Below are 41,437 nucleotides of genomic sequence, written 5' to 3'. Positions count from 1 at the left end.
CAACCCCAAAAACCTCTCCCGCACCTCATACCCACGCGCAACCGGCATCGGACAACACCTTCCTTCAGGCGTTGCTTCGACCGATGGACTCCGCCGGGCAACTTGAAGGGAGATCCCCTCAAATGCACCACGGCAGGACGGGGGCTGCGGCAGGAGGGGCGCGAGGCGAGTGGGCGCTGACTCCGGAGCGGGTGGTCAGTGCGCCGAGCGGGCGGGCAGGCGGGCTGGGCGAGCGGGCGCTGACGTGGAGCGGGGTGTGGTGAGTGCGCGCGGCGCGCGGCGTACGGATCAGGCGAGGCGGGTGGGGGTGACGCGGAGCAGGGGTGGGTGCGCTCGGCGTACGGGGTTAGGCGAGGCGTTTGGCTACTTCTACGGCGGCGCGGGCTACGCGGGGGCCGACGAAGTCTCGGTCCAGTTTGCCGAGGACTACTACGCCGATGGAGGCTTCGACGCCGGGGACGCCGAGGACCGGGGAGGAGACGCCTTGGGCGCCGGCTTGGAGTTCGCCGGAGGTGACGACGAAGGGGCGGCCGGCGGGGTCGGGTTTGCGGCGGCCGGCCAGGATCGCTTTGCCGGCGGCGCCTTGGTCGAGGGCGTGCCGGGAGCCCATCCGGTAGGAGACGTGAAAGTCCGTCCAGGAGGGTTCGATGACGGCGATGGCCAGGGCTTCGTCACCGTCTGCGACCGTCAAGTGCGCGGTGGCGCCGGTGTCTTCGGCGAGGGAGCGCAGGACCGGGAGCGCAGCGTCACGCAGCGTGGGCTGCACGCGGCGGCTGTAGTGGAGGACCGCGAGGCCGAGCCGGGCCCGGCCCTCGCTGTCGCGGCGCACCAGGCGGTGCAGCTCGAGGGTGTTCACCAAGCGGTAGACGACGGTCCGGCTGACACGCAGCGCGGCGGCCAACTCGGTGATCGAGAGACCGTCCGGTGCGTCCGCCAGCAACTCGAGGACTGTCAGTCCCCGGTCGAGCGTCTGGGAGGTCTCTGCGGGCACGCGGCCAGCGTATCCGCATTTCGTGCAGTACTCACGGGAGTGTCCGGTGCCATCGAACCTTCCGACTCAGGACACCAAATTTTCAGGCGCGGCCCGGTCGGCCCGTATCTTGCTGCCGTGCGAAATTACTGGGCGCTTCTCCCCGCGATCGCCGTCATCGTCGGGCTGATCCTGCTCTACGCGATCCCGACGCTGATCAACCCGCAGTGGACCAAGACCGTCCTGAACCTGTTCCGCCAGTACCCCGAGGACGAGCAGGCCGACGCCGAGACCGGCCGGCGCGCCGGAGTGCTCGGGCCGCAGCAGGTCAGGTCGCGGCGGATGCTGGCCGGGCTGCTGGTGGTCGGCGCGCTCGCCCTGGTCGGGTTCAACGTCGCCCTGAACCGCGAGTCCAACGCCTGCTACACGGCCGCCCGTGCGTTCGGCGCGGTCGACGGCAAGTCGGCCGACGATCCGTGCATCTCGATGATCTACGGCACGTTCATCGGCGACGGCACCGGTCCGTCGTTCGAGGAGAAGCAGCAGCCGGTCCCGGTGTACCAGCTCGTGCACAAGAAAGACCCGACCTACCTGCGCTGGATCCAGAACCCACCGGAGTACGACGACAACAACCTGCTGATCGGTACCTCGCTCGACTGCGCGATGGACCTGCGCGTGACCGAGGAGGCGGACCGGATCACTGTGGTCGTCGACACCGATACACCCTGCCCGGCGGATGACAGCGTCTCGCTGACCGCGGTCCGGCTCAAGCAGCCGGTCGGCAGCCGCAAACTCGTCACGGTCGGCGGCAAGGAGATGCAGCAGATCAACCCGGACGTCGCCTCCTGGCCGAAGGTCCTCGGCAAGCTGGTGGCCGGCGGTTAACTCAGCGCGCGGACCTCGGAGTCGTAGACGCGGAACGGCCGGTTCCGGGCCAGCAGGATGAGCAGGCCGGCGATGCAGACCGCGGCTCCGCCGAGCAGGGCGATGGTCGGCGTGGTGAGGGAGGCCGTCGTACCGGCGACGAAGTCTCCGAGCCTCGGTCCACCGGCGACGACCACGATGAACACGCCTTGCAGACGGCCGCGCATCGCGTCCGGGGCCGCTGATTGCAGCACGGTGTTGCGGTACGCCGAGCTGACCATGTCGGCCGCACCCGACAACGCGAGCAGCGCGACGCCGAGCCAGATCGTGCGGGCCAGGCCGAACAACCCCACAGCAGTCGCGTACGCCGTGATTGCGACCACGATCGCGATTCCCTGCCGCCGAACCCGGGTGACCCAGCCGGAGAACAGCACCCCGATCAGCGCGCCGATCGCCGGAGCCGCCTGCAGCAGGCCGACCGTCCGCACTCCTCCGGCGAAGAACGCGCCCGCGACCGCCGGGAACAACGCTCGCGGCTGGGCGAACACCATCGCGAAGATGTCGGCGAGGAACGTCGCCAGCAGCGCCGGCGCGGCCCGCAAGAACGTGAACCCCTCAAGGACCGACCGCAGCCCAGCCCGCCGTACCAGCCCGGTCGGCGGCACCGGCGGGAGCCGGAAGAGCGCGTAGAGCGCCGCGGTGAATGTGATCACATCGACCAGGTACGCCGCTGCGAAGCCGTGCCAGGCGATCACCGCCGCCCCGAGCAGTGGGCCGGCGGTGAACCCCAGGTTGAACGCGGCCTGGCTGAGCGTGTTCGCGGCCGGGAGCAGCTCCGGCCGGATCAGTCGCGGGATGATCGCCGCCCGGGCCGGGTTGTTCACGGCGAAACACGCCGACTGGCAGGCGACGACGGCGTACAGGACCCAGGTCTGGTTCCACTTCAGCTGGGACTGCAGGACCAGGATCATCGAGAGCAGCCAGAGCCCGCCCGACGAGATCAGGGCCAGCATGCGGCGGTCGATCGCGTCGGCCATCGCGCCGCCGTACAGGCCGAAGACGACCAGCGGGACCAGCGAGCACAACCCCACCAGGCCGACCGCGAACGTCGAGTGCGTGAGCGCGTACACCTGGATCGACACGGTCACCGCGGTCATCTGCTGACCGAGCTGCGACACCGTCGATCCGATCCACAACCGGCGGAAATCGGCGGACTCCCGGAGCGGCCGGATATCGGTGAGAAGTGGCACGAATCCTCATGTTAGACCCGCGGGAAGGTGGCGTGCTCCAACGATTGACCCGGCGTCAGGCCGAGACCGTCGGTGACGACGTGGCCGCCGCCGGTGTACTCGGTGTCGGCGTCGACGAAGATCGTGACGTGGGCGATCCGCGGGTCGTCGGTGAGGTTGGGGGTCGCGGAGTGCGCCAGGTAGGCGTTGTGGAAGGTGCAGTCGCCGGCGCGCAGCGGGATGGTCAGCCGCTCCTCCCAGCGCAGATCCGGCGCGACGCGGAACAGGTCGTCGCGGTCGGCCAGGTCCTGGGCGCGCAGACCCTGGTGACCGTGCGAACCGGGGATGAAGGTCATGCAGCCGCGTTCGACCGGTACGTCGACCAGCGCCACCCAGGCTGAGAGCGCGTGCCGCGAACCGGCGTGCGGCCAGTACGGCGCGTCTTGGTGGAACTCGGTTGCCGCGCCGTTGTGCGGCGGCTTGATCAAAAGGTGGTCGTGCCAGATCCGCAGCGGTACCCCGGCCAGCGCGGTCGCGGCGGCGGCGAGGTTGGGATGGAGGGTGAGCTCACGCAGTACGTCGTTCTGCTGCCAGACGTTGACGTATTGGTTGAAGATCGCAGACCCTCCGGCGTAGTCGCTCGCGATCCCGCTCTCCGCGATCGCCGCGTCCCGGAACCGGGCCGCCTCCGCGGTCGTAATGATGTTACGTAACCTCGTTACACCATTCCGGCGGTAGGCGGAAATGGTCTCTGCGTCGACGATTGTGGTGGGCGTAGGCTCGGTGGTGGTCATCTGCCGGCTCCTCGGAAGCTGTTGTCAGCAAGGCGTATCCAGCCTCGCCGCTGAGCCCTCCAGAGCACCAGGCGATCCCGAACCACTCCTTGACCAGAAATGACCTCGGATGCACAAGATCCTCAGCAGCGAAGTCTTCCCCGACGAGCGGCTGCCCGTCGCCGAGGAACTGCTCTCGCTGACGGCCGACGTCGCGCCCCACAGCCACGCCTTCTTCGAGATCGCAGTCGTGGTGGCCGGTACCGGCGTACACCTGTCTGCGGATGGGTCGCGGCCGTTGACTGCTGGTTCGGTCGTGGTACTGCGGCCGGGGCAGTGGCATGGGTACTCGGAGTGCGCCGGGTTGGTTGTCCGCAATGCCTATCTGGGCACAGACATTTTCGGATTACTCTCCGGCGCCACCGAGCGCGCTGCGGCGCACCCCGCTGTCCAGCATGCGATGCGGCTGCTCGAGACCGACCTCGCCTCCGCGTGGACCCTCGACCGGCTCGCCGCCGCCGTGAACCTCGCCCCCGGCTACTTGGTCCGCCTCTTCGGCCGGAGCGCCTCGGTGTCCCCGATGGCTTACCTGCAGCGGATCCGGGCCGAGCGCGCGGCCGGCCTCCTGATCGAGACCGAACTCCCGATCGCCACCATCGGCGCGCTCGTCGGCTGGCCCGACCCCAGCCACGCGACCCGCCGCTTCCGCGCCCATTTCGGGCTGAGTCCAACCCGCTACCGAGAGGCATTTCGGCCGTAGGTAAAGATGTGTTCGTGACTTCTGTGCGTACGCCTGACCCGAACCCCGGCTGGCTGTCCGACCTGGCCCTGCAGGAGACCCGTTCCCGGGTCCCGATCCTGTACGTCGAGGCTGTCCCGGCCCGCGTCGACGCGACCGGTCATATCGAGCATGTCGGTGTTCTGCTCCGCGGCTCGACCCAGACCAACCAGATCGTCCGGACGCTGGTCTCCGGCCGGGTGTTCCACGGCGAGACGATCCGGGACGCGCTGCAGCGCAACATCGAGAAGGACCTCGGCCCGGCTGCGTTCCCGCGCCTCCCGGTCAGCCCGGTGCCCTTCACGGTCGCCGAGTACTTCCCGCTCCCGGGCCTCACTCCCCTGCATGACCCCCGTCAGCACGCCGTCGCGCTGGTGTACGTCGTACCGGTGACCGGCGAGTGCAACCCGCGCCAGGACGCCCTCGAGCTCACCTGGCTGACCCCGGAAGAGGCGCTGTCTCCCTCGCTCCTGGCAGACCTCGAAGGCGGCCGCGGCCAGCTCCTGAAGCAGGCCCTCGCCTGGTCCGGCGTACTGAGCTAACGTCCGAAGATCCGCAGTACCTGGTCGGCGTGTTTTCGGACGTTAGCGAACTACCAGGGGAGTTGACCGGCCTCGTCGTAGACCTGGCCGGTGGGTCCGTCTGCGCCGAGGGTGGCCATGTAGACGGCTACCGCAGCGCCTTGGGCTGGGGTGCGCGCGGTCTGCCAGCCGCCCATGTCGGTGGCGCAGTTGCCGGGGTCGGCGGCGTTGACCAGGATGCCGGTACCGCGGAGTTCGTTGGCGAGCATGACGGTGACCATGTTCACCGCCGCCTTGGTCGCGTTGTAGGCGAGCGTGCGCTTGGACGAGAACCGCGACTCCGGGTCGCCGACCAGCGTGAACGACGCCAGTGAGGTCGACAGGTTGACCACGCGCGCCTGCTCGGCCTTCCGCAGCAGCGGCAGCATCGCCTGCGTCACCGCGACCAGCCCGACCACATTCGTGTCGAACCCATCCCGCAGTACGGCGGCCTCGATCTCCGCCACGCCGGCATCCCCGACCGGGATGATGGCCGCGTTGTTGATCAGCACGTCCAGCCGCCCGTACTCCTGCGCAATCGTGTCGGCCGCAGCCTGCACGGACTCGGGGTCGGTCACCTCGAGCTGAATCGCGACCGCATTCTCCAGCTCCTCGGCCGCCTGCTGACCACGACCGAGGTCCCGCGAGCCGACCAGCACCCGGTACCCCGCCTCGCCGAGCTGCCGTGCGATCTCCTTGCCGATGCCCTTGTTGGCGCCCGTGACGAGCGCAATCTTGTTCTCAGTCATGGCTCACAGCCTGGTGCGAGATTTTCGCGGCTGGCAGAGCGAGCCGACCCTGGGACCGGCAGTCCCTGTTTGGCGTTCGCGCCGCCTGCGACCATGGTCGTGTGGATCGAGGACAACTGGCAGAGTTCCTCCGGGTACGGCGTGAGCGCCTCACCCCGGCCGATGTCGGCCTGCCCGCAGGCCTGCGCCGCCGTACGCCGGGCCTCCGCCGCGAGGAGGTCGCCACCCTCGCCACAATGTCCACCGACTACTACACCCGCCTCGAACAGGCCCGCGCCCCGCGCCCGTCCCGCCCGGTCCTCACCGGCCTCGCCCGCGCCCTCCGCCTGAACGACGACGAACGCGCCCACCTCTTCCGCCTGGCCGGCGAACAACCCGGCCCACCCCCAGGACCTCCCTCGGACGTCCGCGACGGCATCCTCCGGATGATCGCCCGCCTCGACGTCCCCGGCATCGTCCTCGACGCGAAGTACGACGTACTGGCCTGGAACCGGCAGGCGACCGCCCTCCTCGCCGACTTCTCCGCCCTGCCGCCCAAGGAGCGCAACCTGCTGCGCCAACGCTTCCTGTACGGCGACCAGTCCGCACGCTTCGGCGCCGACACCACCCGCGAGTTCGCCCGCGAAGCCGCCGCCGACCTCCGCGCCGCCTCAGCCACCTACCCCGACGACCCCACCATCCCGGCCCTGATCGCCGACCTGCTCGCGGGAAGCCCCGAGTTCGCCGACATCTGGTCGCGGCACGAAGTAGCCCGCCAGCAAACCCTCTGCCAAACCATCCTGCACCCCGAGGTCGGCCGCATCGACGTCATCTGCGAGATCCTCCTCGTCCCCGACCGCAACCAACGCGTAGTCCTCTACACCGCCGACCCCGGCTCCCCCTCAGACCAAGCCCTCCGCCTCCTCGACGTCATCGGCACCCAATCCCTCACCTGAACACCTCAGCCGCCGCCTGCAGCTTCACGACGTACCGACGCCACTTCTCGGTATCCCCGAAGTCGGCCTGGTCCGGGCCTGCGCGACCGTCCACGAGTTCACGCACGACGTCGATGTGCCCGCCATGTCGGCACTCCTCGCCGATCCAGAACCTTAAGTGGTAAGAAATGGGCGCCCAGCGCCGAAAAGTTACCACTTAGCGAGCGGGGGCCCAGGGCAACGATCAGCTCCCACCCCAGGTGCTCGCTGCGGTGCCGTCCGAGGCTCCGTCCCGCGTGCTGCCCGGCGCGGTGGACTCGCGCAGGATCTCAAGCGAGCTCGGCAAGGATCTTCGCCATCGCTTGATAGCTCTCGCGCACCGCCTCGACCTTGCCCAAGCGATGGCGCTCAAGCCGGATGGCCGCAAGGTGCCGAACCTCGTAAATCCTGGCCCGCCAGACCGCCGCCGGTGAGCGGTCCAACGCGCCGTACGACTCCCAGAAGGCTTGGCGCTCATCGGCCTTCGCCTGCACCATCCTGATCGTCCAGTCCGCAGCGGGATCCCCGAACTCCGTTCGGTCGAAATCCAGAACTCCAGTGATCAACGGCTCTGGCGCGTCGGCATCCAGCAGGCAGTTGACTGTCCACAGGTCGCCGGACAACAGCCGAGGCTCTCTTACCTCGTCCAGTGTCGCGCGGTCCCGCTCAGCCACAACGACAGCCCTTCGCACGTCCGTAGCATCGAGCCCCAGCTGTTCCAGGTCGTCCGCGATGCGCGTGAACGACGCGATCAGGACCTCACTCCAGGACGCATGCGCCGGACCGTCCACTCGCCCGAAGAGCGGCCCGTGTACGTCGTGAACCGAGCGGGCAATCACGCCCAGCTGCCGGAAGAACGTCGTACGCCCCGACCGCGGATACTCGCCCAACCGCTCCGGGGCCGGGATCCCTGACAGGCACGTCTGGATCATCCAGTCCCGGTCGATGGTGTCGTGCGACCAGTCGACAGCAAGAACCCGAGGCATCAGCGGCGCAATCACCGCCAGCCACGGCACAGCGGCGTACTCGTTCCGCATCAGCCGCCGCTCAGACCCGAACTGTCTGGCCTCGGCCGGCGCAACGCGCAAGATCACCGGCTCCGTCCAACCAGCCAACTCCACCCGGTAGACGCTGTTGTACGACCCGTACCCCAACTCAACTGCCGTCAGCGGAGCCACGTCGCCGCCGAACGCCCGCCGACAGACCGCCTCGATCTCCGCCGCGCTGAGCGGCAGCTGAAACGCCTGCGGACCCCGCTCAACAACCCGAAGCTCCATCTCCCCATCCTCCCCCACGACAACCTGAGATCGCGGATCAGCGCCTCGGGCGGCGGTAGGTCTAGCGAGCGCCGCGAGCGTGAGCGGGGTGGTCGGAGCGGACAGCGGAGCACGCGACGAAGGAGCGGGTGTAGTCGGCTGCGTGGGGGCTAGGTGCGGGCGGCTAGGGCGTTGATGGCTTTGGCGACCTGTGCCGGGGCTGAGATGAGGGTTAGGTGGCCTTGGCCGGGGAGGATGGTGGGTGGGGGTGCGCCTACCCGGGTGGCGGTTTGTTCGGCGGAGCCGCCTTGGTTGTCGAGGGCACCGAAGAGGACTGCTTTGGCGATGGGGAGGTTCTTCAGGCGGGCCAGGCGATCCGGCTGCACGGCGGGGAAGTCGGGGCCGATCATCTGCCACAGCGCCTTCTCGGCGCCGGGGACGCGGAAGGGACGGGTCCAGACTTGGACTTCGTCGTGGGTCAGGGGTGCGCATTTGTCAGCGCAGGCGTCGTTGTAGACGCTGCGGATGAGGCTGTCGGAGCCCAGGACGAGGCGCAGCGCGGACGTTCGGTACGGGTCGACGATCAGGGTGTTGACGATGGCGCGGGGTGGTCCGCCGCTGTTGGGGAGGGGTAGTGCGTCGCCGTCCAGGAACATGATGCCGCCGATCTTGGCGGGCTGTTCGAGTGCGGCTTCGGCGACCACACCGGCGCCCAGTGAGTGACCGACCAGAACCGGCTTTGGTTGCCCGGGGCCCGTGAGTTTCATGGCGTCGAGGAAGCCCAGGAGCTGCGCGGCCAGGTGCTCGATCGTGTACGGCGCTTTGCGCTCGCTGTAGCCGTATCCGGTGATGTCGTACGCGTACACGCGATGGGTCCGCGCCAAAACGGGGACCAACGCGGACCACGTCTCCACCGACTCGGCTGCCCCGTGAACGAGCACGATCGGTGAGCCCGTCGTACCCCACTCGTCGTACCGGGTCTGCAGGTCCGCGGTCTGGACGAAGCGCAGGCCGGGTGGCGGCTCGGCGCGTTCCCGGGTGGCGAAGTTGTAGGTCAGGGACGCTCCGGTGATGACGAGCCAGATGACCACCAGTACGACGAAGATGCGCCGTAGTACCCGCACGAGCCGTTTCACGGGGTCAAGTTTGTCGGATGCCACCAAAAGCTGACCGAAAGACCACCGAAAAGGCAAAAGTGAGCCCCCGCGCCGTGGGCAGCAGGCGCGGGGGCTCGGATCACCGGGGAGGGGCTACTGCCCGGTGAAGGTGAAGGTCGAACCGGGCTCCTTCAGTACGTCGCCGTCACGGGAGTTCGTGATGACGACATTCGTCAGGGTCGCGCTGCCACGGGCGCCACCCATCGCGAGGATGCCGGAACCGTTGTTCGACTTGTCGATGCGGATATTGGTGAGCTGCACGTTCGGCATCTCACCACCGCCGGTCTTGAACTGGATGCCGTCGTACGTCGAGTCGTAGATCTCGGTGTCGCGGATCGTGACACCCGGGATCGGCAGGTTCGACGGGAACAGCGTGATCGCACCGAACTCCTGGTCCTCGTTCCAGAAGGCACCACCACAGCGGTAGAGCGCGTTGTTGGCGATCAGCGTCGTCCCCGAGAACGGGAGCGGGTCGTGGTCGGTCGCCAGCATGATGCCGGGGTAGTTCATCGTGTCGTAGATCAGGTTGTTCTCGATCTTGTTGCCGTACCCGCCGTAGATCGCGATGCCGTTCGCGCGCCAGGGCAGCTGCACCGTGTTGTTGGTGAACGCGTTGTCGTGGCCGATGTCGACCGACTGGTCCTTGACGTACTTGCTCGCCCAGACCGCCATCGAGTCGTCGCCGGTGGTACGGAACGACGAGTTGAACACCTTGGAGTTGCGGCTGCCGTTGGCGAAGTTGATGCCGTCGGCGTAGGTGTCGCGGATCCGCATCCCGGAGAACTCCAGCCCGTCGGCCGGGCCCCAGAGCTCGGGGATGTTGTCGTAGTCGCGGCCGACCCAGACCGCGACGTTCGCGTGCTCGATCCAGACGTTGGTGATCTTCGTGCCGGTACCGAACCGGCCGTTCAGGCCGACCCCGCCCTCGGCGTTGCCGTCACCGCCGCGGATCCGGCCGGAGCCGAAGATCGCGATGTCCGAGAGTTGCACGAACTTGTCGATGTCGAAGCCGAAGTTGCCTTCGTGCGGGTGGTTGATACCGCCCGCGTTCTGCGGCTCGATGGTCGAGTAGAGCTGCGAGTACCACATGCCCGCACCGCGGATCGTGGTGTTGCTGATCCCGACCTGGTTGTACTGACCGCGGTTCAGCGGGTCGTCGGTGAGGATCTTCTTCTCCTGCCGCCACTGGCCTTCCGGGATCCAGACGCAGCTGATCACGCCGTTCTGGTCGTCGGTGACCGCGCGCTGCAGGGCGTCCGCGTCGTCGATGCCATCCCCAGGGACAGCGCCGTACTGGGTGATCGACGTACAGCCGGCCGGCTGCGCGAGAGCGGGGGCCACCTGCTCGAGGTCGATCGAGTCGACGATGTAGTACGACGCCGAGTCGCCGGAATCGCGCTGCAACTTGAACTTCGTTCCGGCCGGGTACGACGTACCGAGCAGGGCATGTGATTCGTCGAAGAGCCGGCGGGCGTCGCCGCCCGGGGTGTTGGTCAGCGCCTCGGGGCCGTCGCTGTTGCCGTAGAGCCAGCTGTAGTGCGAGGACAGGTTGAGCTTCTGCTTGAACGTGCCGTTGACGTACAGGCTGATCGTGGCGTCGATGCCCTGGCCGTTGGCCGAGTCCGGGATCGAGTTGCGGACCACGATCGAGTTGGTCTGCACAGTCGAGGTGAACTCGACGTACTGGCCAGTGGTGTTGAGCCGCACCGAGGCCCGGCCGGATGATTCGGTCGCGAAGTTGGTGTGACCGAAGGTGCGCAGCGGGTCGGTGGTCAGCAGTGCACCCGTGTACGCCGCTGCCTCCGCCTCGTACGACGTGTACGGTACGGCGGCGCCGCGGCCGACGACGATCGCCTTCGTGAAGGTGTTGTTGTTCTCGTTGGTCTCGGTCACCGCGTTCGCGGCGTCAGCCGTGGCGACCAGGTTCGCGCCGCCGTTGGCCGCGGTCCAGGTGCCCGAGATCGCGACGTTCGCGGTGGCTCCGGCGGCGATCGTGCCGGTGGCACCGTTCAACGTCGTCGAGCCGATGACGAGTCGGGTCGTGCTGGCCCCGGCGGCCGTCGTACCGCGGTTGTTCACGGCGACGGTGAAGGAGACAGCCGCGCCCGGTGCCGGGTTCGACGGGTTCGGGGTGATGCCGGTGATCAGGAGATCCGGGCCGGGGGCCTGGGCGACCTGGAGCTGGCTGGTTGCCTGGAGCGTGTTGTTGGTTTCGTTCTGCTCGGTGACCGCATTGCCGGCGTCGGCGACGGCCGCGACGGTGTAGCTGCCCTGCGGCTTGGTTCCGGCATTGGCCGTGACCGTGGCGGAGGCTCCGGCGGCGAGGGCGCCGACAGACGCCGTACCAGCGACGGAGCCGCCGATCAGGAAGTTCAGGCTGCTGGCGGGAGCGGCCGCCGTACCGGAGTTCTTGACCGTGGCCGAGAGCGTGATCGGCGTGGTCTCGGACGGGCTGGCCGGGGACCAGTCGACCGCCGTGACGACCAGGTCCGGGTTCGGGGCCGCGGCGCCGAAGACCTGGAACTCCGCGACCTGACCACCCGGGGCGCCGGTGTTGGAGAAGACCTGCAGCCGGACGTCGGCGTACCGGCCGGTGACCGGGATCGTGATCGCGTTGCCGCCGCTGTTCGGGCTGAACTGGTAGTCGGCGCGCGCCTTGATCGAGGTGAACGCGGTCGCCGACTGCTCACGACCGAGGACCTCGATGCTCTGCGTGCGAGCACCCCACGCCGAGTCGGGGTTGAGCTTGACGACCACGGAGGTCAGGTCGGCGTTCGACCCGAGCTTGGCGGTCAGGGTCGAGGGGAAGCCGTTCGACTCCCAGTACGTCGCGATGTTGCCGTCGTTCGCGTTGGTCGCGACGAAGTTGAAGACGGCGCTGGACGCCTCGATCGGCTTGTTCGCCGCGAGGTCGGTACCGGTCGGGGGTTCGACGGGCCCGCCACCAGGTCCGGCCAGGTCGAACTCGGACAGTTGGGCGGCCGGCCAGCCGGTGTTCGCGGTGAAGTTCAGCCGGACGTAGCGGGCGGCGGTCGTCGGGAGGTCGATCGTGACGACGTTGTTCCCGGTGAAGTTGTACGCCGTACCGGTGACGATCGTGCCGAACGTCGTACCGTTCGTGCTGCCCTGGACCGAGAGGGTCTGCGTGCGCGCACCCCAGCCGGTGGGCAGTTTCAGGGTGATCTGGTTGACGTCCTGGGTGGTGCCCAGGTCGGCCTGGATCCACTGCGGGAAGGCGTTGTTGGTGCTCTCCCAGTACGTGCCTTGGTTGCCGTCACCGGCGTTGGTGCTCGGGTATCCCCCGTTCGAACTGCTGGCTGACAAGGTCTTCGCGAGGTTCGCGGTCACGGCCGCGGTCGCAGCGGGCACCAGACCCACTGCGACCACCACCGCCACCAGCACCCCGATCAGGATGCGGCGGACAGGACTTCTCTTCCCTTGCATAAGGGCTCCTCCGTCAGAGGGCGGATTAGACGGACAGCACCGTGCATCCGAAATTTTCAACACCTTGCCAATTTCTTGCGCGACGGTAGTCGCATGTTGCATGACCCTCCGTCGAAGGTCAACAGCTCGGAGTACGCAAAAAACACCCCACCCGAGCAGTCGGGTGGGGTGTTTTCAGTGAGTTACGCGCGGCGCTGGCTGGCCCAGTGACGGATCAGCTCGATGCGTTCCTTGAGCTGCTCCGAGGACGCCTGCGCGGCGGCAGGGCCGCCTAGTTTGCGCCGGAGGTCATTGTGAATGACACCGTGCGGCTGGCCGGTTCGGTGGTGCCAGGCGGCGACCAGACCGTTCAGGTCGCGGCGCAGGAGAGCGATCTGCTCGTGGGTGGCGAGCTCGGTGGGAGTCGGGTCCTCGCGCTCGTCGGAGCCCCGTTGCGACCTCTTCTGGGCGGCGATCGACTTCGCCTGCCGCTTGCGCAGCAGGTCGCGCACCTGGTCGGGCTCCAGCAAGCCGGGCAGCCCGAGGAAGTCCAGCTCCTCGTCGGAGGCCTGGTCCCCGCCGGTCCCGTAGTCGCCGCCGTCGAACACGACCCGGTCGAAGCTCGCGTCCGACCCGAGCGCCTCGAACTTCGCGTCCAGCTCGTCGCTGGCGCCCTCGGCCTCGTTCGCCTTCTTCAGCAGGTCGTCCTCGAGGGCGAAGATGTCGCCGTCCTCGTTGTTGTTCTTGCGGCCGAGGACGTGGTCGCGCTCGACCTCCATCTCGGCGGCGAAGCTCAGCAACCGGGTCACCGACGGCACGAACACCGACGCCGTCTCACCCCGCTTGCGGGCCCGCACGAACCGTCCGACCGCCTGGGCGAAGAACAGCGGCGTCGACGTCGGCGTCGCGTAGACCCCGACCGCCAGCCGCGGTACGTCGACCCCTTCGGAGACCATCCGGACCGCGACCATCCACCGGGACTCGTCCTCGGAGAACTTCTGGATCTTCTTGCTCGCGGCCTTCTCGTCGGACAGTACGACGGTCGGCGCCTGCCCGGTGATCTCCCGCAGCGTCTTGGCGTAGGCCCGCGCCGAGTTCTGGTCCCCGGAGATGACCAGCCCGCCGGCATCCGGCATGTGCCGCCGCACCTCGGTCAGCCGCTTGTCCGCTGCCCCCAGTACGGCGCCCATCCACTCGCCGGTGGGGTCGAGCGCGGTCCGCAGCGCCTGCGCGGTGAGATCCTTCGTCAGCGGCTCACCCAGCCGCGCCGCGACCTCGTCACCGGCCTTGGTCCGCCACCGCATCTCGCCGGAGTACGACATGAAGATCACCGGCCGTACGACGTGGTCGCGCAGCGCGTGCCCGTAGCCGTAGGTGTAATCCGCCTTGCTCCGCGCATGACCGTCCGCACCGTGCTCGTACGTGACGAACGGAATCGGGTTGTCGTCGCTCCGGAACGGCGTACCGGTCAGGCACAACCGGCGCGCGGCCGGCTCGAACGCCTCCCGCACCCCTTCACCCCAGCTGAGCGCGTCACCGCCGTGGTGCACCTCGTCGAGGATCACCAGCGTCTTGAACCGCTCGGTCCGGACCCGGAACGCCAGCGGGTTCACCGCGACCCCGGCATACGTCACCGCGACCCCGGTGAAGTCCTGGTTCGTCTTACCGCGCCGCCCGGCGAACGCCGGATCGATCGCGATCCCGGCCTTGTCCGCCGCGTCCGCCCACTGCACCTTCAGGTGCTCGGTCGGCGTCACCACCGTGATCCGGTCGATCTGCCGCCGGTGCAGCAGTTCGGCCGCCACGGTCAGCGCGAAGGTCGTCTTCCCGGCCCCCGGCGTCGCGACCGCCAGGAAGTCCCGGGGATTGGTCTCCAGGTACTGCGTGAGCGCCTCCGCCTGCCAGGCCCGCAGCTTGCTCGCGGTACCCCAAGCAGCACGATCCGGATAGGCGGGAGGAAGCACGCCCGATCCACCAGGCACGTGCATTTCCACAGGCGGAACTCCCCCGATCGACGACAAGTAAGCCGTACAGAGACGTTACCCGACATCACCGACAGAACAGATTCGCCGGCACGATCGACACCTCGAACGGTCTCGTCAGACGCGCCGTTTCGTCCCCGGTTACCTTCGCGACCTGCACATATGCGCCGTCCCGCAGTTCCCATGCAATGAGACTCGGCGTGTCGGGATCAACCACCCAGTACGCCGCACACCCCGCGTCCTGGTACCTCGACCATTTCACCATCAGATCGAACCGCCTGGTGCTCGGTGACAGCACCTCGACCGCGAGCAACGGCGCGACCGGCAGATCCTTCTCGCTGAGGTCCTCCTGTCGGGTGACCAGCAGATCCGGCTGCAGGACTGTATCCAGTCCGAGCACCACATCCAGCGGAGCCACGAACGGCTCCATCTCCTCCGGACAGGCGGCATACAACAACCGGTACACGGCCTGAACCGCTCGCTGGTGCTGAGGCACCGGCGCGGGGCTCACCAGAAGGTTCCCGTCGATGAGCTCGTACCGGCGGCCGTCATCGGGCATCAGGTCGAGATCGGCCCTGGTCAGCGGCGTTGCCGGATGGCCGGCCGCCGGAAACGGGGTGGGCATGGTGTTCACAGCACTCATAGTGCCTCCTTGAGTTGGTCACACCAAGAATGTGCAGTCATCTGCCCCGGCATGCCCCGACGAGTTCCCCGGCTGTGGATAACTTCGGGTGACTGGCGGGGCGGCTTACACTCGGGGCATGAGTACGCAGTTGAGCCCCGGCGCCGACACCGTCATCGATGAGCGGACCCAGCCCCTGGAGGGCGGGGACCATGAGCGGTTCTCGCACTATGTGCCGAAGGACAAGCTCACCGAGGCGATGGTGATGGGGACGCCGGTGGTGGCGTTGTGCGGGAAGGTGTGGGTGCCGAGCAGGGACCCGCAGAAGTTCCCGGTCTGCCCGGAGTGCAAGGAGATCTGGGAGTCGATGAACGGTGACGGCGACGGCAGCGGCGGCGAGTAGTCCGTCAGTTGTGCGTGGGGTCGTCCGGGTAGGTGGCCAGGTAGGCCAGCTGGTCGGTCTGGCGGCGCAGGACGCGCCGCCACAGCGTGTCCGGGTCGAGGCTGAACACGTCGTCGGGTTGGGACTCGACGACGTACCAGGCGCCTTCGGTGATCTCGCCTTCCAGCTGGCCTGACGACCAGCCGGCGTACCCGGCGAAGATCCGCATCCGCTGGATCGCGCCGACGAGCAGTTCCGGTGGTACGTCGAGATCGATCAGACCGATTCGGCCGAAGCACTCGCGCCAGCCGGGCGGGTCGGTCGACTCGATCACTTCGGCGACCGCCAGCGCGCTGTCGGTGCCGACCGGGCCGCCCAGGAAGAGGACGCCGGGCTCGTTCACCGTGTCCGACCAGTCCGGGAGTACCCGGTCGACGGCGAGGTCGGCCGCGCGGTTGACCACCACACCGAGCGCTCCGTCGTCGTCGTGATCCAGTAGCAGGATCACCGACCGGCGAAAGGGCGGCTCGTCGAGCAACGGGGTCGCAACCAGCAGCGAACCGGTCAGCGTCTGGGCCGTCATGCACCCATCATGTCGTGCCCGCCAACGCGGCCTCTACGGACCACCCGGAAACCCGCCCACGCGCCGGCCGCGACGCCCAGCAGATCGGCCAGCGCATCGAACGGGTCCCCGTCGCGATGCGGCAGCAGATAGTGCTGGACGAACTCGCTCCCGATCGCGTTCACCACGAGCGCGCCGAGCAGCCAGCGCGCCGGTACGCCGACCTTCAGCCCGGTGAACGCGACCGCCGCGAACAGGCAGAAGTGGGCGACCTTGTCGATCCCCGGGATGCCGACCGACGGACCAGCCTCCTCCGGCGCATAGACGCCGTACAGCTGCAGCGCGCAGGCCGCGACGAACGCGACCCGCCACGCCCACACCGAGAACCGCGATCCGGTCGCCCCCGCCACCGTCGCCGTCATCAGAGCGGAGAGTCGTCCGGGAACAGCTCGGCCGCGGGCGCCTTGCCGCCGGCCGCATCCCGTACGGCGTGCGCCACGCGCGTGTGCACCTCGGGATGGAACACGCTCGGCACGATGTACGTCGCGTTCAGCTCGTCGTCCGTGACGACCCCGGCCAGCGCCTTCGCGGCGGCCAGCTCCATCTCGATCGACACCTTGGACGACTGCGCGTCGAGCAGACCGCGGAAGACCCCCGGGAAGACCAGCACGTTGTTGATCTGGTTCGGGTAGTCGGACCGCCCGGTCGCGACCACGGCCGCGTGCTCGCCGGCCTCGCCCGGGTCGACCTCGGGAGTCGGGTTCGCGAGCGCGAACACGATCGCCTTCTCGTTCATGGTGGCGATGTCGTCGCCGTTCAGGATGTTCGGTGCCGAGACCCCGATGAACACGTCCGCACCGGCCAGCGCGCCCTTCAGGTCGCCGCTGTACTGCGCCGCGTTCGTGTTCTCCGCGATCCAGCGCAGATCCGGCGTCAGGCCCGCGCGCTCGGCGTGGATGATGCCGCCGATGTCGGCGACGCAGGTGTCCTTGACCCCGGCCGCGATCAGCAGCTTCAGGATCGCCGTACCGGCCGCACCAGCGCCGGACAGCACCACCTTCACCTCGCTGATGTCCTTCCCGACCACCCGCAGCGCGTTGTAGAGCGCGCCCAGTACGACGATCGCCGTACCGTGCTGGTCGTCGTGGAAGACCGGGATGTCGAGCTCCTCGCGCAGCCGGGCCTCGATCTCGAAGCAGCGCGGCGCGGAGATGTCCTCCAGGTTGATCCCGGCGAAGCCCGGCGCGATCGCCTTGACGATCTGGACGATGGCGTCCGGGTCCTGGGTGTCCAGGCACAGCGGCCAGGCGTCGATCCCGGCGAACCGCTTGAACAGCGCCGCCTTGCCCTCCATCACCGGCAGCGCGGCCTTCGGGCCGATGTTGCCCAGCCCGAGCACGGCCGACCCGTCGGTGACGACGGCGACCGTGTTCCGCTTGATGGTCAGCCGGCGGGCGTCCTCGGGGTTCGCGGCGATCGCCAGGCAGACCCGGGCCACCCCCGGGGTGTAGATCATCGAGAGGTCGTCACGGTTGCGGATCGGGTGCTTGGCCTCCATCGAGATCTTCCCGCCGAGGTGCATCAGGAAGGTCCGGTCCGAGACCCGGCCGATCTCCACGCCCGGTACGGCGCGCATCGCCTCGACCAGGCGGCCGGCGTGCTCGGTGTCGGCAGCGGCACAGGTCACGTCGATCCGCAGCCGCTCGTGACCGGACGCGGTCACGTCGAGCGCGGTGACCAGACCACCGGCCTGCTCGACCGCGGTCGTCAGCTTGCTCACGGTCGAGCCCCCCGCGGGGACCTCGAGGCGAACGGTGATGGAGTACGAAACACTCGGCAAGGCAGTCACGCGGGTGATCCTCTCACGTCACTGGTAAGGCCCCGGAGTTCCGTAAGTAAAGTGCATGACCAAGTGCTGGGAAATCCATTACCCGAGCGCTAGGGTGCGGCCTATGCCGACGATCAGTGACGTGGCGGCGCGAGCGGGGGTCTCGACGGCGACTGTGTCCCGGGCACTGAACGGGAAGGCGACGGTCGACCCAGAGCTGGCCGCGCGGGTCCGGCAGGCGGCGACCGAGCTCGGCTACCAGCCGAACGGCCCGGCCCGGAACCTGCGCCGTCAGGAGGCGGCTGTGGTCGCGCTGATCATCTCCGACGTGGAGAACCCGTTCTTCACCGCGATCGCCCGCGGCGTCGAGGACGTCGCGCACCAGGTCGGCTACTCGGTCGTGCTCTGCAACTCCGACGAGAACGCGGAGAAGGAGAGCCGCTACATCGACATCGCGATCCAGGAACGGGTCGCCGGCGTCATCCTCTCCCCCAGCGGCCCGGCGACGTCCGTGACCAAGCTCGCAGCCCGCGGTACGGCGTTCGTCGCGGTCGACCGGCCGTTGCCGGATCACGACAGTGACGTCGTACTGGTTGACACCCGTCTCGCCGCAGCGCAGGCGACCGCGCACTTGATTGCCCAGGGCTATGAGCGAATCGGGTGCGTAACCGGGCCTTCTGGCGTCCGGACCGCCGACGACCGCTTGGCCGGCTATCGCGACGCTTTGAAAGCAGCTCGGCGCCGCACGACCACCCGTCTGGTCCGCCGCTCGGAGTACAAGTCGGCCGGGGCCCACCGAGCCGCGATCGACCTGCTCTCCCAACCCGAGCCCCCGGACGCCCTGCTGGTCGCCAACAACGCCATGGCCGTCGGCGTCCTGCAAGCCCTCCAGGAGTTAGGCCGACGCCCCGGCCGCGACGTCGGCGTGGTCGCGTTCGACGACGCCCCCTGGGCCGAACTCCTCGATCCCCCACTCACGGTCGTCGCGCAACCGGCGTACGAGATCGGCACTGAAGCAGCCCGGCTCCTCCTCGCCCGCATCGCCGACAACACCCGCCCGCCGACCGTCACCACCCTCGGCGCCCGCCTCATCGACCGCGCCAGCTCCCACCGCTAACGTCCGAAAACACGCCGACCACGCGCTACACCCCTTCGGACGTTGCCGCGGCTGTTCGTAACGTCCGAAAACACGCCGACCACGTACTACACCCCTTCGGACGCTATGTCGGGGTTGTTCGTAACGTCCGAAGAACCGGAGGGCCCGCCTCCGGTCCTTCGGACGTTGTGGAGGGATCAGCCGGTGGGGTTCTCCTCGGCGTAGATCTTGGCGGCGTTGTCCTTGTCGATCAGGCGGGTCGGGAGGACCTGGGACTTCTCGATGGTTCCGCAGTCGACGAGGATCTTCTTCGCGGCGGCGATGGCTTCCTTGCCGTTGGTCGGGTAGGTGAAGGTCGCGCTGAGCCGGCCCTGCTCGACGGCCTTGATGCCGCCGGACGGGATCGGCAGCGCGTCGATGCCGATGAACTTCATCTCCTTCTCCCGGCCCACCGACTTCGCGGCCAGGTAGGCGCCCTCGGCCATCGGGTCGTTGTGCGCGTAGACGACGTCGATCTTCGGGTTCGCCTTGAGCAGCGCGTCCATCTGCGCCTGCCCCTTCTCGCGCAGCCAGTCACCACTGCCGGACGCGATCACCTTGATCTTCGGGTTGGCCTTGATCCCGGCCGCGAACCCGTCGTGCCGCTCGGTCTGCGGCGTGGCGCCCGCCAGCCCCTTGAGCTCGACGACGTTCCCGCCGTTCGGCAGCAGCTTCTCGGCCACATACTTGCCGGCCTCGGTACCGATCTGCACGTTGTCGCCACCGATGAAGCCGGTGTACGCGTCACCGTCGACCTTGCGGTCCAGCACCAGCACCGGGATGCCCTTGTCGTACGCCTTCTTCACGACCGCGGTCAGCGGCGTCGCCTCGTTCGGGCTGATGATCAGCAGATCGATCTGCTGGGTGATGTAGTTGTCGACGTCCGCGACCTGCTTGGCGTTGTCCTGCGCCGCGTCGGCGAACTTCACGTCGAACTGCGGTACCTCCTTGGCCGCGGCCTTGATGTCGTCGTCCATCCGCTGCCGGTACGGCTCGGCGACGTTCGCCTGGCTCATCCCGATCACATACTTGCCGTCGGCCCCCTTGCAGGACTTCGACGAGCCGGCCGACGGGCTGTCGCTCGTCCGGTCGCTGGTGGTACCGCAGCCCGCGAGCACGAGCGCGGCGACCGCACTCAAGGCCAGCGAAATCTTCACAGAACGCATGGGGGAACCTTCCTCACGAGGCGGGCCGGAGTCGTTGCAGCGCGGCGGCGGCAACGATCACGAGACCCTTGATCAACAGCTGGATGTTCGAGTCGATGTTGTTCAGGGCAAGGATGTTGTTCAGGACACCGAGCAGCAGCGCGCCCGCGACCGTCCCGGCGACCGAACCCCGGCCACCGGCCAGGCTGGTGCCGCCGATCACCACGGCGGCGATCGCGTCCAGCTCGTACCCGATGCCGTCGTTCGGGCTGCCCTGATTGAGCTGTACGGCGTGCACGATGCCGGCCAGTGACGCCAGCAGACCGCAGATCGCGAAGACCGCGATCTTGACCCGGACCACCGGTACGCCGGACAACCGGGCAGCCTTCTCGTTGCCACCAACGGCGTACAGGTGCCGGGAGAACGCGCTGACCCGCAGGAAGATCACGGCCGCGACCGCAACGACGGCGAAGATCAGTACCGGAATCGGAACCAGTCCGCCGAACGTCCGCTCACCGAGGAGAGCGAACGACGCCGGCGCCTCGTGCGGCCCATCGCCGTACGCGATCGCGACGCCCTGACCGCCGGACCAGATCCGCGCCAGACCACGCGCTATCTGCAGACCGGCCAGCGTGACGATGAAGGACTGGATGCCGATCATCGCCGTCGCGACGCCCTGAAGCGCTCCGAAGATCAGGCCGATCACGAGCACCAGCAGGACGGACGGCAGGAAGCCCCAGTCGTTCTCCACCATCAGTACGGCGGAACCGACCGCCGCGAGCCCGAGGACCGCGCCGACCGAGAGGTCGATGCCACCGATCAGGATCACGAACGTCATCCCGACCGCGATGATCCCGATCTCGGAGACGGCCCGAACCACGTTGGCCAGGTTGTCCGCGCTGACGAACAGGATCGCGCCGTTCTTGCGCGGCGAGAAGATGATCGCCGCGATGAAGACCGCGAGCAGCCCGAACACACTCTGGAACCGGAACAACGTCGCAACGATCGAACGTTTTTCGGTCACCGGGCTTCTCCGATCACAGCTGTTTCTCCCATCGCGGCCGCCAACAGATCGCCTTCACTGGAGTCCGCCGTACCGAACGACGCCACGTCCCGCCCATCACGCAGTACGACGACGCGGTCGCAGACGCCGATCAACTCGGGCAGCTCCGAGGACGCGAGCAGTACGCCGAGGCCCTGGCCGGCGAGTTCACCGAGCAGGCGGTAGATCTCGGCCTTGGCGCCGACGTCGACACCGCGGGTGGGTTCGTCGAGCAGCAGCAGTTTCGGCTCGGTCAGCAACATCCGGCCGAACACCACCTTCTGCTGGTTCCCGCCGGACAACGTGCCGACCTCGTCCTGCAACCGGCCGAACTTGAGCCGCAGCCGATCCGCCATCTTCACCGAGGCGACCCGCTCCTGACGCCGAGCGATCACCCCGAGCCGCCCGTACGACGGCAGGCTCGACAGCACGGTGTTCGCCAGAATCGAGTGGAACAGCACGAGTCCCGAAGCGCGCCGGTCCTCCGGGACCAACCCGATGCCGTGGGCAAGCGCCTGGCGCGGACTCCGCGGTCTGATTTCTGAGCCCTGCAAGACGATTCGACCGGATCGCGTGCCGGTTGGCGCGACGCCGTACAGGGTCTCGAGCAGTTCGGTACGACCGGCACCGAGGAGACCCGCGAGGCCGACGATCTCGCCGGCGCGGACGGTCAGCGAGATGCCGTCCGGATCGCGGCGGCCCGGTCGTGGGCGACGCGCGGTCAACTTCAGGTCCTCGACGCGGAGCAGTTCGCCGCCGGTGTCGGTGTCCTGGGTGGTGAACATGGTCTGCACCGGACGGCCGACCATCGCCTCGACGACCTCCGCCGTACTGAGTTTGCGCGGGTCGAAGCTGGTGACGATCTCACCGTTGCGCAGGACGGTCGCGCGGTCGGCGACCTGCGCGATCTCCTCCATCCGGTGCGAGATGTAGACGATGCCGACGCCCGCGCGGCGGAGTTCGCGGATGACGTCGAAGAGGCGCTCGACCTCGGTGGTCGTCAGGGCCGAGGTCGGCTCGTCCATGATCAGCACGCGGGCGTCGAGCGAGATCGCCTTCGCGATCGTGACGAGTTGCTGCTCACCGACGCGCAACTCGCCGACCGGGCGCCGCGGATCGATCCGGACCCCGCTGCGATCGAGCAGGGCGCGGGCCTCGCGGTCCATCCGGCGGCGGTCGACGGTCCGCAGCGGGGTGCGCAGTTCGCGGCCGAGGAAGATGTTGTCGGCGACGGAGAGCCCCGGGACGAGGTCGAGCTCCTGGTGGATCATCGCGATCCCGGCCGCCTGCGCGTCGGTCGGGCCGCCGAACGACACCTCGGTGCCGTCGATCTCGATCGTCCCGTCGAAGTCGGTGACGTCACCGGACAGGATCTTCATCAGCGTCGACTTGCCCGCGCCGTTCTCGCCGAGCAGAGCGTGCACCTCACCCGCGCCGAGGGTGAAATCCACCTCCCGGCACGCCTGCACGCCGCCGTACCGCTTCCCGATCCGTTGCATCCGGACCAGGGCAGCGTGCTGGCTCATGAGGCCTCCGCCAATCCGGTCAGTAATCGATTTCCCGGACGCTATGCCGCACCGTCGCGACCCGTCAACCCCTCACCGGCCGCACGCCCGAACCGTGACCCAGCTTCGCGGGCAGCCCCCGCCGAGCGGCACCCTTTCGACCTGGATGGAAAGGTGCGTCGGCGCACGGCCGGACCCCCATCACCGTCCAACCTCGAAAACCTGCCCTCGGCGAGGCGCCCCTGAGCGTGAATTCGCCCGGGCCCGGTGAGTTGGTGGGTGATGGCGGTCCGCTATTCGTCGAGCCAGGCCCGGACGGACGCGTCGTGCTCACCCAGCCGCGGCGGCGCGATGTTCTTCTCGCGGGCGCCCGCGTACGGCTGGTCGTCGAAACGGAGGGGCGGCCCGGGGAGCTGGATGTTGCCGAGCGTCGGGTGCTCGACGTCGATCAGCAGACCCTGCGACAGCGTCTGCTCCCACTCGTACACCTGCTGGATGTCACGCACCTTGCCGGCCGGAATCCCCTGCTCAGCCAGCGTTTCCAGCCACTTGTCGGCCGGTGCCGCCGCGAATGCGGTCTCGATCGCCGCGATCAGCTCGTCGCGGTTCCCGACCCGGTCCGCGTTCGTCGCGAACCGCGGGTCCGCCGGATCCAGTCCGACGATCGGCGCGAACGTGCGCCACTGCCCCTCGCTCCCGACCGCCACCTGCACGCTGTCGTCCGCCGTCCGGAACATCCCGTACGGCGCGATCTGCGCATGGTGATTACCGATCCGCCCCGGTACCTGACCAGCGACGGTCCATTTCGTCCCGTGGAAGGCATGCACCCCGACCATCGCGGCCAGCAGGCTCGTCCGCACGACGCGCCCCTTCCCGGTCACCGACCGCTCGTGCAACGCGGCCAGCGCGCCATAAGCGCCGTACATGCCGGCCAAGAGGTCCGCGATCGGGACCCCGACCTTCGTCGGCTCGGCCTCACCGGTCACGCTCATCAGACCGCCCTCGCCCTGCGCGATCTGGTCGTACCCAGCCCGGCCACCCTCCGGCCCGTCGTGCCCGAACCCGGTGATCGACACCACGATCAGCCCCGGGTTCAGCTCGTGCAGCCGCTCGACCGAGAACCCGAGCCGATCCAGCACCCCCGGCCGGAAGTTCTCCAGCAGGATGTCGGCCTTCCGGACGAGCTTGGTGAGCAGCTCCTTGCCCTCGTCGGACTTGAGGTCCGCGGTCACCGACTCCTTGTTCCGGTTCGCGGACAGGAAGTACGTCGACTCGCCCTCGACGAACGGCGGTCCCCACCCACGGCTGTCGTCCCCGCCGGCCGGCGTCTCGACCTTGATCACGCGGGCACCGAGATCCCCCAGCATCATGCCCGCATGCGGCCCGGCCAACGCCCGGGTCAGGTCCACCACGACGACGTCCGAGAGCAGCTCCATGCCACCGACCCTAGGGGCACCGCCCTCCCCCCGCAGCCAAATGAGACTGACCCCTCAGCCCCGCCACAACGTCCGAAGAACCGGAGGCGGGCCCTCCGATCGTTCGGACGTTAGCTCTGCCTCCCCAATAACGTCCGAAAAACCGGAGGCGGGCCCTCCGATCGTTCGGACGTTAGGCGGTGGCTTTGCGGGCTAGGGAGGCGAGGCGGTGGGTTACGTCGCGGGGGCGTTCTTGCGGGAGCATGTGGCCGGCGCCTGGGTACATCCAGACGCGGGCGCTCGGGAGCTCGGCGGCGATCCGGTTCGCGTGCCGCGGCGGCAGCAGGCGGTCCCGGGTGCCGTGCATGATCTCGACGGGGATCTGATCCAGCGCCTTCAGCGCCTGCGCGCGATCGTGCTGCAGGATCGCCTCGAAGAATCCGCTGTACGACGCTCCTGGCAGCAGCGCGAGTCCCTGCTGGAAGATCGCGATCTCGGCCGGGTCCACCTTCTTCCCGAACACGAGTTGCCGCAAAGCCGGCCGCTGCAACAGCGCCGCCACGTTGGCACGCGCAGCACGAGCCGCGTCGCGCCCGCCGACAACTCGCCCCACGGCTCCACCGGCACCCATCAACACACCTTCCGCAGTACCAGCCGCGCGGCCGGCAGCGTCAGCCACTGATGAGGCTGCCCCCTCAGCGGCGACCACAGCGGCATCTGCAACAGCAGCAAGTCGCGCAGCACGGCGGTCCACCCGCGTTCCGACCACGTGCGCAACGCGCGGCGCGAACCGCACCGCGGCCGGCTCGAACCGTGGCGGCAGGCCCAACGCACCCCGCGCGACCTGACCGGACGACGTACTCACCAAGGCAGCGGCCTTGATCCGCGAACCGAACAACTCCGGCCGCGAATCGGCCAACTCCATCAGCGTCATCCCGCCCATCGAATGCCCGGCGTACACAACCGGCCCGTCACCCACGACGGTGTCGAGGACCGTCACGAGATCGTCGGCGAGTTGCGCGATCCGCAGCGACCCGGCCGGCGCCGCGTCGGAGCGTCCGTGGCCGCGGTGGTCATAGGTCACCACTCGCACCGCCTGCGACCCGAGGATCTGCGGCAGCCCCGAGACCTGGTGGTGCCAGGTGCGGGTCGAACACGTCCACCCGTGGACCAACAGCACCGTGACCGGCGCATCGGCCGGTCCGGTGGTCTCGACGTTCAGGTGAATCCCGTCGGTCGTCGTCACGGTCTGGTTCGTCACGCAGTCTCCCGTTCCCGTTCGCCGGCGGCCAGGTGCGCCGCGCGCAGCCGCCCGCCGCGGGCGCCACGCCCGACCAGCCAGGCGATACCGGCGATCTCCAGTAGACCGACCACGCCCAGCAGGGCGTAGCCGCCGTTCCACATCCATCGTGGCACGTCGGTGCGCTCCTCGCGCCGCAGCGTGAGCTGCTCGTTGACGAAGGCAACGGTCTGGCCGTCGGAAACCTGGATCGCAGGCTTCTCGATCGCCGCGTCCTCGGGTGCGTACACCCACATCGCGGTCAGGTCGCGCTGACCGGTGTGCAGCCGGATCATCGACTTCCACCTGCCGTACATCGGCAGCGCGTCCGCGGACCGATAGGTGCCGTCAGCAACCTTCTTCATCGGGTGCAGGACCCGGCCACCACCCTGCCAGGCCAGCGCCTCGAACCAGCGCGCGTCGTCGGCCGCGGTGGCCGGGTCCAGCTTGACCGTGATGTACGCCGTCGGCTCGGCCCCCGTGGCGACCCGCTCCAGCGACACCGTCCCGGTCACACCCGGCTCGGCCGACCGCGGTACGCAGAAGAACACCGTCGCGACCACCGCCAGCAAGCCGATCGCCCCCAGTTGATGAGTCCGTCGAATGACCGCCGGCCGGGTGTTCCGTACGTCGGTCGCCCGCTTCTCGCCCGCGACTTCGGCGTACCGGGTGGCCAGCCAGGCGCCGACCAGACCAGCACCGGCGCCGACCACGACGCCGTACCCGAGGGCGGACGGCAGGATCGACGACGGCCATGCGATCGGCATCCAGACCTGGCTCCACGCGTACTCCGCGACCACGCCGACGGTCCCGATCAGGGCACCGGCGACCAGGCCGAGGCGTAAGCGGTTCTTGTTGCCGAGGGCAAGGGCCACGGCCTCGACCAGGATCGCCTCGACGATCAGCAGGGGGAAATGCCCGAGGATCTCGCCGAGCGGCTGGTTGACCGCCCAGGCGATGATGCCGCGCACAGCCAGGTAGATCGCGAGCGCACCGAAGGTGCTGCCCGGGCCGCGGCGGGCGCGCAGGATCGTGAAGCCCATCGCCGCGCCGAACGCGATCAGCAGCGGGTGCAGGATCAGCGGGAACTGCGGCACGCCGTAGTTGAACTCGGTGCTGAACAGGTCCCACGCGATCAGCAACGCGCCGACCGACGCGACCTCCTGGAACAGGCGGCGCTTGTTCATCCCCATCAACTGCTCGACCTCGGCGACCGCCAGCAACCGGGCGAAGATCGAGAAGACCACCCCGCCGATCATCAGCAGGTGGGTCGGCCCCCAGAGCGTGACGTCCTCACCGAAGAGCCGGTGCCAGGTGTCGTCCAGCGGGAAGCCGACCAGCGCGAACGTGCCGCAGACCAGGATCAGCGCCGCGCTGCACGGGATCCGCCAGCTCTTGGTGAGCTTGATCGTCCGGGCCGGCAGCGGCTTCCCGGCGAGCGCGATCGGCAGCACGCCGGTCACGATCACGCCGAGGATGCCGAAGAAGATCGGATAGTGCGCCGGCGTACCGAACGGGCCGGTGTCGCGGCCCTTGTCGATGTGCACCGCGATGTCCCACCAGACGCCGAAGGCGCAGGCGAGCAGCGAGACGACATGGATGTACGGCGACAGCGCGGCCCATCGGGGGACTCCGTCCAGCCTCCCGATGGTGTCCGCGAGCCTGCCGACGAGAGTGACGCGCCCGGTCCGTTCCCGCCACAGGAAGACGGCCATCGCGACGTACAGCAGCCCCACCACGCCGGTCACGATCGCGATCTGATCGAACGTCGCCGTACCGGTGGTGGCCATCGGGATCGCCATCCGTCGCTCCTTCGGACTCCGCTTGTAGAACACAAAGTATGCGCCATGGCAGATGTTACATGCCCTATGTAACGTCGTATCTGGAAGACTGTCAAGAGTGGAAGCAGACGAGGAGCTCACCGTCGACCAGCTCGCCGCCAAGGTGGGCATGACTGTGCGCAATGTGCGGGCCTATGCCGGGCGCGGACTGATCCCGCCGCCGCGGCTGGTCGGCCGCACGGGCTACTACGGCGCCGACCACGTGGCGCGGCTCACGCTCGTCCAGGAGCTGCTCGGCAAGGGCTACACGCTGGCCGCCGTCGAACGCATGATGAGCGAGCTCCCCGACGGCGCCCTGGCTCTCGGCGTCTTCGAGACCCTGGTCCACCCCTGGACCCCGTCCGAGCCCGAGGAGCTGGACGAGTTCCAGCTCGCCGAGGCCGCCGGCGTCCCGCACGACCCGGCCGTCATCGACCAGCTCGTCGAGCTCGGCATCGCCGAGCGGATGGACGACGGCCGCCTGCGCATCCCCAACCCCGACCTGCTCCGGATCGGGTTCGAGGTGATCAAACTCGGCGTCCCGCTGGACGCCATCTTCGTGATGCTCCCCAAGCTCTTCACCCAGGCCGACGCCGTCGCCAAGATCTACGTGGAGCTCTTCCGCTCCACCGTCTGGCGCCAGTTCGCCGACGCCGGCCTGCCCGCCCAGGGCTGGCCCGAGATCCAGCGCACCCTGGAAAACATCATCCCCCTGGCCGGCCAGGCCCTCGTCGCCGCCTTCCGCGAAGCCATGGCCCGCGAGATCGAGATCGCCGCCTACGAAGAACTAGGCCTCGACCCCAAAACCCTCCCCTCCACCGGCTGACCCCAAGGGCGCCAAGACTCCGCTGATCTCCGCCCTCGGAGTGGCGCTGTCGATCACCCCGGCAGCCCACGTTCGTCGTACAGCCCGTCAGTGTGCTCGACCCCACGCGATTGATCGGGTAGCCGACGAGCCGCGTCGGCGCCAATCTCCAACAAGCGATCGGTGAGCCCAACGCCCTGCAGCTGGCGGACTCCGACTAGCCGCTCCCGTACGGCGGCGTCTACCGCGTCAGCAGGGGATTCGCCAGTCAGCCCTGCCAGCTCGTGAACCAGCTCGCACGTGTCCTCGTCATCGATGATCAGACTCAACGTATCCACCTCCGTCCCCATGGTCCCGCACTTGGACACGTCAAAGCCCGGGGCGGTGCTCCCCGGGCTTTGGTGGAGGCGGTGGCGATCAGTCGCCGTTGTAGAAGGAGTAGGTGGCGCGGGCCAGGACGGTACCGAGGAACTTGGCGTTCTTCGGGGAGCCGGCCACGGTGATCTCGTTGGTGGCCCAGCTGTCGCCGTAGGTGCCGATGTAGCGGGTGGCGACCCAGCGGGTGGTCTTGCCGCTCTTGTACGTGTAGACGATGGTGCTCGCGGTCAGTGGGCCCATGCCGGTGTTCGACTTCAGCTTCTTCGTTGCGATGCTGACGATGTGCAGGCCCTTGGTGCCCTTGAGCGCCTTCTGCTTGGCCTTGAGCAGCGCCGCGGTCGTCTTCGACCCGTCGACGATGTTGTCGAACCGGACGAACTGGTTGCCGGTGCCAACGAACTTCGTCGCGAAGTCGTCGAGCTTCACCGTTCTCCAGGTGCTAGGCACCTCGGCGCTCGACAGACAACCCGTCTCGTAGAAACAGTCGAAGTACCGGGTCTTGAACTTGACCGCCGACGACGCCGACGCCGACGCCGTCAGGTGCTGGGTACCGGTCGTCGCCGCGTTGCTCTGCAGCGCCGAACCGCCGAGCAGCAGCCCGCCGGCCGCGATCGTTGCTGCGATACCGCTGATCATCTTTCGCATTGGTCTACTCCCCCATGGTGTTGGTCGCTTACGGAGAGACAGACGACTGCACCAGTACGACGGTTGGCGGGTGCCCGGGGGTCGGCACGATCGGGCAGTCAGCCGGCGAGTGCTCGACCACCCTTGGCGACTGCGGCGGCGATGCGGTCCAGCGCGTGCTGGGAGGCGGCGTCGGCGGCTCGGTAGACGACCAGGCGCTGGGTCGGGTCGCCGAGCGGCGTCAGTACGTCGTACTCGATCGCGAAGGCGCCGAACTCGGGGTGCCTCAGGTCCTTGCGGCCGTTGCCTTTCACCCGTACGTCGCGGCGCGCCCACAGCTCGCTGAACTCCTCGCTCTCGGCGCAGAGCATCCGGACCAGCTCGGCCAGCTCCTCGTCATCGGAGTGCGCGGCCCACGCTGCGCGAAGATCGGCGATTCCCTCGCGGATCACGCGCTGCCGATCGGTGTAGTAGTCGAAGAAGATCGGTTCCAGCGTGCACAGGATCATCGCGTTCCGGCGCTCCGGTACGACGTTGGCGAAGCCGAGCATGAGGAGCTCCAGCTCGGGATTCCACGCGCAGATGTCGAAACGGTGGTTGATCAGCATCGCGGGCAACGGCGACACCGCCTGCACGAGCGCAGCGAGCGAGCTCGACGCGGGCTGCCGTCGTACGGCGGTCCATTGCCGGGTGAGGTCGAAGACGTACGCGTGCTCGTCGGGCGACAACCGCAGGGCCTTGGCCAGCGCCTCGAGCACCTCGGCCGACGGCCGCAGGCCGCGTCCCTGCTCGAGCCGGACCACATAGTCCACGCTCACTCCGGCGAGCTCGGCGACCTCCTCCCGCCGGAGTCCCGGCGTACGGCGGGCACGCCCTGGCCGCTCTACGCCAGCATCGGCAGGCGCGAGCCGCTCGCGGCAGCCGCGGAGGAAGACGGCCAGTTCCTGAGCCACGTCGACGGTCATGGACTCCACTCTACGAAAGTAGGAAGGCCAGTCCCAGGATGAAGCTTCCCTTAACCCCGCAGACGAGCCGCACGAAAGTAGGTGACACCACACGGAAAGAAGGACTTCAGTGAGCACCACACTTGACACCTACCGCCTGCTCGGACGCTCCGGCCTGCGGGTCTCGCCGCTGTCGCTGGGCACGATGACGTTCGGCGACGACTGGGGCTGGGGCGCGGACAAGGACGAGGCCCGCCGGATCCTGGACGCCTACACCGAGCGCGGCGGCAACTTCGTCGATACGGCGAACATGTACACCAACGGCACCTCCGAGCAGCTGCTCGGCGAGCTCACCCAGGGTCGTCGCGACGAGCTCGTCCTCGCGACCAAGTACACGATGCTGAGCCGCCCGGGTGACCCGAACTCGGGCGGCAATCACCGCAAGAGCATGGTCCGCTCGGTCGAGCGGAGCCTGCGCAACCTGCAGACCGACTACATCGACCTGCTCTACCTGCACGCCTGGGACTTCACGACGCCGGTCGAGGAGATCATGCGCGCGATGGACGACCTCGTCCGCCAGGGCAAGGTCCTGTACGTCGGCATCTCCGACGCGCCGGCGTGGCAGGTGGCCCGGATGCAGACGATCGCCGACCTGCGCGGCTGGTCCCCGCTGGTCGCGCTGCAGATCGAGTACAGCCTGGCCGAGCGGACCGTCGAGCGCGACCTGATTCCGATGGCACGCGAGCTCGGTCTCGGCGTACTGCCGTGGTCCCCACTGGCCAGTGGGGTCCTGACCGGCAAGTACACCGAAGCTGACCTCGACCACGACGGCGGTACGGCGGGAGCTGCGGGCACCCGGAAGAACGTCGCGGCCTCGAACAACTCACTGACCCCGCGCACGTTGCAGATCGCCGACGTCGTCAAGAAGGTTGCCGAGCGCAACAACTACACCTCGGCCCAGGTCGCGCTCGCCTGGACGCTCCTCAACCCCGGCGTGACGTCGACGATCGTCGGCGCCCGGACGCAGCAGCAGCTGGAGCAGAACCTGTCCGCCCTCGACGTCGAGCTGAGCGATCAGGACGTCGCGGAGCTGGAGTCGGCCAGCGCGGTCGAGCTCGGCTTCCCGCACGACTTCCTGAACCTGCCGATGACGCGCGCGGTCACCCAGGGCGGCTTGCAGATCGAGTCTCGTCGGCACTAGCACTGGGCGGGAGATCGCCGAGGTCGGCATCCCAGTCGTCCTCGGCGTCGGAGTTCTCGGCCTCGTTGCGACGCGCGATCCGGAGGAAGGCGATGATCAGCAGGATCGGCCCGAGCACCATCGCTGTCTCGGGGACGCCACCCATATGCAGCGCAATCAATCCGGCGATCATGAGGCCGTCACCAGCGCGATCCCACCGGCGGTGAAGGCAACCATCGCGGCCAGCATCGGGTACTGCGCCTGTCGCAGCTGGCGCCGCCGGAACAGCCCGGCCGCGCGATCGTGCGCGGACACGACCCCTAGTACGTGTCCGAGCACGATCGCACCGATCTGTATGCCGGCGATCACGCCGGTCCCCAGGAACGCGTAGTCGATCCGAGTACCGCTGGTCCCCAGCAGGTCCCAGCCGCGACCGAACGGGTCGGTTGCGAGCAGCAACCCTTCCTGGCCTTGGAACATCGCGAACGAGAAGTAATGCGCGACCACATAACCGATCGCGATCGGGACCAGCGAGTGCACGAACGCTCCCGGCAACCCCGCTCCCCCAACTGCGCCAGGCCGGACATCCGCCGTACCGGTGGTTCGGGCCGCGAACACGAAGAGCGCAGTCACGATGCCCACGGCAACCATCAGCCCGGCCGTATAGACGAGTACATGGTTCAGCTCAGCGGTCCGGCTGGTCCAGGCGGACCACCGGGAGATCCCATCGAAAGCTGTTGACCCGAGCAACAAACACAGCAGGGCAACGATCCCGGGCCGCTGCGGCATCGTGGCCAGCCCGGCAAGCGGATTGCGGATCACCAGTTGCCCGTCGGCGCCGCGGCCGAGCGGACTCAACCTCGACAGCACTTCGGCGTACACCTCGAAGGAATCGCCGATCGCGAACCAGGCCGGCCCGTAAACGATGCCTGCAGCAACATTCACCACTGCGTAGACGGTGACGAAGGCCGCGACCACGATCGGTTCGGAGGCATCCGGATAGACGAGTTCCAGCCAGAGGAACCCGGCCAGCCCCGCGACCGCGGGCCAGTACGCGATCCCGTCCGGAAGACGCCGGTACGACGTACGCCGTACCAGGCTCGCGATCGTGCGCAACGGGTTCGCGAGCCGCCAGATCGGACCGAAGATCAGGGACAGCGGGATGATGCCGACCCAGATCCACACGTACAGCCAGGTCGGTGCCGGGTTCTCCGCAGGAGAGTCACTGCCGAACCAGGCGGCGCCGATCAGCAGTGCGAGAGCGACCAAGCCAGCAGCCTTGAGCAACCAGCGCACCGCCCGCGAGTCGACCACCCGGGTGAGGTGAGCGAGCGCCGTACCGCCGGTGGTTTCGAAGCGTGGGCGGGACCAGAAGGCCGCGAGCGCGAAGAACGAGACCGCCACCGCGGCGCCGGCCGAGTAGATCGCCAGCCAGAGCGGTACCGGCAGGTCTCCGCGACCGCCGATCCCGTGCAGCGGTACCAGCAGCTCCAGCACGGCGGCGCCCTCCGATCAGCTATCTGACCGATCGAATGTAACACGCAAGATGTCACATAGCGAGGGTCTGGTATTCCGCCGCATCGAACCGACGGGTGAGCTGCCGGAACCGGAAGGTGAACGTCGGCCAGAGCGTGGTGTTGCGGCCCTGGGAGTCGAGATACCAGCTCATGCAGCCGCCGCGGGTCCAGATGGTGTTCTCCATCGAGGACCGGACACCGTCGACGAACGCGCGCTGCACCTCTGGCCGCACCTCGACCTCGCGCAGACCCAACGCATCGATCTCCCGCAGCGCATCGATGATGTAGGCGATCTGGGACTCGATCATGAAGACCATCGAACTGTGGCCGAGGCCGGTGTTCGGGCCGATCAGCAGGAAGAAGTTCGGGAAGCCGGCGACCGCCGTACCGAGGTGGGCCTCCATGCCGTCCGCCCAGGCGTCGCGCAGCGATCGGCCGTCGCGGCCGTACACCATGTCCATCACGGGGAGATCGGTGACGCGGAACCCGGTGCCGTAGATGATCGTGTCGACCTCGTGCTTCACACCCTCGTGGGTGACCACGGCATTCGGGGTGACCTCGGCGATCCCGTCGGTGACGACATTGACGTTCGGGCGGGCGAGGGCCGGGTAGTACTCGTCGGAGAGCAGCACACGCTTGCAGCCCAGGGTGAAGTCGGGCGTCAGTTTCGCGCGCAATTGAGGGTCGCGAATCTGGTGCTCGAGGTGCTTCTCGGCGACCTTCTGCGCCTGCTTCATGATGCGGGGCAGCTTGGCGAAGCCAAGGACCATCGACTCGCGACCCCAGTAGATCGCGGTCCGAACCGCCTTCTGCACAAGGGGAAAACGACGGTACGCCGCCTTCTCGACTGCGGTGATCTTGCGGTCCGGCCGCGGCATCACCCACGGCGGCGTCCGCTGGAAGAGGTGCAGTTCTTCGACCTCAGGCTGGATCGCGGGCACGAACTGGATCGCCGAGGCACCGGTCCCGACCACCGCGACCTTGCGGCCGGCCAGATCGAGATCGTGGTTCCAGCGGGCGGAGTGGAAGACGTCCCCCTCGAAGTCCTCGATACCAGGCAGCTTCGGGACCGACGGCTCGGCCAGCGGCCCCATCCCGGAGAACACGAACTGGGCGACGAAGTCACCCTGGTCGGTCCGGATCCGCCACTGGCCGTCTTCCCAGTTCGCGGACTCGACGGTGTGACCGAAGCGGATGTGCCGACGGACGTCGTACCGATCGGTGACGTCGCGGAGGTACTGCTCGATCTCGGGCTGCGGGGAGAACGTCGACGACCATTCCGGATTCGGCGCGAACGAGAACGAGTACAGATGCGACGGCACGTCACACCGGCAGCCCGGGTAGGTGTTGTCCCGCCAGGTGCCACCGACATCGTTCGCCCGCTCCAGTACGACGAAGTCGACGTACCCGGCCTGCTTGAGGCGGACCGCCATCCCGATCCCGGCGAACCCGGTGCCGATCACGACGATCCGATGCGTGTTCTCCATTGCCGGAACCTCCTCCTGGGCGAACTTACTCCCAGTAAGTTACTCGGAGTCAGTTAAGCTACGCAAGTGACGTCGACCACTGCCCAGCCGACCCCGAAGCGCCGCCGCGACCGGGCCGCCCGCGAGCGCGAGATCCTCGCCGCCGCCGAGCGGATCTTCGGCGAACGCGGCTACCAGGGCACCTCGATGGACGACGTCGCGGCCGCCGTCGGCGTCTCCAAGCCGCTCATCTACCAGTACTACGGCTCCAAGGACGGCCTGTTCCTCGCCTGCCTGGCCCGCCTCCGCGCGCAACTCCTCGAAACCGTCTCGGACGCCGTGATGGCGGCCACCGACGTCGAGGACGCGCTGTACGCCGGCTTCGTCGCGTGGTTCCAGTTCCTCGACGATCATCCGCAGGCCTGGTCCGTCCTGATCGACGAAGGCATGCTCGCCACCAGCCCCGCCGCCGGCCCGATGGCGGCCGCGACCGACGAGGTCCGGGCAGCCTTCATCGAACTCATCTCCGCGATGGTCCGCCTCAATCTCCCGAAGACCCGCGAGGTCGATTCGGACGAAGTCGAAATCCTGGCCCAATCCATCTCCGGCGCCACCGAGAGATTGGCCGTCTGGCGCACCCGGATCCCCAATCCCCCGTCGGCGCAAAAGGTCGCCCGGACCCTCAAAGACCTCCTCTGGCAAGGCCTCGACACCCTCAGCAAGAGTTAGCGTCCGAAAACACGCCGACCACGTACTGCGGTTCTTCGGACGTTAGCGGAGAGATCGTCGCGGCAAACGCTGTCCCGGGCGTACTGACATCCCGGTACCGCTTTCCCAGCGGGGTTTTCCGGAGGTTGTGAGAATGCGCATTCTCGCTGGTCACGACACCTTGACGCGACTCTGTTCACACAGGAAACTAACGGCACTTCGGTCAGATCTTTTCTTATCTTCGCCTTCGCAACAACCGCCCCCGGAAGGTGCCGACTCGACCGTTCGCTGGCTGCTGCCCGGGGGTCCCCTCCGAAAGGACCGCCCCCATGAAGTTGTCCCGAAGTCGCCTTGCGATCGCAGCACTTGCCCTGGTCACCGGCACCGCCGGATTGATCGGGACCACCGCCTCCACGCCAAAGGCCGAGGCCGCTCCGGCAGCCACCACTGCGGCCGCGGCCTTGCCGGCCGGCTTCAAGAGCGTCGGTTACATGCCCTCCTGGTCGGGCAGCGTGACCGCGATCCAGTACAGCAAGCTCACCCACATCAACTACGCCTTCGCGCTGCCGAACTCCAACGGCACCCTGCAGGCGATCGACAACACGGCGAAGCTGTCCCAGCTGGTCAGCCTCGGTCACCAGAACGGCGTCAAGGTCTCTCTGGCCATCGGTGGCTGGAACGACGGCAACGACTCCGCGTTCGAGGCGCTGGCGGGCAACTCAGGTGCCCGCACCACCTTCGTCAACTCGGTGATGAGCGTCATCAACCAGTACGGCCTGGACGGCATCGACATCGACTGGGAGTACCCGGACCCAGGTGCCTCCGGCAACAACTACGCCGCGCTGATGCAGCAACTGAGCACCACACTGCACAACAACGGCAAGATCCTCACCGCCGCGGTCGTCTCCGAGGGCGGTACGGCGGACGGCGTCCAGCCCGTCGTCTTCGGGTACGTCGACTGGCTGAACATCATGGCGTACGACGGCGGCAGCCCGCACGCCAACTACGACTGGTCGATCGCCTCGGCGAACTTCTGGAAGAACCGCGGTCTGCCGAAGGCCAAGACCGTGCTCGGCGTTCCGTTCTACAGCCGGCCGACCTACGTGGCTTACAAGGACATCGTCGCGGCGAACCCCAACAACGCGAACGTGGACTGCTACAACAACGGCGGTCAGCAGTGCTACAACGGCGTACCGACCATCAAGCGTAAGACGCAGTGGGCGGTCGCGAACGCCGGCGGCATCATGAACTGGGAGCTGTCCCAGGACGCCACCGGCAGCGCCTCGCTGGTCAGCGCGATCTTCGACGCCGCCGGTGGCACCACCCCGCCGCCGACCGGCAGCACCGGTCAGATCAAGGGCATCGCCGGCAAGTGCGTCGACGTCGCCGGTAACAACAGCGCGAACGGCACCGCCGTACAACTCTGGACCTGTGGCAGTGGCACCGGCCAGATCTGGACGGTCGGCTCCGACGGCACGATCCGTGCCCTCGGCAAGTGCCTCGACGTCGCCGCGGCCGGCACCGCCAACGGCACCGTCACCCAGCTCTACGACTGCAACGGCACCGGCGCCCAGTCCTGGCAAGCCCAGAGCAACGGCAACCTCCGCAACCCGAACTCCGGCCGCTGCCTCGACGCCACCGGCCCCAGCTCAGCCGACGGCACCCGCCTACAGATCTGGGACTGCGCCCCCAGCAGCAACCAGATCTGGACCCTCCCCGCCTGATCCCGCTCGGCCCGGGGACCACGTCAAGTGCGTCCCCGGGCAGTTCCCGGCAAGGGTCATCGGCGCCAGCCACTTTGTGCACCCACCAACCACGTCACACCCGTCGAAACGGTTGAACCGTGCTCAAGGTCGGCCGGGGGTGGCTAGCGTCCGAAGAATCGCCGACCACGTGCTCCGATCGTTCGGACGTTGCGGCGATCGGTACCCGCCACCAGCAGGACCTCGTCCGGGCGAACCCTGAGAAGGGACCCTGAGGGGCGGCTGACGGATGTCATGGGCGGGTGGTGACGACTGGTCGAGGGGGTGAACGGCCAGTGCCAGCAAGCTTTGGGTATGACGACAACGACTGCGGTCAGCCTGATGGGCGTGACCAAGAAGTATGGGGCGGTGCAGGCTGTCGCTGGGGTGGATCTGAGCATCCGGGCCGGTGAGGTCGTCGCGCTGCTGGGGCCGAACGGGGCCGGCAAGTCGACGACGATCGAGATGCTGCTCGGGCTGGTCCGGCCGGACCAGGGCAGCGTGCAGGTGTACGGCGGAACGCCGTCGGAGGCGATCGCCCAGGGGCAGGTCGGGGTGATGTTGCAGAGCGGCGGGATCATCGAGGACGCCAAGGTCGGTGAACTGCTGAACCTCGTGGCCGGCCTGCACAGCAAGCCGATGCCGGTGAAGGAAGCGCTCGACCGGGCCGGGATCGCCGACCTGTACGACCGCAAGATGAAGGGGCTGTCCGGCGGCCAGAAGCAGCGGGTGCGGTTCGCGATGGCGATCATCCCGCAGCCCGATCTGATCGTGCTGGACGAGCCGACGACCGGGATGGACGTCGAGTCCCGCCGCGACTTCTGGGCGTCGATGCACGCCGAGACGGCCCGCGGCCGCACGGTCCTGTTCGCGACCCATTACCTCGAAGAGGCCGACGCCTACGCCGACCGCGTCGTACTGATGCGCAACGGGAAGATCGTTGCCGACGGCACCGCTGCGCAGATCAAGGCGAGTGTCTCCGGCCGGACCATCCGGGCCACCGTGCCTGGTGCCGACCTGGCCGCATTGGCTTCCCTGCCTGGTGTTCGCAACGTCGAGACCCGCGGAGACGTCGTACTGCTGCAGTGCGCGGACTCCGACGACACCCTGCGCTACCTGCTGAACAACACCAACGCCCACGACATCGAAGTCACCGCCGCCGATCTCGAGGACGCCGTCCTCGCCATCAGCGCGGCCCAGGAAGAGAGCCTGGCATGAACCGCAACTACCTGATGTTCGACATCCGCCGGACGCTGCGCAACCGGCGCGTGATGATCTTCGCGATCCTGATGCCGCTGGTGCTGTTCGCGATCTTCGGCCTGACGATTCCGAAGGACGCGGCCGAGGGCGGGATCTCCGCGATCGCCTACGTGATGGTCAGTATGGCGATGTTCGGCTCGATGTCGGCCGCGATGAGCAGCGGCGGCGTGATCGCGGCCGAACGCGACGGCGGCTGGAACCGAACCCTCCGGCTCACCCCGCTGAAGCCCCAGGCCTATGTGGTCAACAAGGTGATCCTGTCGCTGCTGGTGGCGGTTCCCCCGCTCATCGTCGTCTTCCTCTTCGGTATGACGGTCGGCCACGTGCATCTGAGCGCTACTCAGTGGATCACTGTCGCACTCGTCTCCTGGCTCGGTGCCCTGCCGTTCGCCGCGATCGGGCTCGTCATCGGGTACGTCGCCAAGCCGGACAGCGTGCAGCCGATCACCGGACTCGCGACGATGCTGATCGCCGCCTTCGGCGGACTGTGGCTGCCGGTCGACCAGATGCCCTCGATCATGAAACACATCGCCCAGCTCACTCCGGCGTACTGGACTGGGCTGACTTCGCGCAGCGCACTGACTGCAGGTGGGGTGGACACCCAGGCCCTGCTCGTCGTGCTCGGCTGGACCGTCGTCCTCGGCTTCATTGCCCTGCGTCGCTACCGCGCCGACACCGCGCGAGCCTGATCGCCTACCGTGAGCTTCATGACGCGAACCCTGCCGGCCACGATGGCCGCCGAAGATCGGCCACCGGGCCGGTGGGGCTGGCTCGCGGTCGGGGTCTGGCTGTTCTATCTCGTCCAGCCGCTGACCGAGATCTGGCAGACCCAGCACGGCATCACCCGGGTCCTCGGCCTGCTGAACCTGCTCGCCTTCGGCCTCGCCTACATCAGCTTCTTCGGTGTCCTGCGCTGGCAGGAGTTCCGGCAGAACGCTTCCCCGTTGTGGCAGCGGCTGGGATATCTGGCCTTCATGCTCGGGCTGGCGCTACTGCTGACCATGACGGCCGGCCAGACCGCACTCACCTGCATGGTCTACATCGCGGCGACCGCTCTGCTCACGCTGGACATACGCGCCGGGGTGCTCATCGTCCTGCTGCTCCTCGGCGGCGTCGAGCTGGCGATGCGAGTGGTCCCGGGCTGGTCGGACGACGGCAGCTACGGCTTCGCGATCTTCCTCGCCGGCATCGCCGTCCTCGCGATGCGCCGGGCGATGCAGCGCAGCTCGGAGCTGACCCGGGCCCGGCAGGACATGGCCGAGCTCGCCGTCCAGGAGGAGCGGAACCGGTTCGCCCGCGATCTGCACGACATCCTGGGCCACTCGCTGACCGTGATCACGGTCAAGGCCGAGCTGGCCGGCCGACTGATCCAGGTCAACCCCGAGAAGGCCGCCGCCGAGGTCGCCGACGTCGAGAGCCTCGCCCGCGCCGCACTCGGTGATGTCCGAGCAGCGGTCGCCGGCTATCGCGAGCTCAGCCTGGCTGGTGAGCTCGTCTCGGCCCGCACCGCCCTCCAGGCCGCCGAGATCAAACCCGACCTGCCGACCACGATGGACGAGGTCCCTGAGGAGAACCGCGAGCTCTTCGCCTGGGTGATCCGCGAGGGCGTCACCAACGTGATCCGGCACTCCGGCGCCAAGCGCTGCACGATCAAACTCGCCGCCCGGCAGATCGAGGTCCTCGACGACGGCAAGGGCCCGACGCCGAACGGCTCCACCTCCGGCCACGGCCTGATGGGCCTGCGCGAGCGAGCAGACCAAGCCGGCGCCGGCCTCCAGGTCGGCCAGTCCCCCGACGGCGGTTTCCGCCTTGCTGTAAAGGTTGGCACGTGAACGAGCGCAGCGAGAGAACCGAAAGTACAGCGGCCCCTTGTCACGACGTAGCCGAGCGCAGCGAGGTGGAGGCGTGACCATTCGTTTGTTGCTCGCTGATGATCAGGCACTCGTCCGTGGTGCGCTCGCCGCGCTACTGGATCTCGAGCCTGACCTCGAGGTGGTGTCCGAGGTCGGCCGGGGTGACGAGGTGATCGCGGCCGCCAAAGCCAGTACGCCGGACGTCGCGCTGCTGGACGTGGAGATGCCCGGGATCGATGGCATCGAGGCCGCGGCCGCGTTGCGCACCGCCGTACCGGGGGTTCGGATCCTGATGGTGACCACGTTCGGCCGGCCGGGTTATCTGCGGCGCGCGATGGAGGCCGGGGCCGCTGGGTTCGTCGTGAAGGACACTCCGGCTGCTCAGTTGGCTGACGCCGTGCGGCGTGTGCACCAAGGACTGCGCGTGGTCGACCCCTCGCTCGCCGCGGAGACCCTGGTGGCCGGGACGAGCCCGTTGACCGGCCGCGAGTCCGACGTACTGCGGGCGGCCCGCGAAGGCGGCACCGTCGCGGACATCGCCAAGGAACTGCACCTGTCGGAGGGGACGGTTCGCAACCACCTCTCCGCCGCGATCGGCAAGACCGGTGCGCGCACCCGCGCCGAGGCCGCCCGGATCGCCCTCGACAACGGCTGGCTCTGATGCGACTGCTGAATGTGATCGACCTCGAAGCGACCTGCTGGGAAGGCGAACCGCCGCCCGGCATGGACAACGAGATCATCGAGATCGGCCTGGCCACGATCGACATCGACAGCTGGCAACGCGCGGAGAAGCACCAGATCCTGGTCCGCCCCGAGCGTTCCGAGATCAGCGCGTTCTGTACCGAGCTCACCGGTCTGACCACTGCGACAGTCAGCGCTGGGGTCACCTTTGCTGAAGCCTGCGCACTACTGACCAGCCAGTACGGCGCTGCCGAGCGTGTGTGGATGAGTTGGGGCGACTACGACCGCAAGCAGTTCGAGCGTCAGTGCGCGGCGACCGGTGTCGCCTATCCCTTCGGGCCGACCCACGTGAACGCGAAGGCCCGCTTCGCCGACATTCGCGGGCTGAAGCGGCGGCCGGGGATGTCTCAAGCACTGAAATTGGCCGGTCTGCCGCTTGAGGGACGGCATCATTCGGGGACGGACGACGCGTGGAACATCGCCGCGCTCATCGTCCAACTCTCGGCGGAAAGCTTCCCCGAGGTGTGAGCACGCACTAGCGTGGGCCTTCGGGGAGGAATCATGTCGATCGAGCGGTTCAGTGTGCGGGGGCGGTTGGCGGATACCGGTGAGGGGATCACCGGTGACGAGCTGCAACTGGCGGCGCGCAACCATGGCATTCCGTTGGAGGCCCTGCGGTACGACGTGACGCCGGCCGGCCTCCACTACGTGCTGGTCCATTACGACATTCCGGCCGGTAGCGCGGCGACCTGGCGGCTGGAGGTCGATGGGTGCGTCGAGCAACCGATGTCGTTCGGACTGACCGAACTGCGCGCGATGGGACGCCGTACCGTCCGGGTGACGTTGGAGT

General features: G+C 68.1%; 40 protein-coding genes (1 of these 40 only partly in view). 16 read left to right on the top strand and 24 right to left on the bottom strand.

Annotated features, from left to right (window positions below; all coding sequences use genetic code 11):
• Positions 1 to 346 precede the first annotated feature (346 nt).
• The gene (locus tag ACFVWG_RS30280; protein ID WP_132409924.1) at positions 347 to 991 is read right to left on the bottom strand and encodes an IclR family transcriptional regulator; all 645 of its coding nucleotides are present in this window, start codon (positions 989 to 991) and stop codon (positions 347 to 349) included.
• Positions 992 to 1,108: 117 nt separating this feature from the next.
• On the opposite strand from ACFVWG_RS30280, the gene ACFVWG_RS30275 reads away from it, so the two are divergent.
• A complete protein-coding gene (locus ACFVWG_RS30275; protein ID WP_391546842.1) occupies positions 1,109 to 1,855 on the top strand; it encodes a hypothetical protein in 747 nt (248 codons plus the stop codon).
• Here the strand turns inward: ACFVWG_RS30275 and ACFVWG_RS30270 are convergent.
• Together ACFVWG_RS30270 and ACFVWG_RS30265 are read right to left on the bottom strand one after the other, a co-directional pair.
• Positions 1,852 to 3,084, bottom strand: a complete 1,233-nt coding sequence (locus tag ACFVWG_RS30270) for an MFS transporter (RefSeq protein WP_391546841.1) — start codon at positions 3,082 to 3,084, stop codon at positions 1,852 to 1,854. The two genes, ACFVWG_RS30275 and ACFVWG_RS30270, sit on opposite strands and share 4 nt — an antisense overlap.
• Positions 3,085 to 3,095: 11 nt before the next feature.
• The gene (locus ACFVWG_RS30265; protein WP_391546840.1) at positions 3,096 to 3,857 is read right to left on the bottom strand and encodes a phytanoyl-CoA dioxygenase family protein; all 762 of its coding nucleotides are present in this window, start codon (positions 3,855 to 3,857) and stop codon (positions 3,096 to 3,098) included.
• A gap of 109 nt (positions 3,858 to 3,966) precedes the next feature.
• On the opposite strand from ACFVWG_RS30265, the gene ACFVWG_RS30260 reads away from it, so the two are divergent.
• Both ACFVWG_RS30260 and ACFVWG_RS30255 read left to right on the top strand, forming a co-directional pair.
• A complete protein-coding gene (locus ACFVWG_RS30260) occupies positions 3,967 to 4,596 on the top strand; it encodes a helix-turn-helix domain-containing protein (protein ID WP_391546839.1) in 630 nt (209 codons plus the stop codon).
• A gap of 14 nt (positions 4,597 to 4,610) precedes the next feature.
• Complete coding sequence (locus ACFVWG_RS30255) at positions 4,611 to 5,156, top strand: NUDIX hydrolase family protein (RefSeq protein WP_391546838.1); 546 nt, start codon at positions 4,611 to 4,613, stop codon at positions 5,154 to 5,156.
• A 50-nt stretch (positions 5,157 to 5,206) separates the two neighbouring features.
• Here ACFVWG_RS30255 and ACFVWG_RS30250 read toward each other — a convergent pair whose 3' ends face one another.
• Positions 5,207 to 5,923, bottom strand: coding sequence for an SDR family oxidoreductase (locus ACFVWG_RS30250; RefSeq protein ID WP_391546837.1), 717 nt, complete (start codon positions 5,921 to 5,923; stop codon positions 5,207 to 5,209).
• A 101-nt stretch (positions 5,924 to 6,024) separates the two neighbouring features.
• Here ACFVWG_RS30250 and ACFVWG_RS30245 point away from each other — a divergent pair, with 101 nt between their 5' ends.
• Positions 6,025 to 6,858, top strand: a complete 834-nt coding sequence (locus tag ACFVWG_RS30245; RefSeq protein ID WP_391546836.1) for a helix-turn-helix transcriptional regulator — start codon at positions 6,025 to 6,027, stop codon at positions 6,856 to 6,858.
• Positions 6,859 to 7,166: 308 nt separating this feature from the next.
• Here the strand turns inward: ACFVWG_RS30245 and ACFVWG_RS30240 are convergent, their stop codons facing one another.
• The 5 genes from ACFVWG_RS30240 to ACFVWG_RS30220 all read right to left on the bottom strand — a co-directional run bounded on the left by ACFVWG_RS30240 (position 7,167) and on the right by ACFVWG_RS30220 (position 15,337).
• Entirely contained in the window at positions 7,167 to 8,153 is a 987-nt protein-coding gene (locus ACFVWG_RS30240) for a phosphotransferase family protein (RefSeq protein WP_391546835.1), read from the bottom strand.
• Positions 8,154 to 8,302: 149 nt separating this feature from the next.
• On the bottom strand, positions 8,303 to 9,268 hold the full coding sequence (locus ACFVWG_RS30235; protein WP_391546834.1) for an alpha/beta fold hydrolase: 966 nt from the start codon (positions 9,266 to 9,268) through the stop codon (positions 8,303 to 8,305).
• Between the two features lie 114 nt (positions 9,269 to 9,382).
• Complete coding sequence (locus tag ACFVWG_RS30230) at positions 9,383 to 12,733, bottom strand: CARDB domain-containing protein (RefSeq protein ID WP_391546833.1); 3,351 nt, start codon at positions 12,731 to 12,733, stop codon at positions 9,383 to 9,385.
• A gap of 182 nt (positions 12,734 to 12,915) precedes the next feature.
• Positions 12,916 to 14,700, bottom strand: a complete 1,785-nt coding sequence (locus ACFVWG_RS30225) for a DEAD/DEAH box helicase (RefSeq protein ID WP_391546846.1) — start codon at positions 14,698 to 14,700, stop codon at positions 12,916 to 12,918.
• A gap of 61 nt (positions 14,701 to 14,761) precedes the next feature.
• The gene (locus tag ACFVWG_RS30220; protein ID WP_391546832.1) at positions 14,762 to 15,337 is read right to left on the bottom strand and encodes a Uma2 family endonuclease; all 576 of its coding nucleotides are present in this window, start codon (positions 15,335 to 15,337) and stop codon (positions 14,762 to 14,764) included.
• Between the two features lie 118 nt (positions 15,338 to 15,455).
• Here ACFVWG_RS30220 and ACFVWG_RS30215 point away from each other — a divergent pair, with 118 nt between their 5' ends.
• Positions 15,456 to 15,719 carry a DUF3039 domain-containing protein gene (locus ACFVWG_RS30215; protein ID WP_391546831.1) on the top strand — a complete coding sequence of 88 codons (264 nt, stop codon included), beginning with the start codon at positions 15,456 to 15,458 and terminating at the stop codon, positions 15,717 to 15,719.
• Positions 15,720 to 15,723: 4 nt separating this feature from the next.
• Here the strand turns inward: ACFVWG_RS30215 and ACFVWG_RS30210 are convergent, their stop codons facing one another.
• From ACFVWG_RS30210 to ACFVWG_RS30200, 3 genes are read right to left on the bottom strand one after another with little or no spacing between them, the layout of a single operon-like run.
• Positions 15,724 to 16,281 (bottom strand): YqgE/AlgH family protein, encoded by a 558-nt coding sequence (locus tag ACFVWG_RS30210; RefSeq protein WP_391546830.1) that lies wholly within the window; start codon positions 16,279 to 16,281, stop codon positions 15,724 to 15,726.
• Complete coding sequence (locus ACFVWG_RS30205) at positions 16,278 to 16,682, bottom strand: VanZ family protein (protein ID WP_391546829.1); 405 nt, start codon at positions 16,680 to 16,682, stop codon at positions 16,278 to 16,280. Before ACFVWG_RS30205 ends, ACFVWG_RS30210 begins: the two co-directional genes overlap by 4 nt.
• On the bottom strand, positions 16,682 to 18,109 hold the full coding sequence (locus ACFVWG_RS30200) for an NAD-dependent malic enzyme (RefSeq protein WP_391546828.1): 1,428 nt from the start codon (positions 18,107 to 18,109) through the stop codon (positions 16,682 to 16,684). Before ACFVWG_RS30200 ends, ACFVWG_RS30205 begins: the two co-directional genes overlap by 1 nt.
• Before the next feature lie 103 nt (positions 18,110 to 18,212).
• Between ACFVWG_RS30200 and ACFVWG_RS30195 the strand changes: the two genes are divergently transcribed.
• On the top strand, positions 18,213 to 19,205 hold the full coding sequence (locus ACFVWG_RS30195) for a LacI family DNA-binding transcriptional regulator (RefSeq protein WP_391546827.1): 993 nt from the start codon (positions 18,213 to 18,215) through the stop codon (positions 19,203 to 19,205).
• Positions 19,206 to 19,381: 176 nt separating this feature from the next.
• On the opposite strand, the gene ACFVWG_RS30190 is transcribed toward ACFVWG_RS30195, so the two are convergent.
• From ACFVWG_RS30190 to ACFVWG_RS30165, 6 genes are all read right to left on the bottom strand, one after another.
• Positions 19,382 to 20,389: a substrate-binding domain-containing protein gene (locus ACFVWG_RS30190; RefSeq protein WP_391546826.1), complete on the bottom strand. Its 1,008-nt coding sequence runs from the start codon at positions 20,387 to 20,389 to the stop codon at positions 19,382 to 19,384.
• 13 nt (positions 20,390 to 20,402) lie between these two features.
• Positions 20,403 to 21,392, bottom strand: coding sequence for an ABC transporter permease (locus ACFVWG_RS30185; RefSeq protein WP_391546825.1), 990 nt, complete (start codon positions 21,390 to 21,392; stop codon positions 20,403 to 20,405).
• Positions 21,389 to 22,936, bottom strand: coding sequence for a sugar ABC transporter ATP-binding protein (locus ACFVWG_RS30180; protein WP_391546824.1), 1,548 nt, complete (start codon positions 22,934 to 22,936; stop codon positions 21,389 to 21,391). Before ACFVWG_RS30180 ends, ACFVWG_RS30185 begins: the two co-directional genes overlap by 4 nt.
• Positions 22,937 to 23,208: 272 nt before the next feature.
• Positions 23,209 to 24,351, bottom strand: coding sequence for a CaiB/BaiF CoA transferase family protein (locus ACFVWG_RS30175; protein ID WP_391546823.1), 1,143 nt, complete (start codon positions 24,349 to 24,351; stop codon positions 23,209 to 23,211).
• A gap of 172 nt (positions 24,352 to 24,523) precedes the next feature.
• The gene (locus ACFVWG_RS30170) at positions 24,524 to 25,591 is read right to left on the bottom strand and encodes an alpha/beta fold hydrolase (protein ID WP_391546822.1); all 1,068 of its coding nucleotides are present in this window, start codon (positions 25,589 to 25,591) and stop codon (positions 24,524 to 24,526) included.
• On the bottom strand, positions 25,588 to 27,411 hold the full coding sequence (locus ACFVWG_RS30165; protein WP_391546821.1) for a hypothetical protein: 1,824 nt from the start codon (positions 27,409 to 27,411) through the stop codon (positions 25,588 to 25,590). Before ACFVWG_RS30165 ends, ACFVWG_RS30170 begins: the two co-directional genes overlap by 4 nt.
• A 97-nt stretch (positions 27,412 to 27,508) precedes the next feature.
• On the opposite strand from ACFVWG_RS30165, the gene ACFVWG_RS30160 reads away from it, so the two are divergent.
• Positions 27,509 to 28,255 (top strand): MerR family transcriptional regulator, encoded by a 747-nt coding sequence (locus ACFVWG_RS30160; RefSeq protein WP_391546820.1) that lies wholly within the window; start codon positions 27,509 to 27,511, stop codon positions 28,253 to 28,255.
• A gap of 53 nt (positions 28,256 to 28,308) precedes the next feature.
• Here the strand turns inward: ACFVWG_RS30160 and ACFVWG_RS30155 are convergent, their stop codons facing one another.
• The 3 genes from ACFVWG_RS30155 to ACFVWG_RS30145 form a co-directional block, all read right to left on the bottom strand.
• Positions 28,309 to 28,563, bottom strand: a complete 255-nt coding sequence (locus ACFVWG_RS30155) for a type II toxin-antitoxin system VapB family antitoxin (RefSeq protein ID WP_391546819.1) — start codon at positions 28,561 to 28,563, stop codon at positions 28,309 to 28,311.
• 88 nt (positions 28,564 to 28,651) lie between these two features.
• On the bottom strand, positions 28,652 to 29,257 hold the full coding sequence (locus ACFVWG_RS30150; protein ID WP_391546818.1) for a hypothetical protein: 606 nt from the start codon (positions 29,255 to 29,257) through the stop codon (positions 28,652 to 28,654).
• 98 nt (positions 29,258 to 29,355) lie between these two features.
• Positions 29,356 to 30,201, bottom strand: coding sequence for a helix-turn-helix domain-containing protein (locus ACFVWG_RS30145; RefSeq protein ID WP_391546817.1), 846 nt, complete (start codon positions 30,199 to 30,201; stop codon positions 29,356 to 29,358).
• Positions 30,202 to 30,310: 109 nt separating this feature from the next.
• On the opposite strand from ACFVWG_RS30145, the gene ACFVWG_RS30140 reads away from it, so the two are divergent.
• Complete coding sequence (locus ACFVWG_RS30140) at positions 30,311 to 31,381, top strand: aldo/keto reductase (protein WP_391546816.1); 1,071 nt, start codon at positions 30,311 to 30,313, stop codon at positions 31,379 to 31,381.
• Here the strand turns inward: ACFVWG_RS30140 and ACFVWG_RS30135 are convergent.
• The 3 genes from ACFVWG_RS30135 to ACFVWG_RS30125 are packed head-to-tail and all read right to left on the bottom strand — an operon-like array spanning position 31,341 to position 34,364.
• Positions 31,341 to 31,553 (bottom strand): hypothetical protein, encoded by a 213-nt coding sequence (locus tag ACFVWG_RS30135; RefSeq protein ID WP_391546815.1) that lies wholly within the window; start codon positions 31,551 to 31,553, stop codon positions 31,341 to 31,343. The two genes, ACFVWG_RS30140 and ACFVWG_RS30135, sit on opposite strands and share 41 nt — an antisense overlap.
• Positions 31,550 to 32,857, bottom strand: coding sequence for a hypothetical protein (locus tag ACFVWG_RS30130; RefSeq protein ID WP_391546814.1), 1,308 nt, complete (start codon positions 32,855 to 32,857; stop codon positions 31,550 to 31,552). Before ACFVWG_RS30130 ends, ACFVWG_RS30135 begins: the two co-directional genes overlap by 4 nt.
• Positions 32,858 to 32,909: 52 nt before the next feature.
• Positions 32,910 to 34,364, bottom strand: a complete 1,455-nt coding sequence (locus ACFVWG_RS30125; RefSeq protein WP_391546813.1) for a flavin-containing monooxygenase — start codon at positions 34,362 to 34,364, stop codon at positions 32,910 to 32,912.
• A gap of 66 nt (positions 34,365 to 34,430) precedes the next feature.
• Here ACFVWG_RS30125 and ACFVWG_RS30120 point away from each other — a divergent pair, with 66 nt between their 5' ends.
• From ACFVWG_RS30120 to ACFVWG_RS30085, 8 genes are all read left to right on the top strand, one after another.
• Positions 34,431 to 35,072 (top strand): TetR/AcrR family transcriptional regulator, encoded by a 642-nt coding sequence (locus tag ACFVWG_RS30120; RefSeq protein ID WP_391546812.1) that lies wholly within the window; start codon positions 34,431 to 34,433, stop codon positions 35,070 to 35,072.
• A 308-nt stretch (positions 35,073 to 35,380) separates the two neighbouring features.
• Positions 35,381 to 36,775 carry a glycosyl hydrolase family 18 protein gene (locus tag ACFVWG_RS30115; protein WP_391546811.1) on the top strand — a complete coding sequence of 465 codons (1,395 nt, stop codon included), beginning with the start codon at positions 35,381 to 35,383 and terminating at the stop codon, positions 36,773 to 36,775.
• Between the two features lie 333 nt (positions 36,776 to 37,108).
• Positions 37,109 to 38,011, top strand: coding sequence for an ABC transporter ATP-binding protein (locus ACFVWG_RS30110; RefSeq protein WP_391546810.1), 903 nt, complete (start codon positions 37,109 to 37,111; stop codon positions 38,009 to 38,011).
• Complete coding sequence (locus tag ACFVWG_RS30105) at positions 38,008 to 38,742, top strand: ABC transporter permease (protein ID WP_391546809.1); 735 nt, start codon at positions 38,008 to 38,010, stop codon at positions 38,740 to 38,742. The genes ACFVWG_RS30110 and ACFVWG_RS30105 overlap by 4 nt, the downstream gene beginning before the upstream one ends.
• Before the next feature lie 18 nt (positions 38,743 to 38,760).
• A complete protein-coding gene (locus tag ACFVWG_RS30100) occupies positions 38,761 to 39,885 on the top strand; it encodes a sensor histidine kinase (protein ID WP_391546808.1) in 1,125 nt (374 codons plus the stop codon).
• 73 nt (positions 39,886 to 39,958) lie between these two features.
• Positions 39,959 to 40,567, top strand: a complete 609-nt coding sequence (locus ACFVWG_RS30095; RefSeq protein ID WP_391546807.1) for a response regulator transcription factor — start codon at positions 39,959 to 39,961, stop codon at positions 40,565 to 40,567.
• Entirely contained in the window at positions 40,567 to 41,115 is a 549-nt protein-coding gene (locus ACFVWG_RS30090) for an exonuclease domain-containing protein (RefSeq protein ID WP_391546806.1), read from the top strand. The genes ACFVWG_RS30095 and ACFVWG_RS30090 overlap by 1 nt, the downstream gene beginning before the upstream one ends.
• Positions 41,116 to 41,148: 33 nt before the next feature.
• Positions 41,149 to 41,437, top strand: the 5' end (the start) of a protein-coding gene (locus tag ACFVWG_RS30085) for a sulfite oxidase (protein ID WP_391546805.1). Its footprint extends 809 nt past the window's final position; the window shows 289 of its 1,098 coding nt (coding positions 1–289); it begins with the start codon at positions 41,149 to 41,151; its stop codon lies off the right edge, out of view.

The sequence above is a fragment of the Kribbella sp. NPDC058245 genome (assembly GCF_042882005.1).
In the GTDB taxonomy this organism is placed as follows: Bacteria; Actinomycetota; Actinomycetes; order Propionibacteriales; family Kribbellaceae; genus Kribbella.
This window is presented reverse-complemented; position numbering and strand designations above follow the sequence as displayed.

Coding starts and splice junctions, on each gene's coding strand:
- ACFVWG_RS30265 (WP_391546840.1), bottom strand. CDS start 3,857: ATGACCACCACCGAGCCTACGCCCACCACAATCGTCGACGCAGAGACC.
- ACFVWG_RS30260 (WP_391546839.1), top strand. CDS start 3,967: ATGCACAAGATCCTCAGCAGCGAAGTCTTCCCCGACGAGCGGCTGCCC.
- ACFVWG_RS30250 (WP_391546837.1), bottom strand. CDS start 5,923: ATGACTGAGAACAAGATTGCGCTCGTCACGGGCGCCAACAAGGGCATC.
- ACFVWG_RS30240 (WP_391546835.1), bottom strand. CDS start 8,153: ATGGAGCTTCGGGTTGTTGAGCGGGGTCCGCAGGCGTTTCAGCTGCCG.
- ACFVWG_RS30230 (WP_391546833.1), bottom strand. CDS start 12,733: ATGCAAGGGAAGAGAAGTCCTGTCCGCCGCATCCTGATCGGGGTGCTG.
- ACFVWG_RS30225 (WP_391546846.1), bottom strand. CDS start 14,700: ATGCACGTGCCTGGTGGATCGGGCGTGCTTCCTCCCGCCTATCCGGAT.
- ACFVWG_RS30220 (WP_391546832.1), bottom strand. CDS start 15,337: ATGAGTGCTGTGAACACCATGCCCACCCCGTTTCCGGCGGCCGGCCAT.
- ACFVWG_RS30215 (WP_391546831.1), top strand. CDS start 15,456: ATGAGTACGCAGTTGAGCCCCGGCGCCGACACCGTCATCGATGAGCGG.
- ACFVWG_RS30210 (WP_391546830.1), bottom strand. CDS start 16,281: ATGACGGCCCAGACGCTGACCGGTTCGCTGCTGGTTGCGACCCCGTTG.
- ACFVWG_RS30205 (WP_391546829.1), bottom strand. CDS start 16,682: ATGACGGCGACGGTGGCGGGGGCGACCGGATCGCGGTTCTCGGTGTGG.
- ACFVWG_RS30195 (WP_391546827.1), top strand. CDS start 18,213: ATGCCGACGATCAGTGACGTGGCGGCGCGAGCGGGGGTCTCGACGGCG.
- ACFVWG_RS30190 (WP_391546826.1), bottom strand. CDS start 20,389: ATGCGTTCTGTGAAGATTTCGCTGGCCTTGAGTGCGGTCGCCGCGCTC.
- ACFVWG_RS30180 (WP_391546824.1), bottom strand. CDS start 22,936: ATGAGCCAGCACGCTGCCCTGGTCCGGATGCAACGGATCGGGAAGCGG.
- ACFVWG_RS30175 (WP_391546823.1), bottom strand. CDS start 24,351: ATGGAGCTGCTCTCGGACGTCGTCGTGGTGGACCTGACCCGGGCGTTG.
- ACFVWG_RS30165 (WP_391546821.1), bottom strand. CDS start 27,411: ATGGCGATCCCGATGGCCACCACCGGTACGGCGACGTTCGATCAGATC.
- ACFVWG_RS30150 (WP_391546818.1), bottom strand. CDS start 29,257: ATGCGAAAGATGATCAGCGGTATCGCAGCAACGATCGCGGCCGGCGGG.
- ACFVWG_RS30145 (WP_391546817.1), bottom strand. CDS start 30,201: ATGACCGTCGACGTGGCTCAGGAACTGGCCGTCTTCCTCCGCGGCTGC.
- ACFVWG_RS30135 (WP_391546815.1), bottom strand. CDS start 31,553: ATGATCGCCGGATTGATTGCGCTGCATATGGGTGGCGTCCCCGAGACA.
- ACFVWG_RS30125 (WP_391546813.1), bottom strand. CDS start 34,364: ATGGAGAACACGCATCGGATCGTCGTGATCGGCACCGGGTTCGCCGGG.
- ACFVWG_RS30115 (WP_391546811.1), top strand. CDS start 35,381: ATGAAGTTGTCCCGAAGTCGCCTTGCGATCGCAGCACTTGCCCTGGTC.
- ACFVWG_RS30110 (WP_391546810.1), top strand. CDS start 37,109: ATGACGACAACGACTGCGGTCAGCCTGATGGGCGTGACCAAGAAGTAT.
- ACFVWG_RS30105 (WP_391546809.1), top strand. CDS start 38,008: ATGAACCGCAACTACCTGATGTTCGACATCCGCCGGACGCTGCGCAAC.
- ACFVWG_RS30100 (WP_391546808.1), top strand. CDS start 38,761: ATGACGCGAACCCTGCCGGCCACGATGGCCGCCGAAGATCGGCCACCG.
- ACFVWG_RS30090 (WP_391546806.1), top strand. CDS start 40,567: ATGCGACTGCTGAATGTGATCGACCTCGAAGCGACCTGCTGGGAAGGC.